55 protein-coding genes and 2 pseudogenes (1 of these 57 running past the window's edge) are annotated in these 55,110 nt (G+C 70.7%); 30 read left to right on the top strand and 27 right to left on the bottom strand.

The annotated features are described in order from the left end of the window. Positions 1-65: 65 nt before the first annotated feature. Positions 66-269, bottom strand: coding sequence for a hypothetical protein (locus ACF059_RS30600; protein WP_392063536.1), 204 nt, complete (start codon positions 267-269; stop codon positions 66-68). A gap of 259 nt (positions 270-528) precedes the next feature. On the opposite strand from ACF059_RS30600, the gene ACF059_RS30605 reads away from it, so the two are divergent. Both ACF059_RS30605 and ACF059_RS30610 read left to right on the top strand, forming a co-directional pair. Further along, positions 529-759: a hypothetical protein gene (locus tag ACF059_RS30605; protein WP_392063539.1), complete on the top strand. Its 231-nt coding sequence runs from the start codon at positions 529-531 to the stop codon at positions 757-759. Positions 760-764: 5 nt separating this feature from the next. Then, on the top strand, positions 765-1,805 hold the full coding sequence (locus ACF059_RS30610) for a serine hydrolase domain-containing protein (RefSeq protein WP_392063542.1): 1,041 nt from the start codon (positions 765-767) through the stop codon (positions 1,803-1,805). A 70-nt stretch (positions 1,806-1,875) separates the two neighbouring features. On the opposite strand, the gene ACF059_RS30615 is transcribed toward ACF059_RS30610, so the two are convergent. From ACF059_RS30615 to ACF059_RS30630, 4 genes are all read right to left on the bottom strand, one after another. Then, positions 1,876-4,860: a tetratricopeptide repeat protein gene (locus ACF059_RS30615; RefSeq protein WP_392063545.1), complete on the bottom strand. Its 2,985-nt coding sequence runs from the start codon at positions 4,858-4,860 to the stop codon at positions 1,876-1,878. Further along, entirely contained in the window at positions 4,861-6,723 is a 1,863-nt protein-coding gene (locus ACF059_RS30620; protein WP_392063547.1) for an HSP90 family protein, read from the bottom strand. A 238-nt stretch (positions 6,724-6,961) separates the two neighbouring features. Further along, positions 6,962-7,939: a hypothetical protein gene (locus ACF059_RS30625; RefSeq protein WP_392063550.1), complete on the bottom strand. Its 978-nt coding sequence runs from the start codon at positions 7,937-7,939 to the stop codon at positions 6,962-6,964. A gap of 286 nt (positions 7,940-8,225) precedes the next feature. Beyond that, positions 8,226-8,684: a hypothetical protein gene (locus ACF059_RS30630; protein WP_392063552.1), complete on the bottom strand. Its 459-nt coding sequence runs from the start codon at positions 8,682-8,684 to the stop codon at positions 8,226-8,228. 232 nt (positions 8,685-8,916) lie between these two features. Here ACF059_RS30630 and ACF059_RS30635 point away from each other — a divergent pair, with 232 nt between their 5' ends. Then, positions 8,917-9,105, top strand: a complete 189-nt coding sequence (locus ACF059_RS30635) for a hypothetical protein (protein ID WP_392063554.1) — start codon at positions 8,917-8,919, stop codon at positions 9,103-9,105. Beyond that, a complete protein-coding gene (locus ACF059_RS30640) occupies positions 9,102-9,692 on the top strand; it encodes a hypothetical protein (protein ID WP_392063557.1) in 591 nt (196 codons plus the stop codon). Before ACF059_RS30635 ends, ACF059_RS30640 begins: the two co-directional genes overlap by 4 nt. Before the next feature lie 461 nt (positions 9,693-10,153). Here the strand turns inward: ACF059_RS30640 and ACF059_RS30645 are convergent, their stop codons facing one another. After that, the gene (locus tag ACF059_RS30645) at positions 10,154-10,699 is read right to left on the bottom strand and encodes a winged helix-turn-helix transcriptional regulator (RefSeq protein WP_392063559.1); all 546 of its coding nucleotides are present in this window, start codon (positions 10,697-10,699) and stop codon (positions 10,154-10,156) included. A gap of 98 nt (positions 10,700-10,797) precedes the next feature. Here ACF059_RS30645 and ACF059_RS30650 point away from each other — a divergent pair, with 98 nt between their 5' ends. Then, on the top strand, positions 10,798-12,225 hold the full coding sequence (locus ACF059_RS30650) for an MFS transporter (RefSeq protein ID WP_392063562.1): 1,428 nt from the start codon (positions 10,798-10,800) through the stop codon (positions 12,223-12,225). Between the two features lie 277 nt (positions 12,226-12,502). Here the strand turns inward: ACF059_RS30650 and ACF059_RS30655 are convergent, their stop codons facing one another. Continuing rightward, positions 12,503-13,276 (bottom strand): barstar family protein, encoded by a 774-nt coding sequence (locus ACF059_RS30655; protein ID WP_392063565.1) that lies wholly within the window; start codon positions 13,274-13,276, stop codon positions 12,503-12,505. A 270-nt stretch (positions 13,277-13,546) separates the two neighbouring features. Beyond that, the gene (locus tag ACF059_RS30660) at positions 13,547-14,035 is read right to left on the bottom strand and encodes a GNAT family N-acetyltransferase (RefSeq protein WP_392063567.1); all 489 of its coding nucleotides are present in this window, start codon (positions 14,033-14,035) and stop codon (positions 13,547-13,549) included. Between the two features lie 181 nt (positions 14,036-14,216). Here ACF059_RS30660 and ACF059_RS30665 point away from each other — a divergent pair. Further along, positions 14,217-14,703 (top strand): annotated as a pseudogene (locus tag ACF059_RS30665) (hypothetical protein). A 235-nt stretch (positions 14,704-14,938) separates the two neighbouring features. Further along, on the top strand, positions 14,939-15,508 hold the full coding sequence (locus tag ACF059_RS30670) for a hypothetical protein (RefSeq protein WP_392063570.1): 570 nt from the start codon (positions 14,939-14,941) through the stop codon (positions 15,506-15,508). A 165-nt stretch (positions 15,509-15,673) separates the two neighbouring features. Here the strand turns inward: ACF059_RS30670 and ACF059_RS30675 are convergent, their stop codons facing one another. From ACF059_RS30675 to ACF059_RS30685, 3 genes are all read right to left on the bottom strand, one after another. Continuing rightward, on the bottom strand, positions 15,674-16,102 hold the full coding sequence (locus ACF059_RS30675; protein ID WP_392063573.1) for a DUF4240 domain-containing protein: 429 nt from the start codon (positions 16,100-16,102) through the stop codon (positions 15,674-15,676). A gap of 317 nt (positions 16,103-16,419) precedes the next feature. Continuing rightward, positions 16,420-16,827, bottom strand: coding sequence for a HEAT repeat domain-containing protein (locus tag ACF059_RS30680; protein WP_392063936.1), 408 nt, complete (start codon positions 16,825-16,827; stop codon positions 16,420-16,422). A gap of 203 nt (positions 16,828-17,030) precedes the next feature. Beyond that, a complete protein-coding gene (locus tag ACF059_RS30685; RefSeq protein ID WP_392063575.1) occupies positions 17,031-17,309 on the bottom strand; it encodes a hypothetical protein in 279 nt (92 codons plus the stop codon). 321 nt (positions 17,310-17,630) lie between these two features. Between ACF059_RS30685 and ACF059_RS30690 the strand changes: the two genes are divergently transcribed. Further along, positions 17,631-18,254, top strand: coding sequence for a hypothetical protein (locus ACF059_RS30690; RefSeq protein ID WP_392063578.1), 624 nt, complete (start codon positions 17,631-17,633; stop codon positions 18,252-18,254). Between the two features lie 164 nt (positions 18,255-18,418). Beyond that, positions 18,419-19,597 carry a hypothetical protein gene (locus ACF059_RS30695; protein WP_392063581.1) on the top strand — a complete coding sequence of 393 codons (1,179 nt, stop codon included), beginning with the start codon at positions 18,419-18,421 and terminating at the stop codon, positions 19,595-19,597. A 70-nt stretch (positions 19,598-19,667) separates the two neighbouring features. Here the strand turns inward: ACF059_RS30695 and ACF059_RS30700 are convergent, their stop codons facing one another. From ACF059_RS30700 to ACF059_RS30710, 3 genes are read right to left on the bottom strand one after another with little or no spacing between them, the layout of a single operon-like run. Further along, complete coding sequence (locus ACF059_RS30700; protein ID WP_392063584.1) at positions 19,668-21,236, bottom strand: MFS transporter; 1,569 nt, start codon at positions 21,234-21,236, stop codon at positions 19,668-19,670. A gap of 14 nt (positions 21,237-21,250) precedes the next feature. Further along, positions 21,251-22,762 (bottom strand): pyridoxal phosphate-dependent decarboxylase family protein, encoded by a 1,512-nt coding sequence (locus tag ACF059_RS30705; protein WP_392063587.1) that lies wholly within the window; start codon positions 22,760-22,762, stop codon positions 21,251-21,253. Continuing rightward, positions 22,759-23,370 carry a DUF6875 domain-containing protein gene (locus ACF059_RS30710; protein ID WP_392063589.1) on the bottom strand — a complete coding sequence of 204 codons (612 nt, stop codon included), beginning with the start codon at positions 23,368-23,370 and terminating at the stop codon, positions 22,759-22,761. Before ACF059_RS30710 ends, ACF059_RS30705 begins: the two co-directional genes overlap by 4 nt. 223 nt (positions 23,371-23,593) lie before the next feature. On the opposite strand from ACF059_RS30710, the gene ACF059_RS30715 reads away from it, so the two are divergent. The 4 genes from ACF059_RS30715 (at position 23,594) to ACF059_RS30730 (ending at position 27,584) form a co-directional block, all read left to right on the top strand. Then, positions 23,594-24,838 (top strand): hypothetical protein, encoded by a 1,245-nt coding sequence (locus ACF059_RS30715; protein WP_392063592.1) that lies wholly within the window; start codon positions 23,594-23,596, stop codon positions 24,836-24,838. A gap of 153 nt (positions 24,839-24,991) precedes the next feature. After that, the gene (locus tag ACF059_RS30720) at positions 24,992-25,222 is read left to right on the top strand and encodes an acyl carrier protein (RefSeq protein ID WP_392063595.1); all 231 of its coding nucleotides are present in this window, start codon (positions 24,992-24,994) and stop codon (positions 25,220-25,222) included. Between the two features lie 5 nt (positions 25,223-25,227). Then, positions 25,228-26,448, top strand: a complete 1,221-nt coding sequence (locus tag ACF059_RS30725) for a beta-ketoacyl-[acyl-carrier-protein] synthase family protein (protein ID WP_392063598.1) — start codon at positions 25,228-25,230, stop codon at positions 26,446-26,448. 35 nt (positions 26,449-26,483) lie between these two features. Next, positions 26,484-27,584 carry a diiron oxygenase gene (locus tag ACF059_RS30730; protein WP_392063601.1) on the top strand — a complete coding sequence of 367 codons (1,101 nt, stop codon included), beginning with the start codon at positions 26,484-26,486 and terminating at the stop codon, positions 27,582-27,584. A gap of 935 nt (positions 27,585-28,519) precedes the next feature. On the opposite strand, the gene ACF059_RS30735 is transcribed toward ACF059_RS30730, so the two are convergent. Then, positions 28,520-28,900 (bottom strand): DUF6461 domain-containing protein, encoded by a 381-nt coding sequence (locus ACF059_RS30735; RefSeq protein ID WP_392063604.1) that lies wholly within the window; start codon positions 28,898-28,900, stop codon positions 28,520-28,522. A 327-nt stretch (positions 28,901-29,227) separates the two neighbouring features. On the opposite strand from ACF059_RS30735, the gene ACF059_RS30740 reads away from it, so the two are divergent. Beyond that, entirely contained in the window at positions 29,228-29,653 is a 426-nt protein-coding gene (locus ACF059_RS30740; protein ID WP_392063607.1) for a DUF4259 domain-containing protein, read from the top strand. Between the two features lie 218 nt (positions 29,654-29,871). Continuing rightward, the gene (locus ACF059_RS30745) at positions 29,872-30,663 is read left to right on the top strand and encodes a DUF4253 domain-containing protein (RefSeq protein WP_392063609.1); all 792 of its coding nucleotides are present in this window, start codon (positions 29,872-29,874) and stop codon (positions 30,661-30,663) included. A gap of 96 nt (positions 30,664-30,759) precedes the next feature. Here ACF059_RS30745 and ACF059_RS30750 read toward each other — a convergent pair whose 3' ends face one another. Further along, a complete protein-coding gene (locus ACF059_RS30750; protein ID WP_392063612.1) occupies positions 30,760-31,275 on the bottom strand; it encodes a hypothetical protein in 516 nt (171 codons plus the stop codon). Between the two features lie 237 nt (positions 31,276-31,512). On the opposite strand from ACF059_RS30750, the gene ACF059_RS30755 reads away from it, so the two are divergent. After that, the gene (locus ACF059_RS30755; RefSeq protein ID WP_392063614.1) at positions 31,513-32,364 is read left to right on the top strand and encodes an RCC1 domain-containing protein; all 852 of its coding nucleotides are present in this window, start codon (positions 31,513-31,515) and stop codon (positions 32,362-32,364) included. 22 nt (positions 32,365-32,386) lie between these two features. Here the strand turns inward: ACF059_RS30755 and ACF059_RS30760 are convergent, their stop codons facing one another. Further along, the gene (locus tag ACF059_RS30760; protein WP_392063617.1) at positions 32,387-32,740 is read right to left on the bottom strand and encodes a hypothetical protein; all 354 of its coding nucleotides are present in this window, start codon (positions 32,738-32,740) and stop codon (positions 32,387-32,389) included. Between ACF059_RS30760 and ACF059_RS30765 the strand changes: the two genes are divergently transcribed. After that, complete coding sequence (locus ACF059_RS30765; RefSeq protein WP_392063620.1) at positions 32,714-33,208, top strand: LysR substrate-binding domain-containing protein; 495 nt, start codon at positions 32,714-32,716, stop codon at positions 33,206-33,208. The two genes, ACF059_RS30760 and ACF059_RS30765, sit on opposite strands and share 27 nt — an antisense overlap. Before the next feature lie 36 nt (positions 33,209-33,244). Here the strand turns inward: ACF059_RS30765 and ACF059_RS30770 are convergent, their stop codons facing one another. Next, the gene (locus tag ACF059_RS30770) at positions 33,245-34,228 is read right to left on the bottom strand and encodes a BtrH N-terminal domain-containing protein (RefSeq protein WP_392063622.1); all 984 of its coding nucleotides are present in this window, start codon (positions 34,226-34,228) and stop codon (positions 33,245-33,247) included. 188 nt (positions 34,229-34,416) lie between these two features. Here ACF059_RS30770 and ACF059_RS30775 point away from each other — a divergent pair, with 188 nt between their 5' ends. The 4 genes from ACF059_RS30775 (at position 34,417) to ACF059_RS30790 (ending at position 36,138) form a co-directional block, all read left to right on the top strand. After that, the gene (locus ACF059_RS30775) at positions 34,417-34,830 is read left to right on the top strand and encodes a phage holin family protein (protein ID WP_392063625.1); all 414 of its coding nucleotides are present in this window, start codon (positions 34,417-34,419) and stop codon (positions 34,828-34,830) included. Further along, positions 34,827-35,381, top strand: a complete 555-nt coding sequence (locus ACF059_RS30780; protein WP_392063628.1) for a DUF3618 domain-containing protein — start codon at positions 34,827-34,829, stop codon at positions 35,379-35,381. The genes ACF059_RS30775 and ACF059_RS30780 overlap by 4 nt, the downstream gene beginning before the upstream one ends. Beyond that, positions 35,378-35,644 carry a DUF4235 domain-containing protein gene (locus ACF059_RS30785; protein ID WP_366865395.1) on the top strand — a complete coding sequence of 89 codons (267 nt, stop codon included), beginning with the start codon at positions 35,378-35,380 and terminating at the stop codon, positions 35,642-35,644. The genes ACF059_RS30780 and ACF059_RS30785 overlap by 4 nt, the downstream gene beginning before the upstream one ends. Before the next feature lie 104 nt (positions 35,645-35,748). Next, positions 35,749-36,138, top strand: a complete 390-nt coding sequence (locus ACF059_RS30790) for a hypothetical protein (protein WP_392063631.1) — start codon at positions 35,749-35,751, stop codon at positions 36,136-36,138. Between the two features lie 105 nt (positions 36,139-36,243). On the opposite strand, the gene ACF059_RS30795 is transcribed toward ACF059_RS30790, so the two are convergent. Continuing rightward, positions 36,244-37,518: a PucR family transcriptional regulator gene (locus ACF059_RS30795; protein ID WP_392063634.1), complete on the bottom strand. Its 1,275-nt coding sequence runs from the start codon at positions 37,516-37,518 to the stop codon at positions 36,244-36,246. A gap of 521 nt (positions 37,519-38,039) precedes the next feature. On the opposite strand from ACF059_RS30795, the gene ACF059_RS30800 reads away from it, so the two are divergent. The 3 genes from ACF059_RS30800 to ACF059_RS30810 all read left to right on the top strand — a co-directional run bounded on the left by ACF059_RS30800 (position 38,040) and on the right by ACF059_RS30810 (position 42,147). Then, positions 38,040-39,401 carry a lipase family protein gene (locus tag ACF059_RS30800; RefSeq protein ID WP_392063637.1) on the top strand — a complete coding sequence of 454 codons (1,362 nt, stop codon included), beginning with the start codon at positions 38,040-38,042 and terminating at the stop codon, positions 39,399-39,401. 135 nt (positions 39,402-39,536) lie between these two features. Beyond that, positions 39,537-41,633, top strand: a complete 2,097-nt coding sequence (locus tag ACF059_RS30805) for a UvrD-helicase domain-containing protein (RefSeq protein WP_392063640.1) — start codon at positions 39,537-39,539, stop codon at positions 41,631-41,633. Positions 41,634-41,871: 238 nt separating this feature from the next. Further along, the gene (locus tag ACF059_RS30810; RefSeq protein ID WP_392063643.1) at positions 41,872-42,147 is read left to right on the top strand and encodes a hypothetical protein; all 276 of its coding nucleotides are present in this window, start codon (positions 41,872-41,874) and stop codon (positions 42,145-42,147) included. A gap of 14 nt (positions 42,148-42,161) precedes the next feature. On the opposite strand, the gene ACF059_RS30815 is transcribed toward ACF059_RS30810, so the two are convergent. From ACF059_RS30815 to ACF059_RS30825, 3 genes are all read right to left on the bottom strand, one after another. Continuing rightward, entirely contained in the window at positions 42,162-43,325 is a 1,164-nt protein-coding gene (locus tag ACF059_RS30815; protein ID WP_392063646.1) for a PP2C family protein-serine/threonine phosphatase, read from the bottom strand. Positions 43,326-43,585: 260 nt separating this feature from the next. Continuing rightward, positions 43,586-43,759: a CsbD family protein gene (locus tag ACF059_RS30820; protein WP_392063649.1), complete on the bottom strand. Its 174-nt coding sequence runs from the start codon at positions 43,757-43,759 to the stop codon at positions 43,586-43,588. A 105-nt stretch (positions 43,760-43,864) separates the two neighbouring features. After that, entirely contained in the window at positions 43,865-44,341 is a 477-nt protein-coding gene (locus ACF059_RS30825; protein ID WP_392063652.1) for a hypothetical protein, read from the bottom strand. 98 nt (positions 44,342-44,439) lie between these two features. Here ACF059_RS30825 and ACF059_RS30830 point away from each other — a divergent pair, with 98 nt between their 5' ends. The 3 genes from ACF059_RS30830 to ACF059_RS30840 all read left to right on the top strand — a co-directional run bounded on the left by ACF059_RS30830 (position 44,440) and on the right by ACF059_RS30840 (position 48,560). Beyond that, a complete protein-coding gene (locus tag ACF059_RS30830; protein WP_392063655.1) occupies positions 44,440-45,534 on the top strand; it encodes a GlxA family transcriptional regulator in 1,095 nt (364 codons plus the stop codon). A 52-nt stretch (positions 45,535-45,586) separates the two neighbouring features. Continuing rightward, complete coding sequence (locus ACF059_RS30835) at positions 45,587-47,899, top strand: molybdopterin-dependent oxidoreductase (RefSeq protein ID WP_392063658.1); 2,313 nt, start codon at positions 45,587-45,589, stop codon at positions 47,897-47,899. 112 nt (positions 47,900-48,011) lie between these two features. Further along, entirely contained in the window at positions 48,012-48,560 is a 549-nt protein-coding gene (locus tag ACF059_RS30840; protein WP_392063661.1) for an EF-hand domain-containing protein, read from the top strand. A gap of 197 nt (positions 48,561-48,757) precedes the next feature. Here the strand turns inward: ACF059_RS30840 and ACF059_RS30845 are convergent, their stop codons facing one another. Continuing rightward, on the bottom strand, positions 48,758-49,168 hold the full coding sequence (locus ACF059_RS30845; RefSeq protein WP_392063664.1) for a DUF4262 domain-containing protein: 411 nt from the start codon (positions 49,166-49,168) through the stop codon (positions 48,758-48,760). Beyond that, positions 49,165-49,821: a DUF1326 domain-containing protein gene (locus ACF059_RS30850; RefSeq protein ID WP_392063667.1), complete on the bottom strand. Its 657-nt coding sequence runs from the start codon at positions 49,819-49,821 to the stop codon at positions 49,165-49,167. Before ACF059_RS30850 ends, ACF059_RS30845 begins: the two co-directional genes overlap by 4 nt. Before the next feature lie 273 nt (positions 49,822-50,094). Between ACF059_RS30850 and ACF059_RS30855 the strand changes: the two genes are divergently transcribed. Continuing rightward, positions 50,095-50,844: a ZIP family metal transporter gene (locus ACF059_RS30855; protein ID WP_392063939.1), complete on the top strand. Its 750-nt coding sequence runs from the start codon at positions 50,095-50,097 to the stop codon at positions 50,842-50,844. 187 nt (positions 50,845-51,031) lie between these two features. Here ACF059_RS30855 and ACF059_RS30860 read toward each other — a convergent pair whose 3' ends face one another. Then, a complete protein-coding gene (locus ACF059_RS30860) occupies positions 51,032-51,649 on the bottom strand; it encodes a hypothetical protein (protein ID WP_392063670.1) in 618 nt (205 codons plus the stop codon). A 231-nt stretch (positions 51,650-51,880) separates the two neighbouring features. Continuing rightward, positions 51,881-52,426, bottom strand: a complete 546-nt coding sequence (locus ACF059_RS30865) for a TetR/AcrR family transcriptional regulator (protein ID WP_392063673.1) — start codon at positions 52,424-52,426, stop codon at positions 51,881-51,883. Between the two features lie 161 nt (positions 52,427-52,587). Here ACF059_RS30865 and ACF059_RS30870 point away from each other — a divergent pair, with 161 nt between their 5' ends. Then, complete coding sequence (locus ACF059_RS30870) at positions 52,588-53,514, top strand: NmrA/HSCARG family protein (protein WP_392063675.1); 927 nt, start codon at positions 52,588-52,590, stop codon at positions 53,512-53,514. Between the two features lie 861 nt (positions 53,515-54,375). Next, a pseudogene (locus ACF059_RS30875) lies at positions 54,376-54,856 on the top strand (IS5/IS1182 family transposase); the annotation flags it as partial. Between the two features lie 159 nt (positions 54,857-55,015). Here the strand turns inward: ACF059_RS30875 and ACF059_RS30880 are convergent. Further along, positions 55,016-55,110, bottom strand: partial view of a TROVE domain-containing protein gene (locus ACF059_RS30880; RefSeq protein ID WP_392063678.1) — the final stretch only. 1,510 nt of this gene lie beyond the right edge of the window; the window shows 95 of its 1,605 coding nt (coding positions 1,511-1,605); its start codon lies beyond the right edge, outside the window; the stop codon is at positions 55,016-55,018.

Genomic DNA, 55,110 nt, shown 5'->3' on the forward strand with positions numbered 1-55,110 from the left:
CACGGCGAACCGCCGCGCCCTGACGCGTACGTGACGGCCCCCGTCCCGAGCAGTGGTTCCTCCGGTCAGGCGCGGAGGAAGAGGTCGCCGATGGTCCTGCGGTGCAGGCCACCGGATGACTGGCCGGGGCGGCGGGGTACCTCGCGCCCTTCGGCGAGCCACTGCCGCTCGAGTGCGTCGTAGATCGGCGTAGCGGAGGTCTTCTGGGGCGTCCACTGCGGCGGAGGGTATTCGGTCCAGTCCGGGAGTGAAACGGTTTTCTGCTCCATGCCAGGGTCCAACGAGGTCGCTCGGCGGATGTGTCGGTGCGTGACCGTTCCGTCATGAAATCGGAGCCCCTCCGCAGTGCCCCGGTGCGGGGACGAGGGTGACGCCCCCTGACGCGCGCGTCACCTCACCGCGCGAGCCCGGGTGATGGTTCAAGGCGGGGCTTCGGGCGGTCATTGGCTCCTGAGTGCATCAGCTCTCGGCGTTTCCTTTCGTCAACCTACGTTGACGATCGAGAAGGGAGTCAACTACGGTTGACTCATGACTGGAGTTGACATTTCGTCGATCACCGAGAATGCCGATCCCCTGGCAGCACTGCGCGAGGCAGCCGCGCTGCGCCGCCGTCTGGAAGGACAGGAAGAGGTACTCGTGTACCGGGCGCGGGCGGCGGGGACGACCTGGACGCAGATCGCCGAGGCGCTGGGGGTCTCCAAGCAGGCCGTGCACAAGAAGTACGGCGGCCGACGCCTGTTCGGCCGGACGGAGGCCTGACGACCATGACCTCGCACTTCGATGAGCTGGTACGACGAACGGCGGAGCGGCTCGGCGCCCGACAGCGAGGCGCGGTCGTCGTAGGTGCGCTGCGGGGCGACCAGTCCGCACTGCACGGCGCGGACCCCGGCACGCTGTTCGAGATCGGTTCCGTCACCAAGACGTTCACCGCGCTGGCCCTGGCCCAGCTCACCGTGCGCGGCGTCGTGGGGCTGCACCAGCCGCTTCGCGACCTGTTGCCCAGCGACATCCCGGCTCCGGAACGCGCCGGTCAGGCCATCACCCTGGCTCACCTGGCCTGCCACACCTCCGGCCTGCCCCGGCTGCCCAAAGGCCTCCTGCCGCGCGGCCTGTTCCGGTCGGACCCCTACGCCGGCTGCACGGGCGAGCTCATGCTGGACGGACTGCGGCGCACCCGGCTGCGGTCGGTGCCCGGCACCCGCTTCCGCTACTCCAACCTCGGCGCCGGCCTGCTCGGGCTCGCCCTGGCACGCCACACCGGCACCGACTACGACGCGCTCGTCCAGGCCGAGGTCTGCCGGCCCCTCGGCATGACCGACACCCGCGTGGTTCTCGACCCCGCGCGCACCGCGCGGCTGGCCGGCGGCCATTCCCGTACTGGCCGCCCGCGCCCACCCTGGCACCTGGCCGCCCTCGCCGGCGCCGGCGGCCTGCACTCCACCGTGCCCGACCTGCTCACGCTGGCCCGGGCCCAGATCGGCCCGGCACCCGAAGAGCTCGCCGAGGCCATCGCCCTCACCCGGACCACCGCCCACCGCATCAACGCCAGAGCCGCCAGTCATCCCGGCTGGACCTCGGCCCACCTGCCCCGCGGCCGGCAACGGATCCTGTTCCACACCGGGGGCACCGGCGGCTACCGCAGCCTGCTGGCCGTAGCCCCCGAACACCGGGCCGCCGTCGTCATCCTCAACGCCAGCACCCGGCCCGTGGACCGGCCCGGCCTCGACCTGCTCGCACAGATCATCGGCTCGGGACCCGGTCCCGGACCCGGTCCGGAGCCCGTCCCGGCCGCCACCGGCGTCTGACCAGCCTCTGACCGGCCTCTGACCAGCCTCGGACCGACGGCGGCCCACACCGAAGTGCGCGCCGTCGGGGCTACCGCTTCAGGTAGTCCTGACGCAGGGCGTCGAGGATGTCCGCCGCCTCCGGGAGGCCGACTCGGCGGCAGCGGGCGGCGGCGGCCGTCAGGCGCGCGATCGCGCCCTCGAAGCGAGCGAGGCCGTTGCCCTCGATCAGGGCTGCGATCCGGACCGCTTCGGCCCGGAGCACCTCACCGTGTTCGCCGCCCTCCTCGTGGGCGGCGATGGCCGCCTCCGCCTCGGCGAGGGCCTGTTCGAACCGTTCGGCGTCTCCCAGGACACGAGCGCGGCGGTAGTGCACCGTGCCACGGCCGTGCCAGGCAGCGAAGTCCTCCGCGTCCTCGGGCACCGCGGCGCGGACCGCGTCGGCCTGGGCGAGGTGATCCAGGGCAGTGTCCAGGCCGTCGGCCCCCCGGGCGAGCATGGTGAGGCGGGCGAACTCGCACATCATGTGGATGATCAACGACGGGTTCGGGGCCTCGGCGTGGGCCGCGACGGCCCGCTCGTACGCCGCCGCGGCCGCGTCCCACCGCTCGGCCATGGCCAGGGCCGTGGCCGCCTCAGCCGCCACCAGCGTCAGGACCTCGCCGTCGTCCTCCCACGCGGCGACGATGTCCGCGAGCCGCAGGAACTCCTCGGCCGCCGGCAGGAACTCCCCGAGCTCCCGCAGTCCCCGCGCCAGCGTCAGGCGGGCCTGCGCGAGGGGTCGCTCGTCACCCGCGGGCGCGCTCTCGCCGGCCAGTACCGATTCCAGGACGGCGACCGCGTCGGCCTGCCGGCCGCTGCGCGCCAGGACCTCGGCGAGCTGGAGCCGTGCGTCGGTCGCCTCGTCGTGGGCGCCGTCCAGGTCGAAGCGCGCGGCCGCCTCCGAGAGATGGCGCACCGCGCCGTTCACGTCGTCGAGGTGCGAGGCCGCGTGGCCGAGCAGGACGTACGTGGGAGCCACCGCGAAGTCCGTGTCGTCGTAACGGGCCGCGTCGGCGAGGGCCTGGTGCAGGAGTTCCACCGCCCGGGCCGGCTCGTCCTTGGCGAGCATCAGCTGGGCGAGCAGGGCGCGCGGGCGCGACCCGCGCCAGGGCCGTCCGGAGGCGTCCACGGCTTCGAGAGCCGCCAGCAGGCCCTCCTCGGCGCGTGCGGTGTCACCGCCGCGGGCCGCCAGGTCGGCGGCGAACTGCAGCGCGTTGGCCACGTGGTGGGGTACGGACAGCCGCTCCGCCTCCGCCCGCAGCGTTCCGGCGCGTGCCGCGAACCGCTCCGCGGCGGGCCCGGCCGGCCCTGCGGTCTCCGGCAGTTCCCGTACCGCCTCCTGGTAGGCGGCGAACGTCGCGGCGTACAGCACCGTCAGGTACTCCAGCTCGCGCTCCGCATGCCCTTGCGCCTCCTTGCCCTGCGTCCACGGCTCCTGGGTCATGAGGTGCGCCGCCTCGGCCAGGATCCCGTCGAGGCCGGCGCGGATCGCGTCCTGGTCCGCTCCGTCGGACGTACTCCGCCACGCCAGGCTGCGGCTGCGAGCGGAGAGGGCGTGCCAGGGCATGCCCAGGCCCTCGTACAGCTCGGCGGCGCGCTTCAGCTCGGCGGCGCTCTCGGTGTCGCGGTCCTTCCTGATGAGGAGGTACGCGCGGTGGTCGGCGAGCTCCGCCTGGAGGAGTTCCTCGGGGCCGAGCGCGTCGTCGTGCACGGCGCTGCCGTCGGCCAGCAGCTCCTCGACGCGGGCCCAGAGCCGGTTCTCCCCGGGGTGCCCCGCGGCGGCCAGGCGGCGCGCCTCGCGCACCAGGCTCACGAAGTCCTGGGGGACCGCCGTCCCGGCGGAGGTCGCGGCGGCGGGACCCGTGCCGACTGCGGCCGTGCCGACGGGGGTTCCATCAAGTGCGGTCCCCGTCGCGGGGAGCCGGGTGAGGGAGGTCCGCAGCCCGAGCGGCAGCGGTTCGGCGAGCAGCGGGCGCTGCGCGAGGCGCGCCCGGCGCCGGTCCCCCACGGCGGTGGTGGCGTTGCGCGCGTCGAACGCGGTGGCGAGCCGGTCCGCCTCCGAGCGGACGTGGGCGAGGAGTTCGCCGGCGGTCCAGTTGCGGCCGGGCGGGCCGGCGACGGCCGTGTCGGCGTGTCCGTCCTCCGTGAGCCGGGCGAGCAGCACCTCGACGCCGGTGAGGAAGCCGAGCCGGGCCAGGGGGGCACCGGTCGCCTCGAACAGCGGGCGGTTCTCGGCGAGGATCTCCAGGCCCCGCCCCTCATTGCGGGACAGGGCGCAGAACTCCAGGTGCAGCCCCACCTCGTCCTGCATGCCGGTGTTGCCCCGCACCCGGCGGTAGCCGGTCAAATGGTGCGAGCGGGCCTCGTCGGCCCGGCCGGTGCGCAGCAGCGGGAGCAGGGCGCGCGCCTGGCTCATCTGAGGTTCCTCGGTGCAGCCCGTCGCCCCGCCGAGGACCGGCAGCCACGTCTCCAGCGCCCCGGCGTCGTCGCCCGCGGCCACCTGATGCCTGGCGAAGTGCCGTATCTCGCAGGCCTCGCAGTCGCTCAGCTCGGTACGGGGCCGCGTGGCCCAGAGGTCGTAGGCATCGGCGAGACCCTCGCCCGTGTGGTGCGCGACGTGGTAGCCCATCGCCGCGACGGGCTGCATGCCGTGGCCGGCGGCGGCGTAACGGGTGCGCATCTGGTCGATCCACCCCCGGATCGCGGCCAGCGGCACCTCCGGCACCTCCAGCAGGGAGGTCGTCACCCACTTGAAACGCCAGAAGACCTGATGCGCCTCCCACCGGCTGAACGATGCGGGAGCGCTGTCCCAGAGTTTGAGGACCCGGGCGAACACCACAGGCGACTTGCGGTGCTCGCCCGTGAACTCGTACGCCCCCATCAGCTCCAGCAGAGCGGTGACGAGGACATCGGGCTCCTCGAAGGGCTCGGCGGCCTCGACGAGTTCCTCGGCGGTGACGGTGCGCTGCAGGCCGTGGGGCCGCTCGTCGTTCTCGCGGAGTGCCTCGATCACGGCCTCGGGAGTGTCCAGCATCTACAGTTCCTTCCGGGGCTCGGAGCCGGGTGCCGCCGTGCCGGAGTTGTGCATGGCGTGAGTGAGCAGGCCGATGAAAGCCCGGTTGAGCAGGGCGCTCTCGCTCGCCCGCAGGGGGCGGCGGCTGAGGAGCAGGGCCTGGCCGTAGAGCGCTTCCGCGGTCGTGACGGCGAGTCCCCGCTCGGCGATCGTGATCGCCTGGCGGACCAGCGGGTTGAGGTGGTTGAGCACCAGCTGGGCGCGCGGCGTCTCGTGGCGCAGGGAGCCGAGGATGTCGGCCCACAGGCCGTCGCTGTCGGCGGCCAGGCTCGACCGGGTCCGCTCGTGGCGCGCCTCCCGGTTGTCGAGCAGCAGGGCGGGGGCGGTGACGGGCTGGAAGTCGCGCAGGACGACGTCGCAGTCGTGGACGCCGATCGTCTCGCGGGCGACGGCGAGGAAGGCGGCCGCGCGCAGTTCGGCGGACGGGTCGACGGCGTCCAGGTGCGCGGTGACCGTGGCCGGGTCGAGGTCCGTGACGGTCGTGCCGGGCCGGATCTCCGGCAGGCGGTGCACCAGGTCGCGGTCGTAGGTGTAGCCGCCGTTGATGACGCCGAGGCCGGCGGCCGAGGCGATGGGGGCGACCTGGCGGAACTCCTCGACGCTGCGGGTGACCAGCAGGGTCGGGTGCGTCCGCGCGAACTCCTCCAGGGTGACGTTGCCGTCGGTGGTCTCGAAGGGGAGCCACGGCAGCACGATGCGCAGCAGCTCGTCGTCGTAGCGGGCGAGGGCCTTGACGGCGAGGTGGTGGGTGTCGATAAAGCGGTGCAGCAGGGAGGGGTCGCTGGCCGCGAGACCCGTGAGCCAGTCCCGGATCCGCTCGCCGAGGGCGTCCCGTACGGCGGACAGGGTGCCGTCCTCGTACAGGGCCTCCCGGGAGGCGGTCGGCCGCAGGCTGGTCGTGTCGACGACGCAGCGTACGAAGAAGGCCCACTCAGGGAGCAGTTCGGGGGCCTGGTCCGTGAGGAGCATGCCCTTGAGGTGTACGCGGTGGCCGGCGCGCTGGGCCGGGCTCACGGACGTCGGCAGGACGTACGCGACACCGCGCAGACCGGCGGCCGGCAGGTCGAGCTCGATGGAGTCGAGGGGCGTGAAGTCGAACAGGCTCCGGCAGTAGGCGGTCATCGCCTCGCGCCGGGCCAGCGGGGAGCGGTGGGCCTTGTCCCACGGGGGTGTTTCGTTGACCTGGTGGGTCTCGCCCTGCGGTCCGAGGACGGTGACCTCGTAGCGCAGCAGCCCGCCGTAGTGGCGGGCCAGGGAGACGACCTGCTGCGGGGCGGTCCACTCGGCGTTGTCGGCGCGCGGCGTCAGACGGACGGTGGTGCCCGGCTCGGGCACGGCCGAGGCGGGCAGCGTACGGATGGTGTAGCGGCCGTCGGAGTGGCCCCGCCATTCGACGGCGGGCGCCGCCGGGTCGGACGCGGAGCGGCTGAGCACCGTGATCTCATCGGCGACGACGAAGCAGGCGAGCAGCCCGATGCCGAACTGCCCGATGAAATCGCCGCGGGCGGCGTCGAGGCCGGAGCCGTCCAGGGACCCGTCGGGGGTCCGCTTGGAGCTGCGGCCGATCGTGGCGAGGAACCGGTGGACGTCGGCCTCGGTGAGACCGATGCCGGTGTCCGTCACGGTCAGGGTGTCGCCGGTGCGCACCGTGATGGTGGCGGGTGAGCCGGGGGCGAGCGCCTGGCGGGCGGTGATGGCGTCCACGGCGTTCTGCAGCAGCTCGCGCAGGTAGACGCGGGGGCTGGAGTAGAGGTGGTGGGAGAGCAGGTCGACCAAGCCGCGCAGGTCGACCTGGAAGGTGTGGGCGGTCTCTGAGTTGGGCACCTGGCGAAGTCTTTCGGTGGGCCCGCGGGGGCGTCGCGGGGGCGCGGGCGGGCGGGAGCGGACGGGAGCGGGCGGGCGGGGTGCGCGGGCGGCGCGGTGGGGTGGCCGGGAGGCCGGGTGGCGCGGCCGAGCGGTGGGCTGGGGCGCGTAAGAGGCCTGCTGGTGCGGCGAGCTGTCGTTCCCCGCTCGGCCGCGGACCCGCGGGCTTGGACCCGCGGGCTTGGAGTCGTGGGCGGGGTCAGCGCCCGGACGACGACCGCAGTCGGCGGTAGGCAGCGGCCGGGTCAGAGCCGTCCAGGTAGTACCAGGGGAACTCGGTGACGCGGCCGTCGGTGAGACGGAAGCACTCCCGTGCGCCCTCGCGGTCACCGGCCAGCGAGAACGCCATGGCGAAGGTGTTCAGGACCTGGACCCATGCCCCCCGGCGGGCGAAGTCGGGGTGCCGGAACGAGTGCTCGGCGGCCGACCGGAGGGACGCCGTCACCTCGGGCCGGCGCATGTAGGCGGCGTCCTGCCCGGAGTCCAGGGAGAGCCAGTGCTCCAGATGCGCGATGGCCACGAGCTGGCCCAAGTGCGTTCCTGCGGGGGCGCCGAACGCGGACGACCGGGCGAAGGCGTGCATCTCCTCGTGGGAGCCACCCCACTTCTGGCACACCTGCTGCAACTGCTGCTGGTGCGCCGCCAGGTGCTGCGGGTCGCGGCGTACGGTGGCTTCGAAACGACGTCGCGCGACGGTCTGCCCGACCTCCAGGCCACGGCCGCTGACCTGGAGCCCGTACCACGGCGAGGTCCACTGCGGCTCGCGCTCCGCAGCCTCGTACAGCCGCTGCTCGGCCGTGCGCAGCCGCGCGTGGAAGACCTCGAACTGCTCGCGCGAGACGTCCTTCGCCCGGGCGCCGGTCCGAGCTTCCCAGCCCCAGCTGATGTGGCGGATGCCGGCCACGAGACGGGGCAGGGCGGAGTCGGGCTCCGCTTCGATGACTCCGTCGATCCAGCGCTCCACCCCTGCGGTGTCGGCGACGGCCCACAGCAGCTCGGTCCGGTCGTCGCTTTCCGAGCGCGCTTCGAGCACCTCGCGCACGGCGCTCCAGTCCGCGCGGGCGGCGGCCTCCCGCACGCTCCGCACGGCGGGATCCCCCGAGTCCTCCTGCACGCGAGCGACGGGCCTGCCGGCCCATTTGCCCAGCGTGGCTCCCCATTGACGGAGCAACGTCATGCCCCCACCCCTTGATGTGTTCGAACGGGGAGTGCGTTGATCACCTCCCACGGAGGTAGTGACTATCACGCCCGACCGACAATCGCACACCCGTTTCCCGGCGCGAGGCGGTGGCGGGGGAAAAGGCAGGTCACAGCGCCCGCCTGAGGGACCGGCCCCGTGAGAATGACGGCGCGTCAGAACTCCTTGCTGGTAGGCGCGGTGTGGGCTACGGCGGGCAGTCAGGCTGCCGACGCGCGAGCCTCGGAGGGCCGCCACCCGGCATCGACGGCCGCTGAGCCCGCGGTCAGGGCGCCGCCCGGCGTAGCGACAGGGCAAAGGCGCAGCTGGTGACGGTGAGGACGACGATCGGCGGGAGGGGCAGGAGAAGGACGGATATCGCCAACCCGACGAGTGAGGCGCCGAGAAGCGTCCACCCGAAGGCGGTGCGCCGCTCGATCAGGGCCGGGGAGTGCCGGACGGCGACGCGGGCGAGGAGCGCACAGGCGATGACGAACAGGGCCATGACGGAGCTCATGCCGTTGACGAGATCGAGGGTGCTGCGTTCCAGACCCAGCAGCGTCATGCTCGAGGCCCGCATGGCGGCCGAGGTGGCCTCCTGCTCCGGGGTCGGGTCGCCCAGGGCCGTTGTGGCGGCAAGGGCGAGGTGGCCGGCACCCAGCACCAAGAACCCGTTGGCTCCCATCTTGAAAGGCCGCAGCGGCTCGGGCTTCTGTCTGAGAACGGAGGGGGCGGTCGCACTCATCGTGACTCCTTGAGATGGGTCAGATCTACCTCTACATCCGTAGAGGTAGAGCGAACTCTACACCTGTAGAGGTATGTTGCGGCGGCGGCCTTGATGTCAAGGAATTCTTGACAAGCGCCCCGCGTCAAGGTTTCCTTGACGCATGTTGATCTTGAAGGCCCGATTCCGAGGCCTCTTTCCCGCCCCTGCGTCCAGCGCCGCCGTACTACCGCTCGCCGTGAGCCTCCCGGCCATGGCGGTGATGTTCGGCGGCCGCCTCGGTACCCTGGCCACCGTCGTCCTCATCGTCGGGAGCCTCGTGTGCATCGCCTGGACGGGCGCGCTGGCAGCCAGGGCGGCGGCGCACAACTCCGCCGAGCAGGCGCGCCGCGCCGAGGCAGTCCTCGACGCCCTCGAACCCCTTGCCGGACTGCGCCGATGAGCGACGAACCACTGCTCGACCCGGCGGAGATGGACCGGATCCGGGAAGGGATCGCCGCAGCCGTCCTCGGCGCCCCCGACGGGCTTGCGGACTCGCTGGAACACGACCCCCACGGTTATCTGCGCCTGCTGGACGCCTCGCGCGTCGGCGCGGAGGAGGCCAGCCGACTGCTACGCGAGGCCGTCCAGGGCGCCAGGGCCGCCGGCCACAGCTGGGACACGGTGGGCCGCGTCCTGGGGGTGAGCCGTCAGGCCGCCCAGCAGCGCTTCGCGGGCAAGGGTGCGGGGATGGGCCTGTCGGCACAGCTCGCCGAGGGGCCGAACGCCCCGAAGCGCCGCACCCTCAGCGGGTTGACCGCGTTCAACGAGATGGCCGCTCTGGAGGAGGCCGGCCGCGACGGCTGGCACATGGTCGGCTACGGCCCCTTCTTCCACGAGGTGGAAGCGTCCGGCCATCCCTGGGAGCACTGCCGGGTGACGCTCCCCTCCGTCGCGCGGCATCGACGACTGGAAGCAGAAGGCTGGATCCCGGTCGGCGCGGGATGGTTCCCGTGGCGCTACTACAAGCGGCCCGTCGCCACGGCCTAAGGCCGTACTCCGTCCGAGGGGCGAGCTTCAGAGCTTCGTAGCCCGCCTCTCGCGCGGTTCCCTCCGGCGGCGTAGCCGGCCCGCGCCGCCGGAAGCGCGTACGAGCTGGTCTCGCCGTCCACCGCGATCCGGCCGACGCGGTGGTCGCGGTACCCGGTGAACCGCGTGCGCCATCCGGCCCGGCGCGGCGCGGCGGGCGATGCGCTGACGGGGATGAGGTACCCCACAGGCGGCCGGCGCCCACGGGCCGGCGTCGACGAACGGCGCTCCCCATGTCCCGGGTTCGATGGTGTAGCAACAGCCCTGGGGGATCGTAGGCGGGACCTGTCGTGCTCCTTCGGGCCGGGCAACGGCGATGCCCAAGGCGGCCGACGGGCAAGCGCCCATCACTCCGGGAGAAGCTCCCCCGGCGCACTCAGTCGCCAAGGCAGCCGTCGACGGCCACGTAAGGTCTCAGGCCCTCACGAAGTGCTGCGTACGCGGCCCTCCAGCGGCCCCGCCTGGTCCCATCCAGGCGCCCGCACGTCGATCGTGAGACTTCCCGGCGCGACCTCCTCGCCGCAGGTCCGGCACGTCGACACCAGGTCGAGGTCGTGCTCGGCGACGCCGTGCCCGGAGTCGGCCCCGGCGCGATGCCGGACGGCGACCGGCGGGGTGTCCACCGCCCAGCGGTCGCCCCAGGCCAGCAGCGCGCGAATCACCGGTGCGAGCTCACGGCCGGCCTCCGTGAGGTGGTACGCGAAGCGCACGGGGCGCTCGCTGTAAGCGCGGCGCTCGACCACGCCCGCCTCTTCCAGTGCGCGCAGTCGGGCGGCGAGGCGGTCACGCGGGGCGCCGGTGTTCCGGACGATCTGGTCGAAGCGCTGGTTGCCGTAGAAGATCTCGCGGATCGCCAGAAGCGCCCAGCGTTCGCCGACGAGTTGCAGCGCGGCGGCCACCGAGCACGGCCGACCGGGCACTTCGGGGTGCGGAACCGGGTTCCCGTCCTGCTTCTTGTTCGAGGTCACGTCCCCATCCTCTCCCGACTCCGTTGTGTTTTCAAACGCACCCCGCTAGCCTCCCGATCATGACAGTTGGAAATTCAAACCCACTAGGGTCCCGCGCCGTGTTCGCGACGGTCGCGGCCTCGGTCTTCATGTCGAACCTCGACCTCTTCATCGTGAACGCGGCCCTTCCGGCGATCGGTGACTCCTTCGGCGGCAGCGGCCTCGGCTCCCTCTCCTGGGTCCTCAACGGCTACGCGATCGTCTTCGCGGCGCTCCTCGTGGTCGCCGGCCGCCTCGCCGACCGCTCCGGCCACAAGCCGGTCTTCCTGACCGGCTTGGCGGTGTTCACCCTCGCCTCGGTCGGCTGCGCACTCGCTCCCGACGTCGGGACGCTCGTCGGGGCACGGCTCGTGCAGGCCGCCGGCGCCGCGCTGCTGATGCCGACGTCGCTCGCGCTGCTGCTCGACACGACGGCGCCCGAGAAGCGCGCCGGTGCCGTGCGGGCCTGGGCGTCGATCGGCGGGATCGCGGCCGGCCTCGGGCCGGTGGTCGGCGGGCTGCTGGTCGAGGCCGGATGGCGATGGGTGTTCATCGTCAACCTGCCCGTGGGGATCGCGGCGTTCGCCATCGGCCTCAAGGCGCTGCCGTCGCCCGAACGCGCCGGCACGCAGAAGGCTCCGCTGCCCGACCTGTTCGGCGCCGCCCTTCTCACCGGATCGATCGCCACGCTCGCGCTCGGCCTCGTCAAGGCTCCTGACTGGGGATGGACGAGCACCGGCACCCTCGGTGGACTGGCGGGAGCGGTGCTGCTCGGCGTCTGGTTCGTCCTGCGCTCGGCCCGCCACCCCGTGCCGATCGTCGAGCTGCCGCTGCTGCGGGTTCCGGCGTTCGCCTCCGCCGCGGCCGCCCTGACGCTGTTCACCGTCGCGTTCGCCGGAATGCTGCTCGGCGCGGTGCTCTGGTGCCAGGACGTATGGGGCTACTCCGCTCTGCGCACCGGACTGGCCATCGCGCCCGGCCCCTTGCTGGTGCCGCCGGTCGCGTTGCGCATCGGGCCCGCCGTTGCCAGATTCGGTGCGGGCCGCATCGCGATGGCGGGAAGCGTCCTGTTCGCGGCCGGCATCCTGTGGTGGGCCGCGGCGCTCGACACCGGCTCTGCTTACGCCTCCTCGCTCCTGCCCGGCATGGTGCTGACCGGCCTCGGCGTCGGCATGACGCTCCCGGTGCTGACCGGGGCGTCGGCGGCCGCCCTGCCGCCGGCCCGCTTCGCCACCGGCTCGGCCATCACCTCGATGGGCCGCCAGATCGGCGCGGTGCTCGGTGTCGCGATCCTGGTCGGGATCCTCGGGACCCCGGCCCCCGGCCAGGTTGCCGCCGCGTTCCGGAACGGCTGGTACGCGATCGCCGTAGCGGCCCTTCTCGCGGCGTGCGCGACCATCCCGCTCGTCCGCAAGGCGCGACCGGCCCTCGCCGGGTCGGCCGCAGCCGCGACGACCGACGGCAAGCCGGCCGGCGACCCTGAGGCTGCGAAGGCGGGAGCCGCCTGACAAGCGACGGTGCCGGACGGCACCGGTGGTGAGGGCAGGCGGAGCTTCGGACGCCGGCCAGGAGCCTCAGCGCTCCGGGCTCGCGCCTGCCCCGCCTGCCTCACCTGCCCCGTCTCCACGGCCATGCAGGCCGTTGCGGACCCACCAGACCGGCATGCGTCCACGACCACGCGGGGCAGGGCGACACGCGCGCGTGGGTCCACACATCGGGAGACACGGGACCGGACCGTCCCGCCGCGGAGGAGCACGCCGAGGCGGCCGTCGGCGAGATAGGCGGTCAGGTCGGACTGTCCGAGGGCGCGCTGGTCAGCGGCAGCTGCTGGGCCCGTTGCCGGACGAGGTGGTCGGAGCGGGACTGGAGGATGGCCGCAGCCTCGTGAATCGAGCAGCCGAGGTGGTCTCGGAACAGCTTGATGCCCTTGATGGTCATGCCGCTGAGGATCTCCTCGTCCGCGAAGGAGAGCGGGCCGGCCGTCCAAGGTGCGGAAGCGGGATCTCCACCGGGCCAGTCGACGTCGGTCAGGGTGACGAGCAGACGGCCGTCCGCGAGCGCGACCGCCACGTCCATGTCGCGGGCTGCCTTCTCCGTGAAGGCGGCGGGTGCAGTGTGATCCAGGAGGAAGACGAAGTGCTGGGCTGTACGTGGCCGCCACTCATCGAGCTCGCCGTCGGCGTCCAGGCGGAGGTTGGAGTTCCAGGCTGCCTGGGCGAGAACCGATACGAAGAGGCCTAGGAAGTCCGAGTTCAGCAGGTCGTCCGCGTGCTCGATCAGAATCGCCAGGTCCTGGTTCCCGTGGCCGGGACCGTGCCAGTCCTGAAGACAGTCGACGAGCGCGTCCCAGTTGTGGCCGAAGTAGCCGAGGAACGACAACTCCCGCGCGAAGGTGCGGAAGACGGACGCCGGATCCAGCATTTCCCGGCCGGCCAGCCGCAGGACGAGACCGTTTCGCTGCACGAGCGCGGCCGTTTCCGACGCCAACCACGGGTCGGCCGGGGAGGTGAACACGACCCATGGAGAGCGGTGTTCGGTCAGAGTGGGTGTGATCATCATGGGCGAGCGAGATCCTTGCAGGGCATTTACTCGGAGTCCGAGCGCTAAAAAAAGGAAGGGCAGATCGTGTCAACGAGCATCTTCCGCCCAGGTCCGCCCGATTGCGAAGCAGTGGGTGGGGTCGTACGACGTAGTACGCGCGTGTCGCGTCACGCGCGGGCAGGGCGAGCTGGATGGGGGCCACTCCGCGACCCGCAGCTTCTGGCCGGATCCGAGGAAGAAGCCTCCTCTATCGCTGACGGACTTGGAGAGTGGCGCCCGTGGCTGAGCCTACGAGAGTTCCTTCCGCATCAACAGGCACATCGTTTCGTAGCGGCGCAACGATCCATCAGAGGCTTCTTCGTCCCACGAGTCCGGCTGGCGGTCGTACGCGACATAGCCCAGTCGTTCGTATAGCGCACGCGCCCGGGGGTTGTTTTCCTCCACAGCCAGCTCGGCCTGCCGCAGACCGCGGTTCCTGATCCGCAGTTCTGCGGCTTCGACAAGGAACGTGCCGATCCCACATGACTGCAAGGCGGGGTGAACTGCCAGCTGCCACAAAGTGCCGACGCCCTCCTTGACCTGGTAGTCGACGCCGCCCTTCGCCACGGGGACGTCCGTTGCAGGGCAGATCGCTAGGTAGTCGATCTCACCGGTCCGGGCACGTTCCAACTGCTTGGCGACGTTGGCCAAGTGGTGGTCAGACCCTGCCCACCCGCACGACGCCAGGTCCGCATGCACCAAATCACGGGCTGACAGCTTCAGCACCACATCGATCATCTTCACTACCTCCGGTCAGTCAGCATCCACGCCGCTCACACTGGGCGCAAAGCCGTTTCCTCAGCTCGCGCTCCTGGCTCACCGCCACGCAAGCAACCGGACGAACGCTGCTACTGAAAGTGAACGAAGCCAGCCCCGTGAGGCCACCCCGGATGACGCCGACAGCTGCCATGCTCTCGCTATGGCTGGTGTGATCACGGTGTCGGAGCCGTCTTGGATAGCCCCGTTCGCCGGGCTAAGCCCGCGCTGCTTCGGCAAGCTGGTGACCATGCTGCGCCGTGAGGGTGCGGACGTGGTCCGCAAGGGCCGGCCGTGGAGCCTTCCGCTGGAGGACCGGCTGCTCGCGGCGTACTGGTGCACGAATTTGACGATGCGCCAGCTGGCCCGCTGTTCGGGATGTCCAAGTCGGCGGCGGACCGCATCATCGACCACCTCGCTATCCCGGCACCGGACTCGTCATGCCCCACCGTCGGCGCAAGAGCGAAGGTCAGCCCGACTGGAAGGAAGCCCACAACAAGTCCCACAAGCAGGTCCGCGCCCGCGTCGAGCACGTATTCGCTCGTATGAAGACCTGAAAGAGCCTCCGCGACTGCCGCCTCAAAGGCGACGGAGTCCACCACGCCATGCGCGGCATCGGTCGCCCGCACCACCTCGTCCTCGCCGGATAGACAGGCGGGCCGCACAGTGAACAGCCACGTCCACACGGACCGGAAAACCGTTTACGGGACAGCCCTTAGGCGCGGTCGAAGATCTGGCGCTTGATCATTTGATGTGGTTGCCCCGGCCTCGACGGGACCGGAGTTTCAGTAAGTCGTCAGGCCCTGAACCACGGATCCTGGCTGTCGGTGCCGGTCTGCCGGGGGTGGACGCCGTGCCGGGCAGTGTGCCGCGTACGGTCAGAGAATGCATGATCAGCGAGACCAAGATCAAGGCGCCTACAAGCCCGAGCACCGGCAGGCCAGCCTGCCTGCTGACAGCATCGACGCGGCCGCAGAGGCTGAAGCGGTGGTGTTCGTGTGCGCAACATGCAGCGTCCCTCTGACGGGGCCACTCACACGGCTGCCCGAAGTTCCCGAGCCTCCCTACTACGCCTGGTGGGACGCCGATGAGCCGGGTCCGTCGCCGGCGACCGTGCCGTCAGGCTGCTACGCGATCGAGACGGAGCCGTTCGGTGGGCCGTTGGTCGTCGCCCAGGCGCCCGGTCCGGTGATGCCGCGCCACGGAGGCCACTGGAACGTGGATGGGAAGCCTCTAGTGTCGCAGGGCCCGCGAGGCAACATCGTCATCAACCCGGACGACGCCCGCGGCCTGGAGCTGCAGCACGCATCCGCCGCCTGCTGTGGAGCGACCCCGGATGGCGGAATGAACCAGCTGTGCGCCTGTGGAACCCTCGTCGCGACCCTCTGCTCCGACTGCTGCCTGCCGTACGAACTCCATCTCTCCGCCGACCACGTCCGAGCGGTTCGCCCCTGAGCCGGGCGCGGGCCGCTGCTACCCCTCACCAACATTCCAACGCCAGCCAGGTATGGACGGGTGCCGGCCACCGACGACAACCGCCGCCTGATCTCCGGTTCTGGCGCACATTCCGTGAGGACGATCACCGACGCCGGAGTCGTCGCCACCTGCAGGCTATGACGTTCAATCACCCCAGCCCTCGGCGTTGGAGCAGGATTCGTAGGAGTAGCGGGTATCGCGGTGCCATTCCTCCCCTGTAATGCGCGTGTACGCCCGGTCCGGTGTGTAGAGCAGGGGCTCGGCCCAGACGAGGCCGATGGCGTAAGGAGTGAAGGCCGAAGGGTCTTGGAGGACGCTATCGAACTCGGTGCGGCCGGCGGCGACGACCGCGGCACGGGTGTAGAGGAAGGCGTCTCCTCCCAGGCCCTGTCCGTACTCCCTGCGGTCCAGCCGGTAGAGCGCCCACGACAGTTGTTCAGCAAAACCGATGACCAGTGACAACGGTGACCGGGCAAGCCGCTCGGTGAGCGTGGCTGCAAGCAGGTCGGCGTCCGGGTCAGGTTCCGTGGGCCTGCAGTCCTCTATGAGTTGCCAGAAGGCGTCTTCGTTCATGCTGGCGAGCATGCCGCAGCGGTCGGACAGTCTTGGCTCCGTGGCACCAGTTTGCTGCGGCCAGTGCATGGCGCGGGCAGAGGACGCAGCGGCACTAAAGCGGATCAGCCGTCATGTGCGGAGGGTATGAGGTGAGCGCTCACGCCGAGCAACCAGGGTGCGTACCCTCTCAAACGACTGCGTTGGTCTCCGCGATGGCTCCGCTGAATCTGTGCGAGAACCCACATGTTCGCCATGCTCCGCGACGCCCCGTTCTACGAGCCACACGTCCTCCAGGCAACGGCTGTACGGACTGGCCACAGGCGGGTCGATGCAGATCAACACCTAGTGCCGTCTGCCCATGCCGAGATATCCGCGGCCCCCCGACGGACCGCTCCTTCCGGATCCCGGGCGAGCTTCCCGCAGGCCGCCGCGACGTCCGGCACACCGCCCAGTACCACCATCGCGTCCTGCACCCCGGTCTGCAGCCAGTCGGCTCGGTTGTCATCAGCCTCGGCAACCGCGAGAGCGATGAGCCTCACGGCGGCCACCGTCCCCGCCCGGGCCAAAGCCTCTGCCGTCTGCCGGGTCACCGCCGTGTCCTCGGCGTCCTGCAGCAGTCCCATCAGCGCTTCCGCAGCCTCAGGAACATCAGCGAACGAAGCAAGGGCGCGCCCCGCACGAACACGCTGCGCCCACGCAGGAGATGACGCCTCAGCCAAGGCGTTTTCCAGCTCGCTCATCATCTCTGGCACGACCAAACAGTCTCATGCCCGAGCGGCAGCAGCCCGATGACCGCCCGGAGGTCGGCGTACGAGCCCAGCGCCGACGAAGTCTTCGAGGGCCTACCCCGTCCCCCCGGTCGCTGCCGGCCGAGGCTGCCGCAGACCGGCTGCCGAGCAGCGCTCCACCGGCCGAGCCCGGCCGCCATCCGGCTTCACGATCGTGCTCAAGAATCCCCATGCCTTCGGGCGGGACTGCATTCCACGATCTCCCGCGCGGCGCGCAGCCTGCTGGGGTGCCCCTCAGGGAGCAGCCTGGTGGTGATGAGGACTGCTTCCACCGTGCCGACATCGTCATCCTTCAGGTACTGCTGGACGGCGTCCATGTCGGCGGACGCATCCAGCAGTTGCCGGCAGGCGTCGATCCGAGCGCCGATCCGCTGTGCGCGCTCGGCGGTCAGTCCGCCGACGTTGGTGAGGAGCTCTTTCACGGTGGGGCTGTGCATGCCGCAATTCTCGCAGCGGGTCCTCAACCAACTCCACGCGATTTCGGCTCCTTACCAGCCGGCGGCAGACGGTGGGCCAGGGCTGCTGATGCTGTGTGCAGCTCCCAGGGGCCGACTCCCGTACCACCGCCGGGACCACAGTCAGTTCCGTGCAGTCGGCCCATGTCCTCCGGCGTGGACCCGCCCGCACGGCTCCGAACTGTCGTGAAGGCGTGTGATCTCGCGTGCCGTGACGACGGCGCATTAGGCAGCGCCGGGCGTCGGCGGGAGAGGTCCGGGCGGCCAGCCCGGCGGAGGCCGGATCAGACCTATCCTCGCGCCATGGACTCAGGACTCGCAGGACTCCTCGGCGGAGTGATCGGCGCTGCTGTCGGCGCCCTTGGCGCCACGGCATCGGCGTGGATCACCGGCAGGAAGGCAGAGAAGCAAGCCGAATTGCAGTCCGCGGCCCTGATGGGACAGGCACGCCTCCAGATAGAGGCCGACCGCGCTCGCTCCCTCCGGGAGTCACGAAAGGCAGCCTATGTGGCCTTCGCCGAGCACTGGAGCCTGGTACACGGCACGCTCAGCGAAGCAGCCGTCAAACTCGGAGGCATCGAGGCGAGCGACCCACCAGAGGAACGCGAAGAGCGCCGTCAAGCCGCCCGCCGCCTCTGGAACGAGGCGCGGGCTCATCAGCGCGCGCTCAACCGGCTGATGAGTGTCGTCTACGTGGAAGGGCCGGACCAGATGGCGCATGCGGCTCAAGCGGCAAGTGGAGCGTTGGTGTCGCAGTTCGGCGCGGTATTGGACTGGCTGCACGCGACCGACCATGCAACGGAAACGCCGCAGCACGCGTCGGAGGCGGCGGGAGCCGGCAGCGAGGCGTACGGGGAGCTCCTGGTCTTCCTCTACGCCTCCGCCGACGCCGTTACGCCGGACGGTCCGGGCCTGAGGGATCGATGAGCCGGAGTGCTCCGGCAGTTCGCTTCCCCTTCCCGTAGCCTGCGCCGCCGTCAGCCTCCCTGAAGGGGCTTGTTGCGGACTGCTTCCCGGAACGGTGTGTTCCTCAAGGTGCGTGGGAACAACACGGGTTCCAGATCTACGGGGGAGACCGGATGGGGGGTGTCATGGAGGCGGGGGATCTTGCCGCTCAAGCTGTTGCCGTTCTCGTGGCGGCCATGACGGGTGCGGGAAGCGCCGTCGGAACGCAGGCGGGTTCGGAGGTCGTGCGGGTCATGCGGGAGCGCCTGGGCAGCTCCGAACGGGGGCGCCTCGCGCTGGCGGAGCTGGAGGCCGCCCCACGTGATGCAGAGGCTCGGGGCGAGGCGGAGCGGGTGCTCCAGCAGGAGCTTGCCGACGACCCGGGCTTGGAGCGCTGGCTCTCGATGAAGGTACGAACGGATACGACGGTCATCAACACGGGCATCATGATCAGCGACAACGCTCGCGTGTCACGATCGCTGATCACGCTCGGTCCGGTGACCGTCAACAGGCCTTCGTCGATGAGCGGCTGGGCAGCCCTGGCGCTGGCGGCGATCGCTTTGGTCGCGGTCGTCGGCTCGGCGATCTACGGAGGGACGCGCCTCGTGTCGGGCAGCGCGAGGCCGGACCCGCAGCCCGCCGGATCACCGTCGAGCGGGGCGTCCTCTACAGCGCTGCCCCCCACCGCCACCCCCAGCCAGGCGAAGGCGAAGGCGAACGGCAGCGGGCTGCCCTTGGAGGAAGCGGCCATCACGACGGCCGAGGTCGCGAAGACGGACAGGACCCAATGGACCGTCGAGCCGGCTACCGCGGCAAGTGGCCCCGCCTACGCCGGGTGGCGTGCCGCGCGCACGGACGACAAGGGCTGCGGCCCGCTCATCGACGTACTGAACGAAGAGCCGCAGTCGCTGGCCAAGCCGGTCGAGGTCGCGCAGCTTCGGGAGCTCAAGGAGACGCGGGGGAAGGGGCAGGCTTACATGGGCTTGCGGGAGTACGCGGACGAAAGGACGGCGCAGGGCGTATTCGATCGGCTCGGCGTAGCCCTCGAAACCTGCACGGCGTTCCGCTTCGACCCCCATGCGCAGTACGTGAACGACGACCGCGATGTCCGGAAAGTCGAGACCATCACCTGGGACCCGTACAAGAACGCGGTCGCCTACGACCTGAAGCTGTGGCAGGAGACCATGTCCCGCACCACCTACGAGCGCATCACGGTCCACCGTAAGGGGGCTCGATGTGTCGTGTTCTTCGAGAACAAGGAGAGCTTGTTCGACCTGACGGCTCCGGAATGGCTGCCCTACGCCGCCCAGTTGGACAAGCTGTAGTCCCGGGGGTACGCCGCCCACCGAGCGGGTCGGACCTCTTCCTCCGCGGCGCCCCGCGGCCCTGCGAGCCTCAACCGTCAGCAGGCGTCATGGCGTGCGGCCTCAGAGCCGGTTTGTCCTGCTCCTCGGGCCGGTTCGAGCGGATGAGGACGTAGGCGGCGGCCAGGGTGGCGGCAAGGGTAACGGCTCCCGCGGCAGTGGCGGCGGAGGTCATGCCATCGATGAATGCCTGCTGAGCGGTGGTGACCAGGCCTTCGCGGAGCGGTTCGGCGTCGCCGTCGGGCCGGGCGCCGCGCACGGTACCGGCGGCCAGGTGATGGAGGGCGTCGGGAGGAAGGTGGCCGGCGCCGGCGAGGGTCTCGACGTGGCTGGTGAACACGGTGGTGAGGAGGGAACCCTGGACGGCGACTCCCAGTGAAGAGCCGATCTGGCGGCTGGCGTCGTTGATGGCCGATCCGAGGCCGGTCTGGTGTGAGGGGACCGCCTTCATGACGGCCTCGGTGCCCGAGGCGGCGACCAGACCGGTGGCGAGGCCGGCGATGACCTGGAAGAGCGCGAGGCGCGGGTAGGCGGAGGTGGTACCGGTACCGGCCATGACGGCGAAGGCGGCGGTCATGAGTGCCAGTCCGAGGGTGATCGGGACGAGTTCGTCGCCGCGGGCGAGCAGCGGAAGCGCGAGAACGGCGCCGACCCCGAGGGCTGCCAGGAGCGGCAGCGTGTGCAGGCCGGCCTGCCACGGGCTGTAGCCGAGGATGGTCTGCAGGTAGAGCGTCATCATGAACAGCGCCCCGGCGACGCCGAACGACGTGACGGCCAGCGCGCACGCGCCGGCGCGGATGCGCCCGGTGGCGAGGAGCCGCAGCGGCAGCATCGGCTCCGCAGCGCGGCTCTGGTGGGTGACGAAAGCGCACAGCAGGAGCGCCGCCACGGTGTAACCGGTGATCACGGGGCCGCTCGCCCAGCCGCGGGCAGGGGCTTCGATGATGGCCCACACCAGGGCGAGCAGCCCGCCGGTGGACAGCATGGCGCCGGGCACGTCGATACGGGCCGGCCGGGCGGCCCTGGATTCCGGTACCAGCCGCATCGCCAGGGCGATGACGACGGCTGCCACGGGCAGGTTGATCCAGAAGCCGGCCCGCCAGGAGAAGTCCTCGACCAGCCGGCCGCCGATCAGCGGCCCGGCGATGCCTCCGGCACTGCCCACGGCTGCCCAGAGGGCGATGGCCCGTCGGCGTAGGGCCGGTTCCGGGAACAGGTCGGTGACCACCGACAGGGTCGCGGGCATCAGGAGCGCGGCGCCGGCGCCCATCCCGCAGCGCGCGGCGATGATCTGTGCGGGGTTCGACGCGACGGCGCCGATGACACCGGTCGCCCCGCAGAGCGCGAGGCCGATGACGAAGGCCCGGCGGCGGCCGATCCGGTCGGTGGCGGCCCCGAGGGCCAGGACGGTGCCGCCCAGGACCAGTGCGTAGCCGTCGATGATCCACTGCACCTGGGCGATGGAGGGTTCGAGGCGGCGCTGGATGTCCGGGATGGCGACGTTGAGGACGGTCAGGTCCAGGCCGAGGAGGAAGAAGCCTGAGCAGACGACGGCGGTGGCGGCGTAGCGGCGCGGGAGCGTGAGGGGCTGGTGTTCCATGGGGGATCGGGGCCTCAGGGTGTGGTGTCGACGGTGCTGCGGATCGCGGGGGAGTCGACGGACGGGACCGGGGCGGATGCCGGCCCCGCCCCCCTCGCCTGCGGCGGCCGGCGCCCCGGTGGAGTGCACAGTGCGTCGGCCGTGACGCGGATGCGGTGCCATGCCTCCTCTACGTGGTGATCGCGGGTCAAGGTGCCTCCCGTAGCCAGGCGGGCGGCGGTCGTGCCGTGGATGCGGGTGGCGCTGAGGAAGAGGCGTCCGGAGGCGTTGAGGCGCTCGATCAGATCGCGCGTGTGGGTTTCGGAGCGCAGACGGAAGCAGACCAGCCCCAGCCTTGGGGGTGCGGCGAGTTCGAACCGCTCGTCCTGGGTCACCAGGTCGGTGAAGTGCCGGGCGTGGGCGACGCTGCGGCGGATGTGTTCGCGCAGCCCCTCTTGGCCGTGGCAGCGCAGGACGGACCACAGTTTGAGGGCGCGCAGGCGCCGGCCGAGTGGCAGCTGCCAGTTGCCCAGATCGCGGTGGCGGTCGGGGTCGGTGGCGAGGTAGTCGGCCGCGGTGGAGGTGGATTGGAGGAGGAAGGACGGGTCGGCGAGCCAGAGAACGGAGCAGTCGAAGCCGGTGAGGAGCCACTTGTGCGGGCTGGTGCTGTAGCTGTCCGCGTGGCGGGCCCCGTCGTTGATCCACCGGTGTTCGGGGCAGACGGCTGCGGCTCCGGCGTAGGCGGCGTCGACGTGCAGCCAGATGCCGTGGCGTCGGCAGATGTCGGCGATGGCCGGCAGGGGATCGATGGCGCAGGTGGAGGTGGTGCCGACGGTGGCGATGACGGCCAGGGGAGTCAGTCCGTTGGCCAGGTCCTCCTGGATGGCGTGCAGGAGCGCGTCGGGCCGCATGGCGAGGGTGTCGGTGGCGGTCGGCACCCGGCGCAGCCGACGGTCACCGATGCCGACGGTGCGGCATACCCGTTGCACCATGACGTTCGCCTGCTCGGAGGTGTAGCAGGTGTAGGGGGTGGTGTCTCCGTCGGTGCGCCAGCCGCTGCCGCCGGCCCGGTTGAGGGCGGCCGTCATCGCCATGAGGCAGGAGGAGGTGGCGGTGTCGTGGAGGACGGCGTTGCCCTGGAAGACGGCCGGGAGGTCGAGCAGGACGCGCAGCCACTCGCAGGCGGTGGTTTCGAGTTCGGTGGCGGCGGGCCCGGTGGACCACAGCATGCCCTGGACGTTGAGGCCGGCGGCCAGGATGTCGCCGAGGACGGAGGGGCCGGAGGTGTTGGCCGGGAAGTAGCCGAAGAAGGACGGGTGCTGCCAGTGCGTCAGACCGGGGACGAGGATGCCGTCCAAGTCCTTCAGGACCTGGGCGAAGTCTTCCGGCCGCTCGGGTGCGGTGGCGGGTAGCCGCCGGGTCGTGTCGCCGGGCCGGACGGAGGGCTGTACCGGGAGGGTGTGGACGGTGTCCCAGTAGTCGGCGAGCCAGTCGACGGCCTTGTGGGCGTGGGCGCGGAACTCCTCCGCGGACATGGCGGGGCTCATGCCGGCACTCCCGTACGGTCGGATCGCCGGCGGTCGCCGGCGGAGGGGAAGTGGTGGTCGTAGGCCGCCCTGTGGTCGGGGTGGTCCCGCATGAAGGGTTCGTCCGCGGCGAGCATGTGCCGCAACGCCAGGAGGGGGGCCGGGCAGTCGAACGGCCTGAAGAGCGGATTGTGCAGTCCGGGCGCGGGCGGGGGACCGGGGTGGAATTCGCCGATCATCAGACCGCGGCGGGCCAGGGACGTCTTGGCGGCGCGCTGGACGTCCTCCACCAAGGCGCACGCGTCGTCGAGCGGAAGGTAGGGGAAGGTCAGGAGCACGGTGGTGTGGACGGGGGAGACCTCGCGCCCAGCCGCGTGGGGGCCGGGCGTGGACGCCTTGAGCGGGCTGGGTGCGGACGTCTTGAGCTGGCCGGGAGTTGACGCCTCGAGCAGTATCAGCAGGCACTCGTCAATGGCCCGGTGCACCGCTCGTGCGTCACCCGGGCCCCGGTAGGAGGCCACGTGGAACCGGCCGCCGTCGATGGAGGCCGGCACGTACGGGCAGACCGGACCGCGTCGCCCCAGGGCGGGGTGCGGCTGGCACAGATAGGCGTGGGCCCAAGCCCACACCGCCCGGACCGTCTCCGCGGCAGCATCCTGGCAGGTCGAAGAGGGGGACTGCGGGGGATGTAACACCACATGCGTAGCCGGGGTTTGCCCTGGCATCGGGCTCCTTACGGGGCGGGACCGAAAATGACCTTGATCCCGTACAGTAGCGAATCAAACACGCAGCGTGCTCACCCCGGGCTCGTGCACCCACCCTGCCGAGAGAGACATGCAGACCCTGCGCCCCTTGTCCACCAGCGAATGGCTCTTCGTGCCCGGCGGCATCCGCCTCGCGTTCTGGTACACCGCGCCCGGAGGCGTCGACGCACAGGGCCTGGGCAGCGCGCTGGCCCGCATGGTGCGACGCCACCCCCTCCTCGGTGCGCGCATCGCACAGAGCCCCGGAGGAGGGGAGTTCCGGCCGCTCGGCACGGAGCCGCTCGTCGCCGTCCGTCCGGCCGGCACCTCACTGGAGGAAGAGCTGACCCGTGCGTCCATCACCGCCGAGCCCGGCCTCGTCCACGCCGCCGTCCTCCCCGGCCATCCGGGTGACACCTTGGTGGTGAGCCTGCACCACGCCATCGCGGACGGGCAGAGCGCGCGGGCCTTCGCCACCGAACTGGCCGCTCTACGGGCCGCCGCCCGCGCGACCGCCCCCGACGCGCCGCGCGACACGCACAGCGCCCCGGCCCTCCCGGTGCCGCCGCCGATCGAGCAGCTGATCGACCGCCGACCCCACCCCGAGGACGAGCTCGCCCGCTACGCGAACCGCCGCCACGCCCTGGCGCGCAGCGCCGACGTAGCGCAGTTGCCCCACCGCTCCGGTGTGGGCCGGGCCGGTTTCGCCGTCGGCAGCGTGGTCGCGGATCAGGCAAGCACCGCGGGGCTCCTCAACGCCGCCCGCTCCCTCCACGTGTCGTTGCACGCCCTGGTGTGCGCTGCGGCGACCATCGCGGTACGGCGCCTGTCCGGCCACCGGAGCGGGCAGCGCGTGCCGTCGGTGTGCCACATGCCGGTCGACATGCGGCGCAGGCTGCGCATCGCGCCCGGTACCCAGTGCTTCGCCTCCTCCGGTCACCACGCGGTGCTGGAGCTGACGGCCGACGCCGACCCTCTGGCCGCAGGCCAGGAGATCAGCCGCCAGCTCGCGCAGGCAGTGCTCGACGGCGGATTGGAGCGCGAGATCCTGGCCCTGCCCAGGCTCGTGGAAGCAGCCCCCCTGCCCATCAGCATTGGTGTGACCGAGCTGGGAACCTCACGCCACCCGCACCGGGCGACCGCACCCCCCACCGGTCTGCCCCTCGTGCCCGCTCCCGTCCCCCTGGCCGCGACCTCACTCGCCGCCGGCCGACTGCACATCGCCCTGCCCTATTTCCGGCAGTGGTACGGCGACGACCTCATGCGCAATCTCCGTGAGGAGATTCACGACGTCCTGCGCGCCGCCGCCGGAACGCGCCGCCTCCATGCCCCTGTCGGCAGCAGCCACCCGTAACCCGGCCGGCCCGCCCCCTGACCGGCGCACACGACGGCCAACGGACCCTTGAACGCCGCCCACTCGATCGGCTGACCGGGATACGAAGAAGTGACCGATCACCACGGTGCTTCGTTGGATCACCTCACACGGCACGAAAGGACATTCACGCTCATGTACGACAGGCTCGTCCGACTCCTCACCGAAGTGCTCTCCATCGACCCCGCCCTGGTCACTCCGCAAAGGACCTTCCGCGAGCTCGAACTGGACTCCATCACCCTGGTCGAACTCGCGGTCATGGTCACCGAGGAGACGGGCATCTCCCTCCAGGAACTCAACTTGGACCTGACACTGGCACAGACCGCCGAGCGGTTCGCCGCCCAGCAGTCCCAGTCCTCGGTATAGCCGCCGTGGAGACCGACGTCGCGGTGACCGGGCTGGGCCTGGTCACCGCTGCGGGGGTGGGCTGCCTGCCCACCTGGACGACCATGTGCGCCGGCCTGTCCACCGCGGCGCAGGACGCATCCCTCCACGGACTGCCCATCGCCATCTCTTGCGCCGTCCCCGACTTCGACGCCAGCGCCTCCCTCGGCCCGCGCCTGGCGCGCCGCATGGACGTCATCACCCAGATGGCGGTGGTGGCGGCCCGCGAAGCGGTCGCCATGGCCGGCCTGGACACCGAACGCCCCGCCCCGGAACGGATCGCCGTCGTCCTCGGCTGCAGCAGCTCCAACTTCGAGAGCATCGCCCCGGCCTACCGCAAGCTCTTCGCCGACAGCGCCCCCACCATCCCGCCCCTGAGCCTGCCGCGCTCGCTCACCAGCACCGCCGCCGCCGAGGTCGCCATCGACCTGGGCGCGACCGGACCCAACTTCACCACGGCCTCCGCGTGCGCCTCTGGCACCGTGGCCATCGGCGTCGCCCGCGACCTCCTGCGCTGCGGTGCGGCCGACGTCGTCATCACGGGGGGAGCCGAGTCCATGCGGGTGCCGATCGCGGCGGCGTGCTTCTCGCAGATGGGTGTCCTCTCCCGACGCACTCACGCACCCGCCGCCGCTTCCCGGCCCTTCGACGCGGACCGCGACGGCTTCGTGTTGGGGGAGGGCGCCGGCATTCTCGTCCTGGAGCGAAACCGCGATGCCCTCGCGCGCCGTGCGCCCGTCCTCGCCCATCTCAGCGGATACGGCGCCGCGAGCGACGCCTACCATCCGGTCGCTCCCCACCCCGACGGCATCGGCATCACCCTGGCCCTGCGCACCGCCCTCCAAGACGCCGACTGGCCGGCCGCCGACGTCGATCACGTCAACGCCCACGGCACCGGAACCGCCCTCAACGACGCGGTCGAAGCCCGCTGCCTCGCCAAGATGTTCCCCCACCGGCCCCCGGTGACCGCCCCCAAGGGCGTACTCGGCCACGCCGCCGGGGCCGCCGGAGCCATCGAAGCCGCCCTCACCGTCCTGACCCTGCACCACCGCTCGATCCCCCCGACCGCCAACCTCGACTGCCTCGACGAGGCTGTCGAACTCGACGTCGTCGCGGGCGTACCACGCCCCAGCGCACCGCGTACCGCCGTGACCCTGTCCGCGGCCTTCGGCGGGCAGAACGCCGCACTTGCCTTCCGCCGCCCCTGACCGCAGTCCGTCGCCACGCCCAGGAAGAGCACCCCATGACCACCACCATCCCCCCACTGCCCGCCGACCACTTCGACCAGCAAGGCACCTGGAGCGTGTCGAGCGCCACCTCCACCGTGTTCCAGTGGGACTACGACACCCACGACGAGCAGCTGCTGCGCCTGTACGCGCAAGGCAAGGAACGCCAGTGGGACGCAGCCGTCGACCTGGACTGGAGCCGCGAACTCGACCCCGCCAACCCCCTCGGCATCCCGGACACCTTCATCCCTATCGCCGACACCGAACTCTGGCGGCGGCTCCCTGAGAGCGACCGTGCCACCGTCCGCCGTCACACCCAGGCGTGGTCGTACTCCCAGACGCTCCACGGCGAACAGTTCGCGCTCATGGGCCTGACCCGGGTGTGCACGACCGTCGACGACATCGACGCCAAGCTCTTCGCCGCCACCCAGATCATGGACGAGGCACGCCACGTCGAAGGCTTCAACCGGCTGGTCACGGACAAGATCGGAATCCGCTACCCGCTGTGCGCGCCGCTGCAGGCCCTGTTCGAGGACGCCCTGCGCACCCCGGAAGCCGACCTGTTCGTCATCGCCAGCCTGTTCCTGGAAACCCTGGCCCTGGTCATGCTCAACACCCACCGCAGCTGCCTCACCGACCCGCTCGGCCGCACGTTCACCGAGTACGTCGCCCGGGACGAGTCGCGCCACATCGCCTTCGGCAGGCTCCTCCTGCGGCGACGGCTGGCTCAGTCAGGTGGCCGCGAGCTGCGTCAGCACGAAGACTTCGCGCTCGAATGCTGCCGCGTCCTCGAACGGGAATTCGGCGCCGACCCCGTCTGGGAGACCTTGGGGTTCGACCGCTCCGTCGCCGTCACCGCCCGTACCTCCATTCCCGAACTCCTTCACCGCCGCAGGGTCTTCCGGCAGGTGATCCCCTCGCTGCAAGACGTCGGCCTCTTCAGCCCTTACATGCGCGAGCACCTGCGAGCTCTCAACCTGCTCCACTACGCCCGACGCCTCCCCGCCCCGGCTCCCCACCCCGTCGACGACGCCACCGACGCCGAGACGGAGGCGCGCCGCCACGACATCGAAGCGATCGCCCGATACGCGGACGCGGACATCGCCCCGACCCGCTGAGCCGGCCGGGCCAACCGGCAGCAGGCCCGGCTTGGACCCCTGCTCGGCAGGTCAGGAGCGAGAAACCGCCCACGGTGAGGATGCCGAGCCGCCTCGTCGGCCGCCGCGCGAGACCGGTGGCCGACGGGGAGATTCCGCTGGACTGGCTGATCGCGCAGCGGCCCGAGGGCGAGGCGGATCCGGTGAAGTACTGGATCTCGCACCTGCCCGCGGACATCCCCCAAGGCTCTGGTCCGGCTGGCGCGGGCCGGTGGCGGTTCGAGCACAACTCCCGCGAACTGAAGACCGCCCGAGCGACAGCATCGCTACCTGTGGTTCCTCGGGGGCTGAGAGGGCAGGCTTCTCAGGCCGGGGGCCAAAGCCGGGTTGCGCTGGTGGTGACGATGCCGTGGAAGACGTAGGCGCGTTGTGGTACCGAGTGGTGGCGGTCCGGTGGTTCGTGAGCCGGTGGGTTGGCCGTCGACGCCGTTGCGGCGCCGGTACCGGCACGGTTCCCCGGGGCCGGTCAGATCTGCTCCCCGCGCATGCGGGGAGGGCCCGCGGTCCGAGCGCCGGCAGGACCGGAGCATACGCGCAGCCGCTCAGTCCGTGGCCGTTGGACCTCCAGGCAGCGGTGACGCGTCCTTCCTCCCAGCGCCGAGCTTGTGGAAGATCTCCAGAATGCTCTGCCGGGCAGCGGCCGAGCCGCCGTCCTTCAGCACGATGAGCCGGATCGTGCAGTTCCCCGAGGCTCCAGCGCGGCGGACGCTCTCATGGTCGATCTCCACCCGGACCGCACCGTGTCATCGCCGAGGTTCACCACCACAGTCTCTCTCGACGCTCGCCGGCGGCCAGCCGTCCTCACCTATGTCCATCCGGAAGCGGTCCTTCACGTGGGCCTCACTGATGTTCGTCAACGCGCCACCATCCACACAGGGGAGGGCGGTCGCGCGATGTCATCGGGCCTGGACAGTTGCGCAGAGGAAGGTCGTGTCCTGGAGCAGCGCGGGAGTGATGGCCACGCCGGTCAGGTGCTCGGCCAGAGCGAACGCCGCTGGTGAGGACAGATCCGTTTCCGGGAACTCGTCCTCGAAGTGGAAGCCGATCCGCACCATGACGTCCAGGAGCTCGTCGGGTCCGGTGCCCCACCGGTCTTCCGGGAACAGGGGATCGAAGCAGAGCCGCAGGACCTGGTCCTCCGCCCAGAGGAACGTGCCGACGGCGTTGATGTTGACGAAGTGAGATACCCAGCTGGCCCCGGACGAGGCCGGCAGGGCTCGTTCTTCGGTGACTCCGACGTAGCCGTTGGGCTCGATCATCAGCGTCCAGGCGCCCACAGTCGTCCTGTGTGCTGGCGACCATCTGACGGTCACCCTCCTCCAGGTCGTACTGGGCGAAGGCGGCGTCGACGACTGCGGCTATGCCCTGCAGGGGCACTTCCGGTCGTCCCGCAAGCCGGGACACCAGCTCGGCGTACGCCTCGGCGATGTCTGGAAAGTCGTTCTCGAACCACGTGTAGTCCGCTCCGGTCTTCGTCATGCCGTCCATTCTGGTTCGTGTCTCTGACACCGGAGGGCTCACGGACATCCCTTGGACTGCGCGGCTGCTGTCAGTGGGCTCTGTCAGGATGCCTCGGTCAAGACCGAGAACGATCTGGAGAGACCATGGGCACTTGGGATGTCGGACCCTTCGATAACGACACCGCAGCGGACTTCTGCGGCGACCTTGATGAGGCAGCCGCAGGCGAACGTGAGGGCATCGTCCGCGGCATTCTCACCCGCGTGATCGGCACCGTGGGCTATCTCGAAGCACCCGAATCCGAGCAAGCCGTTGCTGCGGCCGCCCTCGTGGCCGCGCAATGCCCTGGCGGTGAGCCTGCCGATCCCGTTTATGGGCCGGAAGAGCCCCTTCCTGATCTCACCGGCCTTCGCGATCTCGCCCTTCAGGCCCTTGACCGCGTCATGACCGAACCGTCCGAGCTGGTGGACCTATGGGCGGAATCGGATGGCGGCCCCTGGCGCGTGAATGTCCGCCGCCTGCAGAACGTGCTCCTGCCGCAGCCGCTCGGAGAACAGCTCAGCCTTATCTGACCGCACCGCAACCACGACGCGAATCCATCAGAAGGCCGCCATGAGCTGGGATGTACTTCTCCTCCGCCTACCCGACGACGTGACCTCCGTCCATGAGCTCCCCGGCGATCACACCTCGCCCCCGCTCGGCCGCCTCGACGACGTGCTCGCGGCCGTCGCGCCAGCAGTTCCGCGACCGCGTGTCCGGTCCCGCCGAGCCACAGCACTAGCATCCACCCGTGCACCCCGAACCGCGATTGAGCCTGGCGGCTCCACTTCCGCCCGGCCGGATGATCACATCCGATGGCGGCGATGGCAACGTGCAGCCCCTGTGGCTCAGCGATCGGCCGGCCACGGCCGCACTGTGGGCCCAGATCCATGCCGAGCACACTCGCTCCGGCCTGTGGCCGTTGCTGCTTGACGCGCTGGATCCGGACGATGACGAGTTCCGGCCGTGGGGATCGGCCGAGCTCATGCCCGAGCGGATGTCTTCTCCGGCGAGCCACGACCCGGCTGGCCTTCTCGAGGAGTGGTGGGCGACGTACACCACCATCGATCAAGACGACGACATGCTCTCCGCCAAAACCTTCGGGCAGGACTGGTCCGGCCTCGCTCCCGCCCGGTCGGCCGCGACGGACCCCGACGAACTGGCAGCCGAGTACGCACAGGCGTTTCTCACCGGCCGTCCGCAATCCCGGCTGGGACTGGTCGCGGCCCCATCCGGCGCCGAGGCCCTCGCGGTCGCAGGCTGGTGCGGCCCTCTCAACTACGACAACGACACCGCCAAGTTCTCTGCGGTCATCCGCGACTGGGAGCGCCGATTCGGCGTCCGGGTGGTCGCGGTCGGCTTCTCCACCCTGCACCTGAGCGTCGCAGCACCACCGATACAAGAGGAAGACGCCCTCCTGGTTGCGGCGGAGCATTTCGCCTTCTGCCCGGACAACGTCTGGCAGGGGAGCCGGCCGTACACATTGGCCGCCTACGCCGAGCGGATTATCGGAGCTCGCAGCTGGGATTTCTGGTGGGACTGATCCATCGCGTCTGGGAAACGATCACTCGCAGCTTGGGAAGCGATCTTCAAGCGCTTCGTGAGCCCCTGGTCAGCGGTACTCGGACGCACAGCCGCCTCAGTCGTCGGCGGCTACAAGGAGGGTGAGGGTGCCGAGGCGGCGGTCGATCAGCACGAGTTCATGGAACTCGATGTGGATGGGGCCGTAGTCGTGTTGTGCATCCTCGGGAAGGGCTCCGAGTGCGTACCGGCTCGTCGCACGGCGGATCGGCGCGTAGACCGCCTCGTGCAGCCTCGCGTCCAGTTCCGGGGGAAGCACGACACCGCTGGTGGCCCATGTGTGGATCGTGCCGGCCGCGCTCGCTTCGTCGACGGCCGTGTACGTGCCCGGAGTGATCCGATCAGACCACCACTGGCCGTGGCGCGGTTCGAGCCAGACCGCTCCGTCATAAGTGTCCCGGAACTCAGGGTGGGCGATCAAGGCTCCAAGAAGGCCCTCGTCGGCCGGTGGCACGGGTGACAGGTGGAAGCGCTTGATGTGAACCCACCGGTGGCCGTGGCCCACCCGGCCGGGGAAGCCGAAGTCCTTGAAGTTGATGAAGGGGCTGTCCCGGTGAATGAGCGCAGGGTGCATACGGATCAGGATCACTCAGTCGCCCAGATGACCAAAATCGCAGATGAGGCGCCTCGTGCGGCCTTCGAGGGCCCGCCACGAGGCTCAGCCTGGCCACCGTGACGACATGCACCAGGCCTTCCCCGCACTCGGCTCTGCCTTCATCTGCTGGCGGCGACTGAGGGCCCCGCCCTGATTCCAGTCCAAAGTAAGGTGGAATTCTGTATTACGCACTCACGCCAAGCACAAGGAGGCGGAATGCCCGCCAACTCGTCGGCGCTGGCGGCCGGGAGGCGTCATTCGGTCGGACGGCGCTGGGATGGAACCGTTCTCGCCGTGGGCAATACCGCAGCCGCTGAATGCCGTGTCGAGCGCTGGGAAGACGTCGTCGCGGTGGCAGCTGGCAATGTCCATACCGCGAAGAACACGGGCAGGTCTCATACGGTGGGGCTCCGGTCGGACGGCACGGTGCTGGCATCGGGTTGGAATGGCGATGGGCAATGTGATGTCGCCGGATGGCGAGGCGTCACGGCCGTGGCCGCAGGCTGGCGCCGCACGCTCGGGCTCCTCGCGAATGGCCGCGTGCTGGCAGTTGGCCGGAGGTCAGAAGGACAGTGCGACGTGCAGTCCTGGCGCGAGGTGGTCGTCCTCTCGTGTGGTGACTGGCACTCGGTCGGCGTCCGGTCGGACGGTTCCGCACTCGCCGCTGGGAACAACCGACGAGAGCAGTGCGCCGTTGAAGGGTGGCGTGACCTGACCGCCATTTCAGCCGGGTATCTCCATACCGTCGGCCTCAGAGCTGACGGGCGGCCAGTAGCGACCGGAGACCGGGCAACGGGGGCGTGCGAGGTCGGTGAGTGGGAAGACATGGTGGCGCTCGACGCGGGCAGCTATCACACCGTCGGGGTCACAGCGTCCGGACGGGTCCGCGCAGCGGGAGACAACAGCTACGGGCAGTGCGAAGTCGGCGATTGGCGCGACATCGTCGCCGTGGCGGCCGGTTCCACGCACACCCTCGGCCTGCGTGCCAACGGCACGGTCGTGGCCGCAGGGAACAACGCCGACGGACAGTGCGAAGTCGATGCCTGGTCCGGAGTCCAGCTTCCATAAGGTTCCGACGTTCGACGCGACCTCACTGCGGTGAAAGGGCGTGCGCCGATGCCTTGGAGGCGGTCAACGCGTCGACGAGCTGGGCGAATTCGGTGCGTTGCCGGCCGGTCAGCGTGTCGTAGAGCGGCGCCTGTAGCTCATTGGTGAACTGCTTGGCGCGCTGCCGTCGCGAGCTCAGGGCTGCGGCTACGGGCTGTGGCTCGGGCCAGCCGTACCGGGTGGCATGCTCCACGCCGAGGTTGACGACCATCGCCGCTCGGGCGCTCAGCCCGCTCAGGCGCACCGCCGCTTCACCTGCCTCGTCACCGATCAGGCCCAACTGCGGGAACTCACGCTCGGCACCGTCGACGTGGTGCTCGGGCAGCGCTACCACCATCTGCCCGACACCACACCCCGGGGCGTCGACGTCTCACCCCTGCTCGACGATCCGCTGCTCGTCGTCACCGCGGCCGACCGGACCGTCGAAGGGCCGATCGCCCTACGGGAGCTGGACGCGCACACCCTCGCCCTGCCGCCGGCGGCCACGGACTGCGGACAGGCCATCCTGGGGGCCTGCCGCAAAGCCGGCTTCACCCCCGCAGCGCGCTACGTCACCGCCGACATCGCCGCCCAGCTCACCCTCGTACGGGCCGGTCTCGCCACGGCGCTCGTTCCCCGTACGGCCATCGATCCGGCCACATCCGGCATCCACACCGCACCCCTCGACGGCCACCCGATCCGGCGCCTGCTGTTCGCCGCGACGCGTCACACCGAGACCGTGAACCCGACGACCACGGCACTCATCGCGGCACTGCGCACCGCGGCGCGGCAGGGTGACCGTGCCACGGACCTCCCGGAAGGCTAGCGACGGGCGTCTGCGGATCAGGCCATGGCGCGTGCCTCAGAGCCTGGTCAAGGCCTGCATCGCCTCGCGCTCGATCCGGGCCACTTCGCCGAGGAGGGAGCCCGCCTCCACGAGTGGCTTCGCGTCGCCCGATTCGCCCGCGGCGGCGATCAGTGCGGCCACCTGCGTCCAGAGGGCGGCCGCCTCGGTGTACAGGCCGTGCCCCGTGCGCAGGTGGCCGCTGTCGATCAGCTGGACGCACTCGGCGAGGAAGTCCCGGTAGAGGTTGCGGAACAGGGCGCCGCCCGTGCCGGCCCGCTCCATGAGGGCGGCGGCCTGCGGCAGGTCCTCGCGCGGGTCGGCGCTGCGCTGCAGCCATGTCGGTACGTGGCCCGCGGCCCTCTCGATGCCGCGGTGCCCCAGGTTCGCGATGGGCGGGTGCAAGAAGGCATCGGCGCAGGCCTTGATCGCGGGGACGATCCGTTCTTGAGGTGGCGTCAGACCGGCGGGCGCCGTGATGGTGAAGGAGCGGTTCTTGGCGGTCATGGGGCCGCGCTCGCCCCTGGCCCTGGCCAGGCTGGCGAGACTGGTCGAGACGGCTCCGCCCTGCGGTTCGGTGTCCACCAGGTAGGCGTCCTGTTCGTCGTAGCCGTACATGGCCACGACGTGCCCGCCGAAATGCACCTTGGTGCCGAAGTAGTCCAGGTGGTAGCTGTCGAGCTGAAGGCCGACCGGCCGACCGGCGTCGATGGGCGCCGCGACGTTCCGCCACGCGGTGCGCGGGGAGGTGGTCTCGCCGACCAGAAGCTCCAGCCCGAGCCGAGCGGTCAGGTTCCTGGTGAGCTCGAACGGCTTGACCCGGCCTCCCAGGAAAGGGAAGCCCATGCGCTTGCTGTCCCAGTAGATGAACGACAGCCCGGAGCCGAGCCCGAACAGCATGGGTTCGGACAAGTCGAGCCCCTCGTGCCGCAACAGCACGCCCAGCGCCGTCGTCTCACAGTGCTGCATCCCGCGAACGTCGATGTCCTTCACCATGGCCATGCCGCGCATTCTCCTCCTCACGGGACACCAACACGCGGCCGGGCGTACCGGATCCCGTCTCCCCAGCGTGATCGGCACAACGCTGCTTGCCGCACGGAAGACGGGGCAGTCGCGGGGTAGGCGCTCCACAGCACCTGACCGATGCATCGCCCGTCCCAGCAGAAGGAGGAAGGCAAGGTGTTCCCCTCATGAGCACGGTAGAGCGGCCGTCTCACGCCACCGACGACTCGGTGGGCGTCCTGGTGTCACGCGCCTCGCAGCAGATGTCCGAGCTGGTGCGCGAGGAGATGCAACTGCTCCGCCTGGAGATGACCGAGAAGGGCAAGCGCTACGGGAAGGGCGGCGGCCTCTTCGGCGCCACAGGAGTCATCGGCTACCTGGCACTCCAGGCGCTGACGGCCACCTGTATCGCCGCACTCGCGCTGGTCCTGCCGGTATGGGCCTCCGCCCTCATCATCACCGCGGTCCTGGGGATCGCGGCAGGCTGGACCGCGCTGGCCGGAAAGAAGCAGATCGCCCGGGCCGGTAACCCGGCTCCCGAGCGGACCATCGACAGCGTCAAGGCCGACCTGGCCGAGATCAAGGAGAAGGCACACCGATGAACGACGACGCCCGCACCACCCTTGGCACCCCCGTCCCCGACCCCGCCAGCGCCGGCTCCGAGGAACTGCGCGATCACATCGAGCGCACCCGCGACGAGCTCGGCCGGACCGTCGAGGCCCTCGCAGCGAAAGCCGACGTCAAGGCCCAGGCGAAGGAGAAGACGGCTGCCGTCAAGGCCCAGGCGAAGGAGAAGACGGCCGACATCAAGGACCAGGCGAAAGAGAAGACGGCCGCCGTCAAGGACCAGGCCGCCGAGAAGGCAGCGCTGGTCTCCGACCAGCTCCGGGAGAAGGCGGGGGAGGCCGCCCGGCTGGTGAAGGACAAGACCCCCGACCCGCTCCTGGAGAAGACCGCGCAGGCCGCGGCGCAGGTACGGGAGCAGGCGGCCAAGGCGGGCCAGTACGCGGCGGACAAGACGCCCGACCCGCTGCTGGAGAAGGCGGGCCGGGCGGCGACGACCGCGCGCGCCAACCGGACCCCGCTCCTCGTGGCCGGCGCCGTCGTAGGCGTCTTCCTCCTGATCCGCCGCAGCCGGGGGAACCGCCGATGAAGGCGTCCAAGATCGCCTACAAGCCCGTCGGACTGGCCCTGGGCGCGCTCAGCGGCGTCATCGCGGGCGCCGCCTTCAAGCAGGCCTGGAAGGTCATCGAGGGCGAGGGTGACGCTCCCGACGCCACCGACGAGGACCGGAGCTGGCAGCAGATCCTGCTCGCCGCGGCCATCCAGGGTGCGATCTTCGCCGTGGTCAAGGCCTCGGTCGACCGGTCAGGCGCCGTAGCCGTGCGGCGCATGACGGGCACCTGGCCGGGCTGACCGGCAGCGGTGCCGGCCCCCTTCCCCGCCCCGGCCGGCACCGCCCGCCCGCTCACCCAGTCAGCCACCCAGCCACCCACCCCCCCACCCACCCGCCCACCCACATGCCCCTCACCGACGACGCGGACAGCGCTCCGTTCGTGGAGGAAGCCATGGCCGAGCACCACGGTCCGCACGTTCTGGCCGCCGCAGCCCTTACCGCGGCCCTCACCGCAGCCCTCACCGTCGGCGTCCTCGCGTGGCGTTGGCGGTTCACGCGCGCACGACGCGACACCGGCCACGGCGCCAGCGCCGCCCGCGCCCCCTGGCGACGTACGGCGCCCACACCGGCCGCAGCCGAAGCGGGTGACGAGCGCGTGGTCACCCTGCACGCGGCCTACCTCGACCTGGCGGGCGACCAAGCGCTCAAGACCGCCGACGCGCACCTCGACCGGTACTGGGCGAACATCGCCCCGCTCTACCCGCGCTCGACCCCCGGCCGCGCCCAGGGCTGACAGCCGCGACGCGCCCAGGGCTGACAGCCCCGGCCGGCCCAGGGGTGACCTGCTGCCGACGAAGGCGGTCTGCGAAGTAGGCGCTCCCGCGACCGCGGGCGTGCGTCAGCCGGTGTCGGGCTCACCCCGCCGTACGGAGTCGTGGGCGGCCAGTGCGGCATGCAGCGTCAGCAGATCGGCGCCCCGGGCCGCGTCCAGGGTGGTCAGCTCCGTCGCCTTGCGCAGGCGGTAGTCCACCGTGTTGGGGTGCACCTGGAGCCGGGCGGCGGCCCGGCGCCGGTCGAGCCCACAGGCGAGGAAGGTGCGCAGGGTGTCGAGCAGTTCCGGGCGCCCGGTCAGCGGGTCGAGCAGCGCGGCCAGCCCGTCCCTGGCCCGGCTCGGGCGGCTCAGCTGGTATTCCAGCAGCACATCGTCGAGCAGGTAGAGCCCCGGCCCGCGCCCGGACGCCTCCGCCACCCGCCGTACCTCACCGACCAACCGGGCCGCGTCCGCGACGCCCCCCGGTGCGGCAGCGGCCGCCGCCACCAGCAGCTCGGCGCCGCACATCCGGGCGAGCTGCTCGACGAGCCGGGTGAGCCGCTCCCGGTCCGCGGCGGCGAAGTCGGCGGCGGGCGACTCGTACGGGACCAGCACCAGCCCCCCGTCGCCCGACAGTACGGACAGCGGGACACCCGGAGTTTGACGCTGTAATTCGTTGCGCAGGCGCCGGAGTTTGCGGCGCGCGGCGACGGAGTGGTTCACGCCGGGCCGCAGCTCGTCGGGATGCGGTCCCATGGCGATGCTCAGGACGAGGTACGTGGGAGGCAGCCGGATGCCGGCGCGGTCGGCCGCGGCTCGCGGGTCCCCGCCCTCCAGCAGCCGGGAGAGCAGAGACTGCCGGGCGACCTGCTCGTCGCCGAGCGCCGCCTGCCGCTCCTGTACGTACCCTGCCGCGACCGCGCAGCTCACCTGCCGGAGGTAGCCGAGCAGCCGGTGCTGGACCAGCAGCACGTCCGGCAGGTCGTCCGGCTCGGCCGTCGCGAGGATCTGGGCCGCGCACTCCTCCGCTCCGAGGTGGTAGGCGCCGACGACGGCATCCAGCGGCACTCCCTCATCGGCCCGTCGGGCCGACGACTCGCTGATCCTCGCCAACTCGGCCTCCTCCGGCAGCTCGCCGTGGCGCAGCACCCGGATGAAGGCCCGGATCCCGCGCTCGACCTCCTTGGTGATCTCGCCGCGGAGCTGTTCCGAGGGCAGTGCTCCGTAGGCGGGCAGCTGCTCGACGAGCCGGGCCGTCACCGCCGGCGCCAGGGTGGGCGCGGCGGCCAGAAGCCGCTTGTGAACCGGTACGCCGCCGAACTGCGGCCCCACCGCGCACTCCGCGGCTTTGGATGCGGTCACAATGCACCTCGCGAATCTCTGTTGTGCCACCCGGAGACATGCCCCCGTCGCACCACCATGCTGGTTTCCGGGACGTTACTTACTAGTTGGTAACACGCCTGCCCGGTGGATCGCCAGCCGCGTTCCGACCCAGAGCGCATCCTCCACCGGATCCCCACGCCCCCACCCGTACCGGAGGACCGCCGTGCCCCCGCAACAGGCCGCCGCGCCCCCAGCTGATCACCCAGCCTCTCGGCCGGGGCTGCCCGCGCCGCCCGATCCGGGCGCGCTCCACCGGCCGGGGACCTGAGCGCGCGTCAGGCATGGCCTGCGGCGGTCGGCGGGCCGCCACGGCGGCGTCACGAAGCCCCTCAGCTGCCACGCTCACGGCGGCGTGACCCCGCCCATCTTTCCCGCGTTGTCCGCAACGCCCAGGTCCAGCCGCTCCACCCCACCGCGCGGAGCAGCCACTCGGCGGCGGCGCTACAGGACCTTCCAGCTCCGACAAGCCCAGCGATCCCATTCCACGATTCGGGGGAATCATGCCCAGAAAGACCGTTCGTCTCCTGGCCACCGCTTTCGTCGCCACGCTGGTCGTGACGGCCGCGCCCGCCGCAACGGCCGCCGCCGCCACACCGTCGACCGCTACCGCTACCGCTACCGCTGCCGCCACCGTCAGCGACCCCTTCTACGCCTACACCGGCAGCGCGCCCCTGTCCTCGTTCGCGCCGGGCACCGTGCTGAAGACGCGCACGCTCAAGTACCACCTCGTGGGCCTTCCCACGCCGGTCACGGCGATCCAACTGCTCTACCGCACGACCGATGCCCAGGGCCACCCGTCCGCCAACGTGACCACCGTGGTGCGCAGCCTGACGGGCGACGGCAGCAAGGCCGTGTCCTACCAGTCGTTCTACGACTCGCTCAACCCCGAGCACGGCCCGTCCCGGGCCATCGCCGGCGACGTCTCCCTGGGGGGTGCCATCGCGAACGCCGAGGCCCTCTTCATGGCGCCGCTGCTCCTGCAGGGCTACAACCTCGTCATCCCGGACACCGAGGGACAGACCGCCAACTTCGCGGCCGGCCCCGAGTACGCGACCAACACGCTGGACTCGATCCGGGCCGCGACCCGGTCCGCGGCGACCGGCATGAACGCCGACACCAGGTTCGGCCTGATGGGATACTCCGGCGGCGCCATCGCGACCAACTGGGCCGCCGCGCTCGCACCTTCCTACGCGCCCGAGGTCAACAGCAAACTGGTCGGATTCGCCGAGGGCGGTCTGCTCGTGGACCCGGCGCACAACCTCAAGTACGTCGACGGCTCCCTCGTGTGGTCGGGGGTCATCCCGATGGCGATCATCGGCGTCTCCCGGTCCTACGACATCGACCTCAAGCCCTACCTGAACGACTACGGCCTGGGGGTGTACGAGAAGCTGGAGCGCGGGTCGATCGTCGACGCGCTGGGGCACTACCCCGGCCTGACCTGGAAGAAGATGGCGAAGGCCCAGTACGCCGACCCGAATTCGATTCCTGCCTTCGTTCAGGCGGTGAACAAGATCAACCTCGGCTCGGCGCCCACCCCGACCGTCCCCGGGCTCATCGCGCAGGGCAACGCGGGAGTCCTGGAAGGGACCTTCAGTAACCGTCCCGGCGTCGGCACCGGTGACGGGGTCATGGTCGCCGGAGACGTGAGGACACTCGCCCGGCAGTACTGCGCGACCGGCAACGCCTCGATCAAGTACCAGCAGTTCGACGTGCTCAGCCACGTCGGCGTGCCCGTCGTCTGGGCACCCGTCGCGATGGGCTGGCTGAACGACCGTTTCGCGGGCAGCAAGGCCCCGTCCGACTGCGGCCGCATCCCGGCGGGCAACTCGCTGGCGCCCGAAAGCCCGGTGCCGGCCTCCTGATCCGCCGTGCGCTCCCCGGGCCCCGCCGATGCGCTCGCGCGGCGGGGCCCGGGGGCGCTGCCCGGCCGGCACGCGCCCTGCCGTCCGGTCGCGTTCCGTCCTATGATCGCTACTCCGCGTACGAGGGGGCTGGCCATGGGGGCAGGCGGGGCGGCATCGCAGCGGGCGCAGGACGCGCGCCGGCAGGAGCGGTTACTCCGGGAGCAGTGGCAGGCCGCCCGTCGCCAGGCCCTGGGGTGGAAAGCCGCCGGCGAAGGCGAACAGCGCGTGCTCGCCCAGCTGTTGGTGCTGACCGCGCGCGGGTGGCGGCTGCTCGTCGACCGCCAACGGGCCCGCACGCGGACCGCCCACGCGGACATGCTCCTGGTGGGCCCCGGCGGCGTTTTCGTAGTCGACGTCATCGACGTAGTCGGCGTAAACGACGGCGCCGACATCACGGCCGGCGGCGAGCCGGGGGAGGAACACGCGGCCAAGCTGTTCGCCGCCACCAAGGCCGCCGAGAGCGCAGTGGCGTCGCTCGGCATGTCACCGGTGGCGGTCCAGCCGCTCCTGGTCTTCGCCGGGCGGCGCTACGACGCGGACCTCGGCCGTATACGACTCCTGGGCGAACAGGAGATCGGCCCTGCGCTGCTCTCGCAGCAGCGCAGGCTGCGGGCGGAGTCGGTCCGGGCGATCGCCGATCACCTCCAGCGGGTGTTCCCGCACCATGCGGCGACGGCCGTCGACCTCCAGGCACCGTCAGCGCCCGAGCCCCACCGACACAGCTCCTCAGACGGGCTGTTCGACCTGGAAGGGCTGCGTGACGCGGCCCTGAAAGCGGCGATGCACGAGCCCATCGAGCAGTGGATGACCTTCCTCCACCCCGATCAGGTCACCCTGGTGCGCCGCAACTGGTCCGGCCCGGCACGCATCAGCGGACCCGCGGGTACCGGCAAGACAGTCGTCGCCCTGCACCGCGCGGCCTACCTGGCCCGGCGGACGACCGGCCGCATCCTGTACGTGACCTTCGCCAACAACCTGCCCCGTGTGCAGAGCACCTTCCTCAAGACCATGGCCCCGGCCGTCGCGGACCGGGTGGACTTCCGCAGCCTCCACTCCTGGGCACCGGACTTCTTGCAGGAGCGCGGGATACCGGTGCGGCTCCACCGGGACAAGGCCGAGACCGCCTTCAGCCTCGCCTGGACACACGTAGGCCGCGAGAGCCCCCTGGCCGAGCTCGACCCCGCCCCCGCCTACTGGCACGAAGAGATCGACTACGTCATCAAGGGACGCGGCCTCACCCGCTTCGAGGAGTACGCGACCGTCCCCAGGCGGCGGCGGAAGGCGAGCCTCCACCGCACGCACCGGCAGTCGGTGTGGAAGCTGTATCAGGAGTACGAGTCGCTGCGCAGCGAGCGCGGCGTCCACGACTTCAACGACGTCCTCTCCCTCGCCCTGGCCGAAGCGTCCCGCCGCCGCGAGCGGCCCCCGTACGCGGGCGTCATCGTGGACGAGGTCCAGGACCTCACCCTGGTCGGCGTACGTCTCCTGCACGCGCTCGTCGGCGACGCGCCCAACGGTCTGCTGCTCGTCGGCGACGGCCAGCAGACCGTGTACCCGGGCGGCTTCCGCCTCACCGACGCGGGCATCGACATCCGCGGCGACCGCGGGCAGGTGCTGCGCACCAACTACCGCAACAGCAAACAGATCCTGGACGCTGCCCTCACCGTCGTGGCCGACGACGCCTTCGAGGACCTCGACGGCCTGCGCACCCCGGGCCGCCGCGACGTCGACCTCACCTACCACGACGGGGACGTCGTACGCGTCACCAGGCCCACGGTGGACGCCCACGACAGGGAACTCCTCAACGCCCTGCGCTCCCTGCCGGTCGGTGCGCTCGCCGACACCGCCCTGCTGTGCCCCTCCAAGCGCGCCATCGGCCACTACCAGCGACTGCTCAGCCAGGAGGGCATCGCGGTGTGCCAGTTGGAGCACTACGACGGCCGAGCCGTCGACGCGGTGAAACTGGGCACCTATCGCAGGGCCAAGGGCCTGGAGTTCAAGAACGTCTTCCTGCCCCAGTACGACGCGGTGCTCGCGAACGGCACACAGGCCGATCCGGCGGGCGGTACGGCGGGCGGTACGGAGACGCCGCAGACGGCCCGGGAGCGTGAGGAACTGCGGCGCAGCCAGCTCTTCGTGGCGATGACCCGGGCCCGTGACCTGCTCTGGCTCGGCAGCGTCACCGGGTAGGGGCCGGGCGGTCCGTCCCCTACGAGGTGCGTGGGGCAGGGGGCTGCTCTAGCGTCGGATGGGGGAGGGGATGCCTTGCCGAGGCGAGCCGAGCCGTGCCGGTGCGGGGCCAGGAGCCCTGTGGCCGTACGCCGGCCCTACGCCGACCGCACGTCGGCCGTGCCTCGGCGCCGTTCCCACGCGGTCCGGCACGCCAAGGTATGGGCCGCGCGGCGATCCCGGAGAGCAGGTACGTCCCATGCGCACGTCGACCCGTATCGCAGGAGTCCTCACCACACTGACGCTCGCCCTCGGAGGAGCGGCCCTCACGGCCCCCGCCGCCCACGCGGACGTCACGGCCTGCATCAACCAAGTCGAGCGGGAGCTGAAGGGCGGCGAGGCTCCGGAATCCGTCCGCGCGGCGTGCTACGTCGCGTTGACCGGCGCCCACGATGAGTGTGTGACCGGTCTGACCAAGGTCAGCGGTGTGACCAAGGGGACCGCGGAGGCCGCCTGCAAACTGGCCCCGAACTAGCAGCACCACCGCCTTCACGCGAGCCGGTCGATGAGGATCATCGCCACGTCGTCCGTCAAGCGGCCCTCCGTGTGGCGGACCAGTGCCTCGTGCACTGCGTCCAGGAACTCCTGCGGGGAGGCCTCGGCGGGTATGTGCTCCATGGCCTGCGCCAGAGCAAAGAAGTCGCCGCCACGGTTGCGGGCCTCGATCACGCCGTCCGTGTAGAACAGCAGCCGGTCACCGGGCAGGAACGGGTAGCCATCGGGCGGGGCGGGCGGCCCGTGGACGAGGTCTTCGAGACCGAGCGGCGGCTGCGGCGAGTCGGGCATCAGGGCCTGCGCCGCGCCCTTGCGCAGCAACAGCGGAGGCGGATGACCGCGGTTGACCACGTGCACCACGGGTGCGTCCGGCACCTGTGCGATGAGCGCGGTGGTGAACCCCTCCATGAGGACCTCGGGCAGTTCCGCCTGGGAGTAGGTGCCCGGGACGGCGGACTCTCGCCGCAGCGCGGCCGCGCAGTGGTTCATGACCTCCTGCACCTCTTCCTCGTAGTGCACCGCCTCCCGGAACGCCCCCAGTGCCACCGCGACCGCGCGTATGGCGGACAGCCCCTTCCCCCGGACGTCCCCCACGATCAGGCGGACGCCGTAGCGCGTCTGCACGGCCTCGTACAAGTCTCCGCCCACCAGTGCCCCCGTCTCTGCGGCGAGGCACATGCTGGCCGCCCGTACCGGGCCCAGGAGCTCGGGGACAGGCCGCAGGACGACCTCCTGAGCCGCCACGGCGATCCGGCGGACCTGGTCGAGCTCGCTCTGCCTGCGCGTGCGCACCGCGTTACTCAGGATGACACTGACCACTGACACCACGGTCAGTCCCAGGAAGTTGCCGATGATCAGCTGGGTCTGCGTTCCCCACGAGTGGTTGTAGGTCGCGGAGGTCACGTTCACACCTGCGGCGAGGGCCGCCGCGGACAGCGTGCCCACCGGGCCCATCGTCAACGCGGCCAGCGCCGGCGTCGTGGTGAGGACGGGCCCGGTGACGAGATGGTGCGCGGGCGAGAGCTCGATGCCCAGCACGCCGAGCGCGATGGCGAAGGGCGCACCGTGGGCCAGCAGGAACAGGGCCTCGCCGCGACGGCTGACTCCTGCCCGAGAGGACGCTCCCGGCCGAACGGGCGAGCGAGGATGGGACCTCATGGGAACAGCCTGCCTCGTGGAGCCCGTCACGGCCTCCCGGAAGCCCGTGACCAGCGTGTATACGGATCACACCACAGCGCGTGCACACCGGTCACAGCACAGCGCGTGTACACCGGTAACAGCCCAGCGCGTGTACACCGGTAACAGCCCAGCTCGTGTACACCGGTCTCCGTGCGGCTCGGGCCCCGGGTACGCGGCTGGGCCCCGACCAGGGAGGGAGGTCGGGGCCCAGCGGTGCGACGGCGGTGTGCCGTGCGCGGTCAGTCGCGGAAGACGTCCTTGACGTCTTCCTTTGCGTGGCGGGCCTTGCCCTTGGCCTGGTCCGCCCGCCCCTCGGCGGTCATGCGCTCGTTGCCGACGGCGCGGCCCAGCGTCTCCTTGACCTTGCCCTTGGCCTCTTCGGCGTGCGCCTTGTTCTTCTCTGTACCCGACATGGGGACCTCCTCGTTGTGGTACCGGCTTGGTCGTGACCGCTCTCCTGCTCCCGATCGCCGCCCGCAAACCCCCCGGCGCCAGAAACCCGGCCACGCGGACCCGCGTCACGTCAGCAGCAGGATCGCCGCCGCCCCCAGGACGTCCACGACGCCGCACCACTCCGACCAGGCTCGCGGCACGACCTTGCCCGTACGGTGATGCACGCAGTCCCAGACGCCGTGGGCCAGCCACCCAGCCGCCGCGAGGTAGCGCGCACCCGGCGGGCTCATCCCGAGCGCGAGCAGCGCCACGGCCGTGAATCCCACGAGGCCGGTGATCTGGACCGCGAGGGCGCGCGGCGTGCCGAGCTCGCGGCGCACCGCGCCGAAGGCCAGGTAGCACAGCGGCATGACGACGAGGACGGCCGCGAGCAGCCCGAGCGGCGCCGCACCGTCGGCGAAGGTGACGACGACGAGGGCCACGGCCAGCCAAGTGGGCCAGCGCCGTGCACCCCAGGTCAGGAGGGCGCGGGCCGTACCGCCGCTGCCGTGGTCCGGGGCGTCGGTCGAGGAGCCGGCGCGAGCGCCGCGGGAAAGAGTCATACGTCCACGGTCGTGGCCGCTGGGCCCTTCGACGACCCCCACGCCTCCTTCCTGTCACGAACCTTGGGCTATACGTCCGTCCGGCATAGGGTCTCCCCATGGGGGAACGGCTCATGCTCGTGGTCGGCTTCGAGGACGCCGAGCTGCTGGACATCGCGTCCGTCACGACCGCACTGCAGATGGCGAACCGGATCGGTGGCCTCGCCCGCCCCTACCGCATCCGGCTGGCCGGGCTGGGCCGCGGGCCCATCGACTGCGGTTCCGGGATCCTCCTGCTCAGCCACGAGCCGCTGGAACGGGTGACGGGTCCCCTGGACACCCTCGTCGTCTCCGGCGGCAGCGGCTTCGAACACGCCGCGCAGGACGTACGGCTCGTGGGACATGTACGCCGGCTCGCACGCGAGAGCCGCCGGGTGGCCTCCCTGTGCACGGGAGCCACCGTCCTCGCCGCCGCGGGCCTCCTCGACGGTCGCCGCGCCACCACGCACTGGCGGTTCGCGGCCCGGCTCGCGGCACGCCATCCCGCCGTCACCGTGGACCCCGACCCCCTCTACATCAAGGACGGGAACGTCTACACGGCGGCGGGCATCACCAGCGCGATCGACCTGACCCTCGCCCTCATCGAGGAAGACCACGGTTCCGACCTGGCCCGCCAAGTGGCACGCGACCTCGTCGTCTATCTCCAACGGCCGGGAAACCAGGCACAGGTGAGCCTGTTCACCGCCGCCCCGGCACCCCGCGACGACGTGGTCCGCCAGCTCGTGGAGCACATCGCCGAGCATCCGGACCACGACCTGTCGGCCGGGGCGCTGGCCGCCCTCGCCGGGGTCGCCCCGCGTCATCTGAACCGCCTGTTCCTGGAACACCTGGGGCTCCCACCCGGGCGGTACGTCCGGAGGGCCAGAACCGAGGCCGCCGCCCACCTGCTGGCCTCGACGACGCTCCCCGTACCCGGTGTGGCCGCCCGGTGCGGCTTCGGCTCGGCCGAGACCCTCCGGCAGGCCTTCACCGCCAGGTACGGGATCTCCCCCGGCCGCTACCGCTCCGCGCATCGAACAACCGCCCCCATGCGGGTGTTGGGAACAGTGCCTCGGTGCGGCCCTCGGCAGTTACACGCACCGACGGGATTGGGCAGCGGGCCACAGGGGAAGCCTCTGTCCCGCGGACCGTCGACTGAAGGGGAACCCCTGTGACGTAGGCAACCGCTGTCCGAGAACAGGGGAAACCTCAGGGATGGAGTAGGGCATGGCGGAACGACGCATGTCGGTCGCGACCCACTGGGGCAGCTTCAACGCGGTGGTCGATTCCGGCCGGTTGGTGCGCATCGAGCCGAAGGACGACGACCCCGCGCCGTCGCCCATCGGACCCGGAATGGTGACAGCGGCCGACGACGGCGCGCGCGTGCTGCGCCCCGCGGTGCGCAAGGGCTGGCTGGACGGCCTGCCGCGCGTCCACGACACGGCCAGGGGCGCCGACGCCTTCGTGGAGGTGAGCTGGGACGACGCGATCACGCTGGTCAGCGATGAACTGCGTCGCGTACGGTCCCAGCACGGCGACAGCGCCGTCTTCGGGGGATCCTACGGCTGGGCGAGCGCGGGCGCGTTCCACAACGCGCAGGGCCAACTCCACCGGTTCCTGGCATTAGGCGGGGGATACACCGACTCCCGCAACACCTACAGCACCGCGGCTCTGGAGGTCATCCTCCCCCATGTGATCGGCGGACATCCGTGGAGCTACCAGTCCCGGATGCCGATGTGGGACGAGATCGCCGAGAACTGCGAGCTCGTGGTGGCGTTCGGAGGGCTCGCCCTCAAGAACAGCCAGATCAACCCCGGGGGACTGGCCCGGCACCAGACCCAGGACCTGCAACGCCAGTGCCGTGAGGCCGGGGTGCGGTTCGTGAACGTCAGCCCCCTCCGCAGCGACGTCGCCGGCTTCCTCGACGCCGAATGGCTTCCCGTCACCCCCAACACCGACACCGCCGCGATGCTCGGCATCGCCCACACGATGCTGGTCAACGGGTGGCACGACGAGGACTTCCTCCGCCGGTGCTGCGTCGGATTCGACCGCTTCGCCTCCTACCTGGTCGGCGAGCTCGACGGCGTCCCCAAGGACGCCGCCTGGGCAGCGAGGATCACGGGCATCAGCCGCGACACGATCACCGACCTCGCCCGCCGCCTCACCGCGCAGCGTTCGCTCATCATGGTCAACTACGCGGTACAGCGGGCCGATCACGGCGAACAGCCGATCTGGATGTCCGTCGTACTGGCCGCCATGGCGGGCTCCATGGGCCGGGCCGGCTGCGGTTGGGGCGCCGGGTACGCGACGATGGACGCGACCGGCGTGGCCAGAGGCCGTCCTTCCGTGGCGACGATTCCCGCGGTGGCCAACCCCGTCCCGGATTTCATCCCCGTCGCCAGGATCGCCGACACCCTGCTGCATCCGGGCCGGACCATCGACTACGACGGCCGGCGCCTCACGTTGCCCGAACTCCGCCTCGTCTACTGGTGCGGAGGCAACCCCTTCCACCACCACCAGGACCTCCACCGGCTGACCCGGGCCTGGCAGACCCCGGACACGGTGGTGGTGCACGAAGCCTGGTGGAACACCACGGCCAAGTTCGCGGACATCGTCCTGCCCGTCGCCACCGGCCTGGAGCGCGACGACTTCGCCGCCGGATTCTCGGACCCCCACCTCGTCGCGATGCCGAAGGTCCGCGAGCCGGCGGGAGAGTCGCGCACCGACCACCACATCTTCGCCGCCCTGGCCTCCCGGCTCGGGTACGAGAAGGAGTTCACGCAGTCGCGCTCCGAGATCGAGTGGGTGCGGCACCTCTACGAGCAGACGAGGACCGCCCTCGGCGACGAGGCCGCCTTGCCGGGCTTCGACGACTTCTGGCGCGACTCCACCGCCGAACTGCCGGCGTTGACCGGCCCCTTCCCCGGCAGCTTCGAGGCGCTCCGCTCGGACCCGCAGCGTTTCCCCCTGCCGACGCCGTCGGGCCGGATCGAGATCTTCTCCGAGGAGATCGACTCGTACGGCTACGACGACTGCGCCGGCCACCCGACGTGGTTCGAACCAGTGGAGTGGCTCGGCGCCGGCCTGTCGGACCGCTTCCCGCTGCACCTGATCTCGAACCAGCCCGCCTCACGGCTGCACAGCCAGTACGACAACGGCGGCCACAGCCTCGGTTCGAAGATCCACGGCCGTGAGCCCGTGACGCTCAATCCCTCGGACGCCGCGGCGCGCGGCATCGAGAACGGCATGATCGTACGCGTCTTCAACGACCGGGGCAGCTGCCTCGCGGGCGCGATCCTGTCCGACGACGTCATGCCGGGCGTCATCCAACTGTCCACGGGAGCCTGGTGGGATCCGGCCCAGCCGGGCCGCACCGGAACCTTGGACCGCCACGGCAACCCGAACGTCCTCACGGCGGACCGGCCCTGCTCGCGCCTGTCCCAAGGACCCAGTGCCCTCAGCGCGCTGGTCGACGTCGAGGTGTACGCCGATCCTCTTCCCGAGGTGCTCGCCTTCACCCCGCCACCCCTCGAACCTTGATACGAAGCCTGCCCCCTCACCGTCGCCGAGCGCTCAGCAGCCCGCCCCGATCCGTCGATCCGCACCACTCGCCGTTTGCGCTCGCGTAACGACGTGACTACTGTGCGCCATCGTGACTGCACTTCAAGACCTCAAGTACGGCCAGTGGTTCAGGGGCGCCGACGTCGACGGCGACGGGTTCATCACCCAGCGGGACGTGCGCATGATGAGCGAGCGCTACATCACCGCCCGCGGTACCGCGCCGGACTCCGCGACCGTCCGCCGGCTCACCGAGGGCATGGACGGGTTCTGGGCGAACGTGATCGCCCCGATGGACCAGGACGGGGACGGGAAGGTCGACCTGCGGGAGATGACCGAGGGGTTCAGGCGGGTCCTGACCGACCGCGCCCTGTACCCGCAGCAGATCGAGCCGGTGACCGACTGCTTCTTCGACCTCGTCGACCTCAACGGAGACGGCAGGATCGACCGGGCGGAGTTCCAGCAGATGTTCGACGCGGTCGCCGGCGTCCCCGGCGAGGACTGCGCCGCGGTCTTCGCCGCTCTGGACCGCGACGGCTCCGGTGCGCTGGACCGCGCCGAATTCCACGAGGCGGTCACGGAGTTCTTCTACGGCAACGACCCGGACGCCCCCGCCAACCACCTGTTCGGCAAGGTCGCCTAACACCTCGAGAAGAGCCGGCACGCCGCTCCCCTACACCACCCCTGGCGTAGGCGAGCGGCTTTGGTGGTCTTACTCTTCCTCCTCGTCCAGCTCCGGCGCGTCCGCTCCCCGCAGCGGGGCGCGGAGCGCCGACGGCGGTACAGGGACACGGCGCTGGCCGGCCGCCCGTCGGCCACCACGGCCGTGATCGCCCCCGCTCACACCTCGGCAGCCTCCTCGGTCCAGACGCCAGCAGGGTGCTCGTCCACCGGTAGCCACAGCCGGGGCTGCGCGCGGCAGCCCGGGCTGGCCTGCTCGTCCGACGGCCAACGGTGATTCCGGTCGGGCCAGACGAGCTGGACGACGGGGACCGAGGTCTGACGGTAGAAGCCGACGGCCGTGCCCAGCAGAGGACGGTGCCAGCTCACGTCCACGGGCTGGACCTGGACCTCGTACCCCTCGATGACACCCGAGAGCAACGTTCCGGGCTCCGTCGCTGCCCCGTCACGCAGCTCGGCGGCCCCGGCGTTGACCCAGTGCATCAGCCCCTCAAGCTCCAAACCGAACATGGCGACCTCTGGGATCCGATAGGAATGCCACAGCCCGACCCCACTTCCCCCTGACTTCACTCCGGGCCGCTCCAGTCGAAGGGGAAGTACTTGCTCGACTTGCCCGAGCGGTCCCAGGAGAAGCCGTACGCGTCGGCGCGGTCGGTGGTGGCCCGCCCCCAGGTCGCGACCTGGCCCGGCCCGACCTCGGCGCCGGGTGCGTTGTGTACCTGTACGCGTGCGCCCTCCGGAGTGGTCGGCCCGGTCAGCGCCTCGGCCCGTGCCGATACCCGCCCGGGGATCTCCGCGCGCCAGGCGCCCAGGCCCTCGTCGATCTCGATGCGGATGGGAGCGAACTCCATGCCCCGCATCTCGGCTCCGAAGACTTCACCGAACTCCGCAGGCCATCCGCCCGCCTCACCGCCGAAGATGCTCTGCAGGGCAGAGCGCTGCCGATCGTCGGCACGCTCGTCGAAGAAGACCGCGGCGTACGGGTCGGTGTGCTCGCGGGCCCACACGTCGCCGACGAAGGAGGCGAGCATCAGCACGTTGAGATCGTCGAGCCGCACGTCGCCGAAGTTGCCCTCCCGGATGTGCCAGGCCAGCACGCCCTCGCAGTCGCCGTACGTGGGAGGCTGGGCGAACGTGCAAGGGCACGGGATGGCGCACTTGCACACATCGAACCAGTCGCCGGCCAGGTGCCAGCGCGTACCGGTAGTGACCGTTTCTGTCATCTCGCTTCCCTCCTGACGAGCTCGAACGGGTTTCGACGACTCCGGACGAGCTCACTGGGAATGACGAGACCGCGTGCCCCGAGCCCGCTCCCGGGATCGCGAGTCGGCCTCCCCTCCAGCGTGCGCCTCACCGGCCCGGAAGGCGAGCGGCTCCATCGTGGGCCCGTACACCTACATCCGGCGCCACACCGGAGCCGGGCCCGGGTGAACCGTTGTGGTGCTCTTTTGCCGGGTAGGAGCGGCGCATAGGTCGGCAAGGAAGGCGGAGTGGCTGTGAGCGGAGCGTTGACGGCGGGAGGGTGGGGCCTGTTCGCGGGGGCGGCTCTGCTGCTGGGTGCGACGATCGGCTCACTGATGCGCGTACCGCCACGGCTGATCGCGCTGGTGATGGCGTTCGGCAGCGGCGTACTGATGGCGGCGGTGTCCTTCGAGCTGATCGCGGAAGCCTACGAGCGGTCGGGGATCTGGCCGGTGGTGGCGGGAGCGGTCGGCGGCGCGGCCGTGTACTCGGGCGCCAACGCGCTCCTCGCACGACATGGCGCGCAACACCGCAAGCGTTCCGGAGACGCGCAGCCATCCGAGGACGAGGCGCCCGGTTCGGGCAACGCCATCGCCCTGGGAGCCCTTCTGGACGGGATCCCGGAGTCCGTGGTGATCGGGACGAGCCTCCTCGGCGGCGGCCATCTGGGAGTCGCGACCGTGGGAGCGGTCTTCATCAGCAACATCCCCGAGGGCCTGGCCAGCTCCGCCGGCATGCGAAGCGCCGGACGCAGCCGGACCTACGTGTTCGCGCTGTGGGGAGGCATCGCCGTCATCAGCGGCCTGGCCGCTCTGGCCGGGTACGCACTCCTGGGAGGGGCCTCCGAGGCGGCGATGGCCGTGATCACCGCAGTGGCGGGCGGAGCGATCCTGGCGATGATCGCCGACACGATGATCCCCGAGGCGTACAGCAAGGTGCACTTGCTGACAGGACTGGTCACCGTGGTCGGCTTCCTGTCCGCATTCGCACTCTCTCATCTGTAGCGACGGGGGTCGCGGGGCCCGTCGGTGCGTGGGCTCCCACCGCGCCCGCCGTCACACCGCCAGCCGGCAGTACGACTGGCAAAAGACTCCGGCCGCTGCCAGACAGCCCCGGGTCCTTCCGTGTCCATCGCCGTACGCGGCGGCGCCCAGGCGGGTGACCTCTGCGGGCCGGCACGAGAACGGGAACTCAGGGGTTCAGCGCGAAGTCCTGGCGGGTGGTGTTGCTGGCGCCAGGGCTGTTGATGTTGTTGTTGGTGGAGATGTTGTTGAACAGCGGGAGAATACCGCTGATGTTGACCGGCAGGATCGACCCATCGCCCCCGCCACCGCCGCCCTCGTTGCCGCACCCGCTGCCGGTGATGGTGGTGGGGTCACTCGCACTGCCGGCCGGAGCGCCCCCTACGAAGAGCTGGGCGACGTTGGTCACGGAGCACGGGGCGTCGGACGCGATGGCGACCCTCACGAAGATCTCGATGCCTTGCCCGGGCGCCAGTTGGCTACCGGCGCAGTCGATGACGCCTCCGTCGTTCAAAATGAAACACGAGACGGGGTTGCCGTTCCCTCCTACTGGTCCCCCCTCTACCGGTACGGCGGTAAGCCCGGCCGGAAGCGTGTCCCGGACACTTGTTCCGCCGGAAGGAGTCTCATCGCCGGTGTTCGTGACGGTGATGGTGTAGGTACCCTCCCCTCCCCGGGTGAAAGGGTCGGAATGGGTCTTGGTGATCTCCAGCCGGGGCTGCGCGTAGGCCGGAGTGCCTCCTCCGCAAAGCGGCAGTGCTGCTCCTGTCGTGTGCTGGAACGTCATGCCACGGGCGGGGCTGCGCCAAAGCAGCGCAGCCCCGGGGAAGCCTGCATGGTGGAATCCCCGCGGCACGGCTCCGTCGTGGCTGCGTCGTCCAATTCACTCGATCGCCACCCCAGCCCGACTTAGAGCGACCGAGGATAGGCTCGAGGATGGCGGAACCCGGGGATCCCATGGCGGTGGAAACGCTCTACTGGTTCTCGCCTGTCAAGTCGGACGATCTTCTCTGCGCTATCAGTGCTGGCGCACCCCGTCGATGACGAGTGTCAGCAGGCGGTCGGTTTCGGCCGCGCCGTCACTGTCGTGTTCGGTCGCCAGCGCGATGGCTCCGACGAGTTTGAGCAGCTGGGTGATGGTGACCTGGGGGCGTATGGCGTGTGCCTGGTGAGCACGCGCGAGTAGTTCGCTGCCGGCGTTCACGATGAGCGTGTGGCAGGTGTCCCCGAGCGTCGGATCGCCGGCGCCAGGCATCAAGGCTGCCCCCAGGCCCTTGTTGGTTACGGCGTGTGCCCCGACGGCGCGGAGCCAGGTGACGAGCGCGGCCCCCGGATCGGGCTCGGTCGCGAGGTCGCGTGCTTTGGCGCAGAGGGTCTCCACCCGGCCTTTGAAGACGGCCTCCAGCAGCGCCTGCCGGGAGGGGAAGTGCCGGTGCAGCGTGGCTGAGCCGACCCCGGCATGGCGCGCGATCTCCTCCAAGGAGGCTTCAACGCCGTACTGGGCGATTGCGGCCCCGGCGGCGGCCAGGATCCGTTCGTAGTTGCGCCGCGCGTCGGCGCGCATGGGACGCCTGGGCGAGGACGGCACGGTGGCGTCTTGGGACACGGGAGCTCCTGACGGCTTGCTAACCGGGGTGGTCCTCCATATTGTATCGAGCATTAACCGGAGGGCCACCCCACTTGATGTGTGGCCCTACCCGATGCGTGCAAGATCCAGGAGACACAGTGGAGCTGACGAACAAGACCATCGTGGTGGCGGGCGCGACCGGCTTGCAGGGCCGGGCAGTGACCAGGCATCTGCTCGATGGTGGCTGGCAGGTGCGCGCCCTCACGCGCAATCCGGACGGCCCGCCGGCCAGGGCTCTGGTGAGCGCCGGCGCGCAGATCGTACGCGCGGAGATGGAGGACATCTCCTCTCTCGTCGACGCTGCCGAAGGCGCCTACGGGCTGTTCAGCGTCCAGCCCACGGTGGGGTCCCCCGGCACGGCGGCGGACTTCTCCGCCGAGGACGAGGTCCGCTGGGGAATGAACATCGCCGAGGCCGCCCAAACCGCTGGCATCAAGCACCTCGTCTTCAGTTCGGTCGCCGGCACGGACCGTCATGACAGTGAGATGTTGCCGCAGAACCTGATCAGCAAGTGGCGGATCGAACAGCACCTTGCGAAGCTCAGCCTGCCCGCCACGATTCTGCGGCCGGTGTCCTTCATGGAGAACTACACCGGTGGATACGCCCTGCAAGGCGGCAACCTGGTCTCAGGTATCGCCCCCGACGTTCCGCTGCAGATCATGGCCGTGGACGACGTCGGCTTCGTTACCGCCCTTGCCTTCTCCCGGCCCCAGGAGTGGATCGGGCGAGCCATGGCCTTGGCCGGCGACGAACTGACTCCGGTCCAGATCGCCGCGCACATCGAGACGGCCATCGGACGCCCGCTGCCGTATGCACAAATCCCGATAGAAACGATCCGCGCCGTCAACGAGCAGTTCGCCTTCGCCCACGAGTGGCTGAACGAACGCGGTTACCGCGCCGACATCACCGCCACACGGCGGATCCACCCCGCCGCGATGGACTTCCGCACCTGGCTGGAGCGAACCGGTGCAGCCCAGATCACGGCATTCCTGAACGCCCAGGATGCAGACGGACAGGACGCGTGAAAGGTCAGATGCCCCGCCTTGGGCGTATCGGCATCTGGGCCGGCGAACTCGACGCCTGCTCGGCCACCGGCGTCCGCGAGGCCGTGACCACGATCGAAGACCCCGGCTTCGGCACCATGTGGTTCCCCGAGACAGCGGGGCGGGAAGCGATGGCGCAGGCCGGGATCCTGCTGTCGCGGACCCTCAGGATCGTGGTGGCAGCCGGCAGCAAGCGCTGGACGCCACCCCGTTCGGGCCCCCGGCCACGGCAGCCTCGCCACACCGGGTGCTCGCGGCCCTGGACACCGGCATGCTCGCACTCGCCGCCGAACGATCCCGGGGCGCAAACCCGTTGGGCATGCCGGTCGAACACACCCGCAACGCCAGAGCGTGCTCGGACCCACCCGGCTCCTGGCCGTCACCCAGCTGTGCGTGCTGGGCCCGGACCGCTCGCACACCGCCGCACTGGCTCGCACCACGGCAGCGGCCGCCCTGCCCAACCGCCGCGCCCTGCTCCCAAACCGGGGGTACGAGAACGTGACTCGCTCGACGACCGACTCGTCGACGCGCTCGTGGCCCACGGCACCGCGGAGGATATCGCCCGCCGCGTCCGTGAGCACCTTGACGCCGGGGCCGACCACGTCAGCCTCCACCTCCTCACCACCACACCCCACACACCGCCCACCCAGCAGTGGAAGCAACTCGCAGTCCACCTGCTGCCCTGTCCCGGCCCGGGAACGTGGCGAACAGGCACGGCTCTGCTGTTCTCGCCGTCCTGTTCGCCGAGCAAGCCGAGGAGATGCCTTGCCCTCCGTGCCGTCATCTCTCTTTGAGCCTCTGTGGGAACAGTTCTCGGCTCCTGCCCGAGCGACCCGAGTTCGACCGCCAGTCGACCGGGCCAAGCAAGGGCTCAAGCGTTCCACCCTGGTCGACGGCGGCGGGATACCGCTCGGCCTCGCCTCAGCCGGCGCCCACCGGCACGACTCGGTGCTGCTCGAACCGACCATCGAAGCCGCCAAGCACCGGGTCGGGAACCCGCCCACCAATGCCACCGTGCATCTCGATTCGGCCCACGACGGCAAACCCAGCCGCCGGATCCTCGACGAGCACGGCCTCATCGGCGAGATCGCCCGCAAGGGCGTGCCCGCTCCGATCCCAGTCGGCATGCGCTGGGTGGTTGAACGCACCCAATCCTGGATGAACGGCTACGGCAAGATTTGCCACTGCTTCGAACGCGATGGCCGCGTCGTCGACTTCAACCTGTACCTCGCCGCCGCGTTCATCACCGTGCGCGGCCTTAATCCGACGTGCAAGAAAGCTCTACCGATGGCCGAGCCGCCCAACTGCAGGTCGCCTGAGATGACGCCTAACCTCGGTCTCTTACCAGGCGTGTGGCTGCTTTCAGTGCAGTCGGATCCAGCGGGTTCTCAAACATGTTGCCGCAGCCATGCAGCGCACCTGGTCCAGGCCCGCGCGGCCGTGCGGACCTACACCGCCGCCGCGTACTCGGGACGGGGCTCCGCTACGCCGGATCCGCGGTCCACGGCCACGCGGCGTTGCGGCCGTCCTCGATGAGACCGACCATCCGGAACGCGGCGTCCGTGAGCCCGCCGAAGG

It is taken from the genome of Streptomyces sp. NPDC016562 (assembly GCF_043076955.1).
Taxonomy (GTDB): Bacteria; Actinomycetota; Actinomycetes; order Streptomycetales; family Streptomycetaceae; genus Streptomyces.

Bases quoted from the DNA above. Each gene is read 5' to 3' on its own strand.
- ACF059_RS30835 (WP_392063658.1), top strand. From the start codon at position 45,587: ATGGCGGAACGACGCATGTCGGTCGCGACCCACTGGGGCAGCTTCAAC.
- ACF059_RS30865 (WP_392063673.1), bottom strand. From the start codon at position 52,426: ATGCGCGCCGACGCGCGGCGCAACTACGAACGGATCCTGGCCGCCGCC.
- ACF059_RS30720 (WP_392063595.1), top strand. From the start codon at position 24,992: ATGTACGACAGGCTCGTCCGACTCCTCACCGAAGTGCTCTCCATCGAC.
- ACF059_RS30820 (WP_392063649.1), bottom strand. From the start codon at position 43,759: ATGTCGGGTACAGAGAAGAACAAGGCGCACGCCGAAGAGGCCAAGGGC.
- ACF059_RS30640 (WP_392063557.1), top strand. From the start codon at position 9,102: ATGAGCGACGAACCACTGCTCGACCCGGCGGAGATGGACCGGATCCGG.
- ACF059_RS30660 (WP_392063567.1), bottom strand. From the start codon at position 14,035: ATGATCGATGTGGTGCTGAAGCTGTCAGCCCGTGATTTGGTGCATGCG.
- ACF059_RS30705 (WP_392063587.1), bottom strand. From the start codon at position 22,762: ATGAGCCCCGCCATGTCCGCGGAGGAGTTCCGCGCCCACGCCCACAAG.
- ACF059_RS30815 (WP_392063646.1), bottom strand. From the start codon at position 43,325: ATGAGGTCCCATCCTCGCTCGCCCGTTCGGCCGGGAGCGTCCTCTCGG.
- ACF059_RS30625 (WP_392063550.1), bottom strand. From the start codon at position 7,939: ATGACGTTGCTCCGTCAATGGGGAGCCACGCTGGGCAAATGGGCCGGC.
- ACF059_RS30800 (WP_392063637.1), top strand. From the start codon at position 38,040: ATGCCCAGAAAGACCGTTCGTCTCCTGGCCACCGCTTTCGTCGCCACG.
- ACF059_RS30670 (WP_392063570.1), top strand. From the start codon at position 14,939: ATGCATGATCAGCGAGACCAAGATCAAGGCGCCTACAAGCCCGAGCAC.
- ACF059_RS30695 (WP_392063581.1), top strand. From the start codon at position 18,419: ATGGAGGCGGGGGATCTTGCCGCTCAAGCTGTTGCCGTTCTCGTGGCG.
- ACF059_RS30600 (WP_392063536.1), bottom strand. From the start codon at position 269: ATGGAGCAGAAAACCGTTTCACTCCCGGACTGGACCGAATACCCTCCG.
- ACF059_RS30830 (WP_392063655.1), top strand. From the start codon at position 44,440: ATGGGGGAACGGCTCATGCTCGTGGTCGGCTTCGAGGACGCCGAGCTG.
- ACF059_RS30740 (WP_392063607.1), top strand. From the start codon at position 29,228: ATGGGCACTTGGGATGTCGGACCCTTCGATAACGACACCGCAGCGGAC.
- ACF059_RS30610 (WP_392063542.1), top strand. From the start codon at position 765: ATGACCTCGCACTTCGATGAGCTGGTACGACGAACGGCGGAGCGGCTC.
- ACF059_RS30630 (WP_392063552.1), bottom strand. From the start codon at position 8,684: ATGAGTGCGACCGCCCCCTCCGTTCTCAGACAGAAGCCCGAGCCGCTG.
- ACF059_RS30615 (WP_392063545.1), bottom strand. From the start codon at position 4,860: ATGCTGGACACTCCCGAGGCCGTGATCGAGGCACTCCGCGAGAACGAC.
- ACF059_RS30730 (WP_392063601.1), top strand. From the start codon at position 26,484: ATGACCACCACCATCCCCCCACTGCCCGCCGACCACTTCGACCAGCAA.
- ACF059_RS30780 (WP_392063628.1), top strand. From the start codon at position 34,827: ATGAACGACGACGCCCGCACCACCCTTGGCACCCCCGTCCCCGACCCC.
- ACF059_RS30605 (WP_392063539.1), top strand. From the start codon at position 529: ATGACTGGAGTTGACATTTCGTCGATCACCGAGAATGCCGATCCCCTG.
- ACF059_RS30760 (WP_392063617.1), bottom strand. From the start codon at position 32,740: ATGGTGGTAGCGCTGCCCGAGCACCACGTCGACGGTGCCGAGCGTGAG.
- ACF059_RS30850 (WP_392063667.1), bottom strand. From the start codon at position 49,821: ATGACAGAAACGGTCACTACCGGTACGCGCTGGCACCTGGCCGGCGAC.
- ACF059_RS30700 (WP_392063584.1), bottom strand. From the start codon at position 21,236: ATGGAACACCAGCCCCTCACGCTCCCGCGCCGCTACGCCGCCACCGCC.
- ACF059_RS30635 (WP_392063554.1), top strand. From the start codon at position 8,917: ATGGCGGTGATGTTCGGCGGCCGCCTCGGTACCCTGGCCACCGTCGTC.
- ACF059_RS30755 (WP_392063614.1), top strand. From the start codon at position 31,513: ATGCCCGCCAACTCGTCGGCGCTGGCGGCCGGGAGGCGTCATTCGGTC.
- ACF059_RS30685 (WP_392063575.1), bottom strand. From the start codon at position 17,309: ATGCACAGCCCCACCGTGAAAGAGCTCCTCACCAACGTCGGCGGACTG.
- ACF059_RS30805 (WP_392063640.1), top strand. From the start codon at position 39,537: ATGGGGGCAGGCGGGGCGGCATCGCAGCGGGCGCAGGACGCGCGCCGG.
- ACF059_RS30750 (WP_392063612.1), bottom strand. From the start codon at position 31,275: ATGCACCCTGCGCTCATTCACCGGGACAGCCCCTTCATCAACTTCAAG.
- ACF059_RS30825 (WP_392063652.1), bottom strand. From the start codon at position 44,341: ATGACTCTTTCCCGCGGCGCTCGCGCCGGCTCCTCGACCGACGCCCCG.
- ACF059_RS30775 (WP_392063625.1), top strand. From the start codon at position 34,417: ATGAGCACGGTAGAGCGGCCGTCTCACGCCACCGACGACTCGGTGGGC.
- ACF059_RS30785 (WP_366865395.1), top strand. From the start codon at position 35,378: ATGAAGGCGTCCAAGATCGCCTACAAGCCCGTCGGACTGGCCCTGGGC.
- ACF059_RS30655 (WP_392063565.1), bottom strand. From the start codon at position 13,276: ATGATGATCACACCCACTCTGACCGAACACCGCTCTCCATGGGTCGTG.
- ACF059_RS30680 (WP_392063936.1), bottom strand. From the start codon at position 16,827: ATGATGAGCGAGCTGGAAAACGCCTTGGCTGAGGCGTCATCTCCTGCG.
- ACF059_RS30810 (WP_392063643.1), top strand. From the start codon at position 41,872: ATGCGCACGTCGACCCGTATCGCAGGAGTCCTCACCACACTGACGCTC.
- ACF059_RS30690 (WP_392063578.1), top strand. From the start codon at position 17,631: ATGGACTCAGGACTCGCAGGACTCCTCGGCGGAGTGATCGGCGCTGCT.
- ACF059_RS30770 (WP_392063622.1), bottom strand. From the start codon at position 34,228: ATGGCCATGGTGAAGGACATCGACGTTCGCGGGATGCAGCACTGTGAG.
- ACF059_RS30675 (WP_392063573.1), bottom strand. From the start codon at position 16,102: ATGAACGAAGACGCCTTCTGGCAACTCATAGAGGACTGCAGGCCCACG.
- ACF059_RS30860 (WP_392063670.1), bottom strand. From the start codon at position 51,649: ATGACGTTCCAGCACACGACAGGAGCAGCACTGCCGCTTTGCGGAGGA.
- ACF059_RS30790 (WP_392063631.1), top strand. From the start codon at position 35,749: ATGCCCCTCACCGACGACGCGGACAGCGCTCCGTTCGTGGAGGAAGCC.